This is a genomic window from Xanthomonas sp. F4 (genome assembly GCF_011761895.1).
On the sequence record NZ_JAASQX010000001.1, the window covers coordinates 564,502 to 618,941 of the forward strand.

Annotated in this window: 60 protein-coding genes (2 of these 60 only partly in view); 44 read left to right on the forward strand and 16 right to left on the reverse strand. The window is 68.0% G+C overall.

The annotated features are described in order from the left end of the window. The 26 genes from rplD to FHR66_RS02625 all read left to right on the forward strand — a co-directional run. Positions 1–107, forward strand: the final stretch of a protein-coding gene (gene rplD / locus FHR66_RS02500) for a 50S ribosomal protein L4 (RefSeq protein WP_048490092.1). It extends 499 nt beyond the left edge of the window; the window shows 107 of its 606 coding nt (coding positions 500–606); the start codon falls outside the window, past its left edge; it ends in the stop codon at positions 105–107. Beyond that, positions 104–403, forward strand: a complete 300-nt coding sequence (gene rplW / locus FHR66_RS02505) for a 50S ribosomal protein L23 (RefSeq protein ID WP_010341592.1) — start codon at positions 104–106, stop codon at positions 401–403. Before rplD ends, rplW begins: the two co-directional genes overlap by 4 nt. A 10-nt stretch (positions 404–413) precedes the next feature. Beyond that, entirely contained in the window at positions 414–1,241 is an 828-nt protein-coding gene (gene rplB, locus FHR66_RS02510) for a 50S ribosomal protein L2 (protein ID WP_160967007.1), read from the forward strand. Positions 1,242–1,247: 6 nt separating this feature from the next. Continuing rightward, entirely contained in the window at positions 1,248–1,517 is a 270-nt protein-coding gene (gene rpsS / locus FHR66_RS02515; RefSeq protein ID WP_003470666.1) for a 30S ribosomal protein S19, read from the forward strand. A gap of 12 nt (positions 1,518–1,529) precedes the next feature. Further along, positions 1,530–1,865, forward strand: coding sequence for a 50S ribosomal protein L22 (gene rplV / locus FHR66_RS02520; RefSeq protein ID WP_003470663.1), 336 nt, complete (start codon positions 1,530–1,532; stop codon positions 1,863–1,865). A gap of 17 nt (positions 1,866–1,882) precedes the next feature. Beyond that, on the forward strand, positions 1,883–2,617 hold the full coding sequence (gene rpsC / locus FHR66_RS02525; RefSeq protein ID WP_160967009.1) for a 30S ribosomal protein S3: 735 nt from the start codon (positions 1,883–1,885) through the stop codon (positions 2,615–2,617). Between the two features lie 5 nt (positions 2,618–2,622). Then, positions 2,623–3,036 carry a 50S ribosomal protein L16 gene (gene rplP / locus FHR66_RS02530; RefSeq protein ID WP_003470657.1) on the forward strand — a complete coding sequence of 138 codons (414 nt, stop codon included), beginning with the start codon at positions 2,623–2,625 and terminating at the stop codon, positions 3,034–3,036. Beyond that, entirely contained in the window at positions 3,036–3,221 is a 186-nt protein-coding gene (gene rpmC / locus FHR66_RS02535) for a 50S ribosomal protein L29 (RefSeq protein WP_010341597.1), read from the forward strand. Before rplP ends, rpmC begins: the two co-directional genes overlap by 1 nt. Before the next feature lie 11 nt (positions 3,222–3,232). Continuing rightward, complete coding sequence (gene rpsQ, locus FHR66_RS02540; RefSeq protein WP_010341599.1) at positions 3,233–3,502, forward strand: 30S ribosomal protein S17; 270 nt, start codon at positions 3,233–3,235, stop codon at positions 3,500–3,502. Positions 3,503–3,516: 14 nt separating this feature from the next. Continuing rightward, positions 3,517–3,885: a 50S ribosomal protein L14 gene (gene rplN, locus FHR66_RS02545; protein ID WP_003486699.1), complete on the forward strand. Its 369-nt coding sequence runs from the start codon at positions 3,517–3,519 to the stop codon at positions 3,883–3,885. 15 nt (positions 3,886–3,900) lie between these two features. Next, entirely contained in the window at positions 3,901–4,218 is a 318-nt protein-coding gene (gene rplX / locus FHR66_RS02550) for a 50S ribosomal protein L24 (protein WP_160967011.1), read from the forward strand. An 11-nt stretch (positions 4,219–4,229) separates the two neighbouring features. Next, complete coding sequence (rplE, locus tag FHR66_RS02555; RefSeq protein ID WP_010341606.1) at positions 4,230–4,772, forward strand: 50S ribosomal protein L5; 543 nt, start codon at positions 4,230–4,232, stop codon at positions 4,770–4,772. Between the two features lie 107 nt (positions 4,773–4,879). After that, the gene (gene rpsN, locus FHR66_RS02560; RefSeq protein ID WP_160967013.1) at positions 4,880–5,185 is read left to right on the forward strand and encodes a 30S ribosomal protein S14; all 306 of its coding nucleotides are present in this window, start codon (positions 4,880–4,882) and stop codon (positions 5,183–5,185) included. Positions 5,186–5,439: 254 nt separating this feature from the next. After that, positions 5,440–5,838 carry a 30S ribosomal protein S8 gene (rpsH, locus tag FHR66_RS02565; RefSeq protein WP_010340446.1) on the forward strand — a complete coding sequence of 133 codons (399 nt, stop codon included), beginning with the start codon at positions 5,440–5,442 and terminating at the stop codon, positions 5,836–5,838. Positions 5,839–5,854: 16 nt separating this feature from the next. Then, the gene (rplF, locus tag FHR66_RS02570) at positions 5,855–6,382 is read left to right on the forward strand and encodes a 50S ribosomal protein L6 (RefSeq protein ID WP_160967015.1); all 528 of its coding nucleotides are present in this window, start codon (positions 5,855–5,857) and stop codon (positions 6,380–6,382) included. Between the two features lie 87 nt (positions 6,383–6,469). Beyond that, the gene (rplR, locus tag FHR66_RS02575; RefSeq protein WP_160967017.1) at positions 6,470–6,829 is read left to right on the forward strand and encodes a 50S ribosomal protein L18; all 360 of its coding nucleotides are present in this window, start codon (positions 6,470–6,472) and stop codon (positions 6,827–6,829) included. Positions 6,830–6,984: 155 nt separating this feature from the next. Beyond that, the gene (rpsE, locus tag FHR66_RS02580) at positions 6,985–7,530 is read left to right on the forward strand and encodes a 30S ribosomal protein S5 (protein WP_160967019.1); all 546 of its coding nucleotides are present in this window, start codon (positions 6,985–6,987) and stop codon (positions 7,528–7,530) included. Next, positions 7,523–7,714, forward strand: coding sequence for a 50S ribosomal protein L30 (rpmD, locus tag FHR66_RS02585; RefSeq protein WP_010340450.1), 192 nt, complete (start codon positions 7,523–7,525; stop codon positions 7,712–7,714). Before rpsE ends, rpmD begins: the two co-directional genes overlap by 8 nt. A 6-nt stretch (positions 7,715–7,720) precedes the next feature. Next, positions 7,721–8,164: a 50S ribosomal protein L15 gene (gene rplO, locus FHR66_RS02590; RefSeq protein ID WP_010340451.1), complete on the forward strand. Its 444-nt coding sequence runs from the start codon at positions 7,721–7,723 to the stop codon at positions 8,162–8,164. Positions 8,165–8,171: 7 nt separating this feature from the next. After that, on the forward strand, positions 8,172–9,542 hold the full coding sequence (gene secY, locus FHR66_RS02595) for a preprotein translocase subunit SecY (protein WP_160967021.1): 1,371 nt from the start codon (positions 8,172–8,174) through the stop codon (positions 9,540–9,542). A 339-nt stretch (positions 9,543–9,881) separates the two neighbouring features. Continuing rightward, positions 9,882–10,238, forward strand: a complete 357-nt coding sequence (rpsM, locus tag FHR66_RS02600) for a 30S ribosomal protein S13 (RefSeq protein ID WP_160967083.1) — start codon at positions 9,882–9,884, stop codon at positions 10,236–10,238. Positions 10,239–10,247: 9 nt separating this feature from the next. Next, on the forward strand, positions 10,248–10,640 hold the full coding sequence (rpsK, locus tag FHR66_RS02605; RefSeq protein ID WP_003470632.1) for a 30S ribosomal protein S11: 393 nt from the start codon (positions 10,248–10,250) through the stop codon (positions 10,638–10,640). A 14-nt stretch (positions 10,641–10,654) separates the two neighbouring features. Next, positions 10,655–11,284, forward strand: a complete 630-nt coding sequence (gene rpsD, locus FHR66_RS02610) for a 30S ribosomal protein S4 (RefSeq protein ID WP_010340454.1) — start codon at positions 10,655–10,657, stop codon at positions 11,282–11,284. A gap of 51 nt (positions 11,285–11,335) precedes the next feature. Then, the gene (locus tag FHR66_RS02615; RefSeq protein ID WP_010340455.1) at positions 11,336–12,334 is read left to right on the forward strand and encodes a DNA-directed RNA polymerase subunit alpha; all 999 of its coding nucleotides are present in this window, start codon (positions 11,336–11,338) and stop codon (positions 12,332–12,334) included. 198 nt (positions 12,335–12,532) lie between these two features. After that, a complete protein-coding gene (gene rplQ / locus FHR66_RS02620) occupies positions 12,533–12,916 on the forward strand; it encodes a 50S ribosomal protein L17 (RefSeq protein WP_010340456.1) in 384 nt (127 codons plus the stop codon). A 199-nt stretch (positions 12,917–13,115) separates the two neighbouring features. Next, a complete protein-coding gene (locus FHR66_RS02625; RefSeq protein WP_160967023.1) occupies positions 13,116–13,628 on the forward strand; it encodes a disulfide bond formation protein B in 513 nt (170 codons plus the stop codon). A 184-nt stretch (positions 13,629–13,812) separates the two neighbouring features. Here FHR66_RS02625 and FHR66_RS02630 read toward each other — a convergent pair whose 3' ends face one another. Both FHR66_RS02630 and FHR66_RS02635 read right to left on the reverse strand, forming a co-directional pair. Next, positions 13,813–14,703 (reverse strand): alpha/beta hydrolase family protein, encoded by an 891-nt coding sequence (locus FHR66_RS02630; protein ID WP_160967025.1) that lies wholly within the window; start codon positions 14,701–14,703, stop codon positions 13,813–13,815. Positions 14,704–14,939: 236 nt separating this feature from the next. After that, positions 14,940–17,069: a TonB-dependent receptor gene (locus tag FHR66_RS02635; protein ID WP_160967027.1), complete on the reverse strand. Its 2,130-nt coding sequence runs from the start codon at positions 17,067–17,069 to the stop codon at positions 14,940–14,942. A 200-nt stretch (positions 17,070–17,269) separates the two neighbouring features. Here FHR66_RS02635 and FHR66_RS02640 point away from each other — a divergent pair, with 200 nt between their 5' ends. Then, the gene (locus FHR66_RS02640) at positions 17,270–18,664 is read left to right on the forward strand and encodes a class II 3-deoxy-7-phosphoheptulonate synthase (protein WP_160967029.1); all 1,395 of its coding nucleotides are present in this window, start codon (positions 17,270–17,272) and stop codon (positions 18,662–18,664) included. A gap of 262 nt (positions 18,665–18,926) precedes the next feature. Continuing rightward, the gene (locus FHR66_RS02645) at positions 18,927–20,090 is read left to right on the forward strand and encodes a mechanosensitive ion channel family protein (protein ID WP_160967031.1); all 1,164 of its coding nucleotides are present in this window, start codon (positions 18,927–18,929) and stop codon (positions 20,088–20,090) included. A 159-nt stretch (positions 20,091–20,249) separates the two neighbouring features. On the opposite strand, the gene FHR66_RS02650 is transcribed toward FHR66_RS02645, so the two are convergent. Together FHR66_RS02650 and typA are read right to left on the reverse strand one after the other, a co-directional pair. Further along, on the reverse strand, positions 20,250–20,732 hold the full coding sequence (locus tag FHR66_RS02650) for a DUF2127 domain-containing protein (RefSeq protein ID WP_160967033.1): 483 nt from the start codon (positions 20,730–20,732) through the stop codon (positions 20,250–20,252). Between the two features lie 16 nt (positions 20,733–20,748). Next, positions 20,749–22,578: a translational GTPase TypA gene (gene typA, locus FHR66_RS02655; protein WP_160967035.1), complete on the reverse strand. Its 1,830-nt coding sequence runs from the start codon at positions 22,576–22,578 to the stop codon at positions 20,749–20,751. 199 nt (positions 22,579–22,777) lie between these two features. Here typA and FHR66_RS02660 point away from each other — a divergent pair, with 199 nt between their 5' ends. From FHR66_RS02660 to prpE, 11 genes are all read left to right on the forward strand, one after another. Then, on the forward strand, positions 22,778–23,272 hold the full coding sequence (locus tag FHR66_RS02660; RefSeq protein ID WP_048490063.1) for a peptidylprolyl isomerase: 495 nt from the start codon (positions 22,778–22,780) through the stop codon (positions 23,270–23,272). A 90-nt stretch (positions 23,273–23,362) separates the two neighbouring features. After that, positions 23,363–23,740 (forward strand): glutaredoxin family protein, encoded by a 378-nt coding sequence (locus FHR66_RS02665; RefSeq protein WP_160967037.1) that lies wholly within the window; start codon positions 23,363–23,365, stop codon positions 23,738–23,740. Positions 23,741–23,776: 36 nt separating this feature from the next. Then, a complete protein-coding gene (locus FHR66_RS02670; protein WP_010340467.1) occupies positions 23,777–24,763 on the forward strand; it encodes a malate dehydrogenase in 987 nt (328 codons plus the stop codon). 70 nt (positions 24,764–24,833) lie between these two features. Further along, positions 24,834–25,712, forward strand: coding sequence for a LysR family transcriptional regulator (locus FHR66_RS02675; RefSeq protein ID WP_160967039.1), 879 nt, complete (start codon positions 24,834–24,836; stop codon positions 25,710–25,712). 78 nt (positions 25,713–25,790) lie between these two features. Continuing rightward, positions 25,791–26,411 (forward strand): glutathione transferase GstA, encoded by a 621-nt coding sequence (gene gstA, locus FHR66_RS02680; RefSeq protein ID WP_160967041.1) that lies wholly within the window; start codon positions 25,791–25,793, stop codon positions 26,409–26,411. 100 nt (positions 26,412–26,511) lie between these two features. After that, positions 26,512–29,028, forward strand: a complete 2,517-nt coding sequence (locus tag FHR66_RS02685; RefSeq protein ID WP_160967043.1) for a S9 family peptidase — start codon at positions 26,512–26,514, stop codon at positions 29,026–29,028. Positions 29,029–29,050: 22 nt separating this feature from the next. Next, positions 29,051–29,359, forward strand: a complete 309-nt coding sequence (locus FHR66_RS02690) for a hypothetical protein (RefSeq protein ID WP_160967045.1) — start codon at positions 29,051–29,053, stop codon at positions 29,357–29,359. A 157-nt stretch (positions 29,360–29,516) separates the two neighbouring features. Continuing rightward, positions 29,517–29,696 carry a hypothetical protein gene (locus tag FHR66_RS02695; protein WP_167087308.1) on the forward strand — a complete coding sequence of 60 codons (180 nt, stop codon included), beginning with the start codon at positions 29,517–29,519 and terminating at the stop codon, positions 29,694–29,696. A gap of 63 nt (positions 29,697–29,759) precedes the next feature. Then, complete coding sequence (locus FHR66_RS02700) at positions 29,760–30,044, forward strand: hypothetical protein (protein WP_160967049.1); 285 nt, start codon at positions 29,760–29,762, stop codon at positions 30,042–30,044. Between the two features lie 108 nt (positions 30,045–30,152). Then, positions 30,153–31,082, forward strand: a complete 930-nt coding sequence (locus tag FHR66_RS02705; RefSeq protein WP_160967051.1) for an acyltransferase family protein — start codon at positions 30,153–30,155, stop codon at positions 31,080–31,082. Between the two features lie 143 nt (positions 31,083–31,225). Beyond that, entirely contained in the window at positions 31,226–33,097 is a 1,872-nt protein-coding gene (prpE, locus tag FHR66_RS02710; protein WP_160967053.1) for a propionate--CoA ligase, read from the forward strand. Between the two features lie 48 nt (positions 33,098–33,145). Here the strand turns inward: prpE and FHR66_RS02715 are convergent, their stop codons facing one another. The 6 genes from FHR66_RS02715 to FHR66_RS02740 form a co-directional block, all read right to left on the reverse strand. Next, positions 33,146–33,754 (reverse strand): glutathione S-transferase N-terminal domain-containing protein, encoded by a 609-nt coding sequence (locus FHR66_RS02715; protein ID WP_160967055.1) that lies wholly within the window; start codon positions 33,752–33,754, stop codon positions 33,146–33,148. A gap of 124 nt (positions 33,755–33,878) precedes the next feature. After that, positions 33,879–34,340, reverse strand: coding sequence for a cell wall hydrolase (locus tag FHR66_RS02720; protein WP_019797714.1), 462 nt, complete (start codon positions 34,338–34,340; stop codon positions 33,879–33,881). Positions 34,341–34,639: 299 nt separating this feature from the next. Continuing rightward, positions 34,640–36,130, reverse strand: a complete 1,491-nt coding sequence (locus FHR66_RS02725; protein WP_202394662.1) for a hypothetical protein — start codon at positions 36,128–36,130, stop codon at positions 34,640–34,642. A 90-nt stretch (positions 36,131–36,220) separates the two neighbouring features. Next, positions 36,221–37,375, reverse strand: coding sequence for a glycerophosphodiester phosphodiesterase family protein (locus tag FHR66_RS02730; protein WP_160967057.1), 1,155 nt, complete (start codon positions 37,373–37,375; stop codon positions 36,221–36,223). A gap of 211 nt (positions 37,376–37,586) precedes the next feature. Next, entirely contained in the window at positions 37,587–38,483 is an 897-nt protein-coding gene (locus tag FHR66_RS02735; protein WP_160967059.1) for a glycerophosphodiester phosphodiesterase family protein, read from the reverse strand. A gap of 23 nt (positions 38,484–38,506) precedes the next feature. Continuing rightward, positions 38,507–41,005 (reverse strand): TonB-dependent receptor, encoded by a 2,499-nt coding sequence (locus tag FHR66_RS02740; protein ID WP_160967061.1) that lies wholly within the window; start codon positions 41,003–41,005, stop codon positions 38,507–38,509. A 111-nt stretch (positions 41,006–41,116) separates the two neighbouring features. Between FHR66_RS02740 and FHR66_RS02745 the strand changes: the two genes are divergently transcribed. Next, complete coding sequence (locus FHR66_RS02745) at positions 41,117–42,238, forward strand: ROK family protein (RefSeq protein WP_160967063.1); 1,122 nt, start codon at positions 41,117–41,119, stop codon at positions 42,236–42,238. Positions 42,239–42,368: 130 nt separating this feature from the next. Here FHR66_RS02745 and FHR66_RS02750 read toward each other — a convergent pair whose 3' ends face one another. Then, a complete protein-coding gene (locus tag FHR66_RS02750) occupies positions 42,369–43,700 on the reverse strand; it encodes an MFS transporter (protein ID WP_160967065.1) in 1,332 nt (443 codons plus the stop codon). A 98-nt stretch (positions 43,701–43,798) separates the two neighbouring features. On the opposite strand from FHR66_RS02750, the gene FHR66_RS02755 reads away from it, so the two are divergent. Further along, on the forward strand, positions 43,799–44,209 hold the full coding sequence (locus FHR66_RS02755; RefSeq protein WP_160967067.1) for a Rap1a/Tai family immunity protein: 411 nt from the start codon (positions 43,799–43,801) through the stop codon (positions 44,207–44,209). Positions 44,210–44,377: 168 nt separating this feature from the next. Here FHR66_RS02755 and FHR66_RS02760 read toward each other — a convergent pair whose 3' ends face one another. The 5 genes from FHR66_RS02760 to FHR66_RS02780 form a co-directional block, all read right to left on the reverse strand. Continuing rightward, positions 44,378–46,426, reverse strand: a complete 2,049-nt coding sequence (locus tag FHR66_RS02760; protein ID WP_167087310.1) for an NADPH-dependent 2,4-dienoyl-CoA reductase — start codon at positions 46,424–46,426, stop codon at positions 44,378–44,380. A gap of 564 nt (positions 46,427–46,990) precedes the next feature. Then, positions 46,991–48,013, reverse strand: coding sequence for a zinc-binding alcohol dehydrogenase family protein (locus tag FHR66_RS02765; protein ID WP_160966113.1), 1,023 nt, complete (start codon positions 48,011–48,013; stop codon positions 46,991–46,993). A gap of 42 nt (positions 48,014–48,055) precedes the next feature. Beyond that, complete coding sequence (locus tag FHR66_RS02770) at positions 48,056–49,090, reverse strand: aldo/keto reductase (RefSeq protein WP_160966115.1); 1,035 nt, start codon at positions 49,088–49,090, stop codon at positions 48,056–48,058. Between the two features lie 42 nt (positions 49,091–49,132). After that, positions 49,133–50,425 (reverse strand): SGNH/GDSL hydrolase family protein, encoded by a 1,293-nt coding sequence (locus FHR66_RS02775; protein WP_237475278.1) that lies wholly within the window; start codon positions 50,423–50,425, stop codon positions 49,133–49,135. An 8-nt stretch (positions 50,426–50,433) separates the two neighbouring features. Continuing rightward, the gene (locus FHR66_RS02780) at positions 50,434–51,684 is read right to left on the reverse strand and encodes an MFS transporter (RefSeq protein ID WP_167087312.1); all 1,251 of its coding nucleotides are present in this window, start codon (positions 51,682–51,684) and stop codon (positions 50,434–50,436) included. A 99-nt stretch (positions 51,685–51,783) separates the two neighbouring features. Between FHR66_RS02780 and FHR66_RS02785 the strand changes: the two genes are divergently transcribed. The 3 genes from FHR66_RS02785 to FHR66_RS02795 all read left to right on the forward strand — a co-directional run. Continuing rightward, a complete protein-coding gene (locus FHR66_RS02785; protein WP_160966121.1) occupies positions 51,784–52,695 on the forward strand; it encodes a LysR family transcriptional regulator in 912 nt (303 codons plus the stop codon). Positions 52,696–52,972: 277 nt separating this feature from the next. After that, entirely contained in the window at positions 52,973–54,070 is a 1,098-nt protein-coding gene (locus tag FHR66_RS02790) for an OmpA family protein (RefSeq protein ID WP_160966123.1), read from the forward strand. A gap of 293 nt (positions 54,071–54,363) precedes the next feature. Beyond that, positions 54,364–54,440, forward strand: partial view of a hypothetical protein gene (locus FHR66_RS02795; protein ID WP_160966125.1) — the 5' end (the start) only. It continues 418 nt past the right edge of the window; 77 of the gene's 495 nt are visible here — the first part of the coding sequence; it begins with the start codon at positions 54,364–54,366; its stop codon lies beyond the right edge, outside the window.

Genomic DNA, 54,440 nt, shown 5'->3' on the forward strand with positions numbered 1-54,440 from the left:
TGGAAGTGCGCGACGTGCAGGGCCTGGATCCGGTGTCGCTGGTCGGGGCCGATACGGTCGTGATCACCGCCGATGCGGTCAAGAAGGTCGAGGAGTGGCTGGCATGAGCAGCAACGAAAAAATCTTCAGCGTGCTGCGCGCTCCGCGTGTCTCCGAAAAGACCGCGCGCCTGCAGGAACTCTCCAATCAGTACGTCTTCGAGATTTCGAACGAAGCCACCAAGGCCGATGTCAAGGCCGCGGTCGAGCAGCTGTTCGACGTCAAGGTCGAGTCGGTCAACGTGTTGAACGTCAAGGGCAAGAACAAGTCCTTCCGTTCGCGCAGCGGTCGTCGCGGCGATTGGCGCAAGGCGTACGTGCGTCTGGCCGAAGGCCAGTCCATCGACGTAACGGCCAAGGCCTGAGGTACATCCCATGCCATTGATGAAATTCAAGCCCACCTCCGCAGGCCGTCGTTCGGCCGTGCGCGTGGTCACGCCCGATCTGCACAAGGGCGCCCCGCACGCTGCACTGGTGGAAAAGCAGAGCAAGTCCGGTGGTCGTAACCACCACGGCCGCATCACCACCCGCCACGTCGGCGGTGGCCACAAGCAGCACTACCGCGTCATCGACTTCAAGCGCAACAAGGAAGGTATCCCGGCGCGCGTGGAGCGGATCGAATACGATCCCAACCGCACCGCCCATATCGCCCTGCTGTGCTACGCCGACGGCGAGCGCCGCTACATCATCGCGCCGAAGGGCCTGAAGGCCGGCGACCAGGTGATCGCGGGTTCGGATGCGCCGATCAAGACCGGCAACACCCTGCCGCTGCGCAACATCCCGGTCGGTACCACCGTCCACGGGATCGAGCTTAAGCCGGGCAAGGGCGCGCAGATCGCGCGTGCCGCCGGCGCCGCGGTGCAGCTGGTCGCGCGTGAAGGCATCTACGCCACCCTGCGTTTGCGCTCCGGCGAAATGCGCAAGGTGCCGGCCGAGTGCCGCGCCACCATCGGCGAAGTCGGCAACGACGAGCACAACCTCGAGAAGCTGGGCAAGGCGGGCGCGAAGCGCTGGCGCGGCGTGCGTCCGACCGTTCGCGGTGCGGCCATGAACCCGGTCGACCACCCGCACGGTGGTGGTGAGGCGAAGGCCGGTCAGGGTAATCCGCATCCGGTCACCCCGTGGGGTGTCCCGACCAAGGGTTACAAGACGCGCCATAACAAGCGCACCGAACAATTCATCGTCCGCGATCGTAGGGGCTAATCGACCATGGCACGTTCACTCAAGAAGGGCCCGTTCGTCGATCACCACCTCGTCAAGAAGGTGGAGGCCGCGGCCGGCAGCAAGCGTCCGATCAAGACCTGGTCGCGACGTTCGATGATCCTGCCGGAGATGGTGGGTTTCACCATCGCCGTGCATAACGGCAAGAACCACGTTCCGGTGCTGGTCAACGAGAACATGGTCGGCCACAAGCTCGGCGAATTTGCCGTCACCCGGACCTTCAAGGGTCACGGTGGCGACAAGAAGTCGAGCCGGTAAGGAGAGATGACGATGGAAGCGAAAGCAATCCTGCGCACCGCGCGCATCTCCCCGCAGAAGGCCCGCCTGGTCGCTGACCAGGTGCGCGGTCTTTCCGCCGAGCGGGCGGTCAACCTGCTGAAGTTCTCGGACAAGAAGGCTGCCCACCTGATCAAGAAGGTGGTGGAGTCGGCGATCGCCAATGCCGAGAACAACCAGGGCGCGGATGTCGACGAGCTGAAGGTCAAGACCATCATGGTTGATGAAGGTCCGACCCTGAAGCGTTTCATGGCGCGGGCGAAAGGCCGCGGTACCCGCATCCTCAAGCGCACCAGCCACATCACTGTGGTTGTGGGCGCCGCCAAGTAAGCGGAAAGGAAAAGACGATGGGTCATAAAGTTCATCCGATCGGAATCCGCCTGGGTATCGCCAAGGACTGGAATTCCAAGTGGTACGCCAACAAGGGCGAGTTCGCCGGTTACCTGGCGGCCGACCTCAAGGTCCGCGAAATGCTGCGCAAGAAGCTGGCGCAGGCGGGCATCAGCAAGATCCTGATCGAGCGTCCGGCCAAGACCGCGCGCGTGACGATCCACACCGCCCGCCCGGGCGTGGTGATCGGCAAGCGCGGTGAGGACATCGAGAAGCTGCGCAAGGAAGTGAGCGAGATGATGGGCGTCCCCGCCCACATCAACGTCACCGAAGTGCGCAAGCCGGAGCTGGACGCGCAGCTGGTCGCCGAGTCGATCGCGCAGCAGCTGGAGCGTCGCATCATGTTCCGCCGCGCGATGAAGCGCTCGGTCGGCAACGCGATGCGCCTGGGTGCCCTGGGCATCAAGGTCAACGTCGCCGGCCGTCTGAACGGTGCGGAAATCGCCCGTTCCGAGTGGTACCGCGAAGGCCGCGTGCCGCTGCACACGCTGCGTGCCGACATCGACTACGGCTTCGCTGAAGCCAAGACGACCTACGGCATCATCGGCATCAAGGTCTGGATCTACAAGGGCGAGATCTTCGATTTCTCCCAGGTTGGCCAGGAAAAGCAGGACGATTCCCCGCGCAACGATCGTAATGATCGCGGCGACCGTGGCGACCGTCCGTCGCGTCCGGCCCGTGAAGCGAGGTAACGGCAATGTTGCAACCCAAGCGAACCAAATACCGCAAGATGCACAAGGGTCGTAACGACGGCCTGGCGTGGAGCGGAAACGCCGTCAGCTTCGGCGAGTACGGGCTGAAGGCCACGGCGCACGGTCAGCTGACCGCGCGCCAGATCGAAGCGGCGCGCCGCTCGATCAGCCGCTACGTCAAGCGCGGCGGCAAGATGTGGATCCGCGTGTTCCCGGACAAGCCGATCACCAAGAAGCCGATCGAAGTGCGAATGGGCTCCGGTAAGGGTAACGTCGAGTACTGGGTCGCGCAGATCCAGCCCGGTCGCATGATTTATGAAATCGAAGGTGTCGGCGAAGATGTCGCGCGCGAGGCGTTCCGCCTGGCCGCTGCCAAGCTTTCGGTGACCACCACCTTCGTGACCCGGACGGTACGCTGATGGACATCAAACAACTCCGCGAGAAGTCGGCCGACGATCTGAAGGCCCACCTGACCGATCTGCGCAAGGAGCAGTTCGCCCTGCGCATGCAGCAGGTCACCGGGCAGCTGCCGAAGACTCACGAAACCCGCCGGGTGCGCCGCGAGATCGCTCGCGTCAAGCACCTGCTCGGCAGCACGAAGTAAGGATGGCCGCGATGAGCGACAATAACGAAAGCAAGACGCTGCGCACGGTCGAAGGCCGTGTGGTCAGCAACAAGATGGACAAGACCGTCACCGTGCTGGTGGAGCGTCAGGTCAAGCATGCGCTGTACGGCAAGTACATCAAGCGCTCGACCAAGCTCCACGCCCACGATGCCGACAACGCCTGCAACGAAGGCGATGTCGTGCGCGTGACCGAGATTGCGCCGATGTCCAAGACCAAGAACTGGCGGGTGGTGGAAATCGTCACCCGCGCGGCCGAATAAGGGAGATCTGAATCATGATCCAGATGCAGAGCTACCTCGACGTCGCCGACAATTCCGGTGCCAAGGAAGTGATGTGCATCAAGGTGCTGGGCGGCTCCAAGCGCCGCTACGCGCACATTGGCGACATCATCAAGGTCACCGTCAAGGACGCGATCCCGCGCGGCAAGGTCAAGAAGGGCGAAGTCTACGACGCCGTCGTCGTGCGTACCCGCAAGGGTGTGCGTCGTCCGGACGGTTCGTTGATCCGCTTCGACGGCAACGCCGCGGTGTTGCTCAACAACAAGCAGGAGCCGATCGGCACGCGCATCTTCGGGCCTGTTACCCGCGAGCTGCGTTCCGAGAAGTTCATGAAGATCGTCTCGCTCGCTCCCGAAGTGCTGTGAGCAGAGGACATACACATGGCTAACCGTATCAAGAAGGGCGACCAGGTCGTCGTCACCACCGGCAAGGACAAGGGCAAGCAGGGCGAAGTCGTCCGCGTCGACGGCGACCGCGTGGTCGTCTCCAACGCGAACATCGTCAAGCGCCACACCAAGCCGAACCCGCAGGCGGGCGTCGCCGGCGGCGTGGTCGAGCGCGAAGCGTCGATCCATATTTCCAACGTGGCGATCGTCAACCCGGCGACGGGCAAGGGCGAGCGCGTTGGCTTCAAGGTGCTGGAGGATGGACGCAAACTGCGTGTGTTCCGCTCCAGCGGTGAGGCGCTCGACGCCTGAGGAATGACACAATGACTTCCCGTCTCGAAAAGATCTACAAGGAAGAAGTGGTACCGGCTCTGATGAAGAAGTTCGGTTACACCAATCCGATGGAAGTGCCGAAGCTGGTCAAGGTCACGCTGAACATGGGCGTGGGCGAGGCGGCGACGAACAAGAAGATCCTGGAAAACGCCGTCGCCGACATGGCCAAGGTCTCCGGTCAGAAGCCGGTGGTGACCAAGTCGCGCATCTCGGTGGCGTCGTTCAAGATCCGCGATGGCTGGCCGATCGGCTGCAAGACCACGCTGCGTCGCGCCAAGATGTACGAGTTCCTGGACCGCCTGATCAACATCTCGCTGCCGCGCGTGCGCGACTTCCGCGGTGTCTCGGGGCGTTCGTTCGACGGCCGCGGCAACTTCAACATGGGCGTGAAGGAGCAGATCATCTTCCCGGAAATCGACTTCGACGCCGTCGATGCGATCCGCGGTATGGATATCGCCATCACCACCACCGCCAAGACCGACGCCGAAGCCAAGGCGCTGCTCGAAGCGTTCAAGTTCCCGTTCCGTAACTGATTGACGCCGGGATTCGGGATTCGGGATTCGGGATGGAAGGGCGCATGCCCGCCACCCCGGGTTCCGCAAATCTCAAATCCCCAATCTCGAATCCCGAGGATTTACAGATGGCAAAGACCTCCATGGTCAACCGCGACATCAAGCGCAAGAAGCTGGCGAAGAAGTTCGCCGACAAGCGTGATGCGCTGAAGAAGATCATCGCCTCCGGCACCGCCTCGTACGACGAGAAGGCCGAGGCCGTGACCAAGCTGCAGAAGCTGCCGCGCGATTCGTCGCCGAGCCGCCAGCGTACCCGTTGCGAACTGTCCGGCCGCCCGCGTGGCGTGTACAGCAAGTTCGGTCTGGGCCGCAACATGCTGCGCAAGGCGACCATGAACGGCGACGTTCCGGGTCTGCGCAAGGCCAGCTGGTAATTCCAGCGGCGCCGGTCCCGTTCGCGGGGCCGGGCAGGGCGGTCTGACCGCCCGCGTGTCGTTCAGACAATGAGTCCGACGCAAGTCGGACTTTTTGTCGTATACTCCCGCTCCTTGCCTCGCGGCAGGGACGGGTATGGCAGCCGCCGCGGGGTTCTCCGGCGGTTGCGCGCTTCACCCCCTGCGTCATTCCACCGCTCCACCACACAAGATTTTCGCGAAAGCGGATATCGGTGCACTCAAAGGTAGACACCATGAGCATGACTGATCCCATCGCCGACCTGCTGGTCCGCATCAAGAATGCGGCCGCGGTTGGCAAGCCGACGGTGAAAATGCCGTCCTCCAAGATCAAGGTTGCGATCGCGGAAGTGCTGAAGGCCGAAGGCTACATCAGCGATCTGCGCGTCAACGCGATCGAGAACAACAAGTCCGAACTGGAAATCGTTCTGAAGTATTTCGAAGGCCGCCCGGTCATCGATACGCTCAAGCGCGTTTCGCGTTCGGGTCTGCGCCAGTATCGCGGCAAGACCGAGCTGCCGAAGGTTCTCGGCGGTCTGGGCGTTGCCATCATTTCCACGTCCAAGGGCATCATGACCGATGCGCAGGCCCGTCAGGCCGGCGTCGGTGGCGAAGTCCTGTGCTTCGTGGCCTAAGGGAAGGAGCACTCACATGTCCCGCGTAGCCAAGAAGCCGATCTCCCTCCCGAAGGGCGTCGAACTCACCGTCCAGGCCGATCAGTTCAGCGTCAAGGGCCCGAAGGGCACCTTGTCGCTGGCCAAGCCGGCCGGTGTCGAAATCAAGCAGGAAAACGGTGTCGCCACGCTGTCGGCGAACGATCCGTCGCACATCGCCATCACCGGCACCGTCCGCGCCATCCTGGCGAACATGGTGCAGGGCGTGTCCGCGGGCTTCGAGCGCAAGCTCGAGCTGGTGGGCGTCGGCTACCGCGCCACGATGCAGGGCAAGGACCTGAGCCTGGCGCTCGGTTTCTCGCACCCGATCGTGTTCGTCGCGCCGGAGGGCATCACCCTGACCGCGCCGACGCAGACCGAGATCCTGGTGCAGGGCGCCGACAAGCAGCGCGTCGGCGAAGTCGCCGCCAAGATCCGCGGTTTCCGTCCGCCGGAGCCCTACAAGGGCAAGGGTGTGAAGTACGCCGGTGAAGCCATCATTCGCAAGGAAGCCAAGAAGGCCTAAGCCAGGTTCTTCCGCCAGGAGTCCGGCCTTGCGAGGCCGAGTTCCCCACGAACGCCTCGCTTCCTTCAGCTTCCGTAGGACACAGACATGACCATCAACAAGAACATCGCCCGCCTGCGTCGCGCCAAGTCGACCCGCGCTCACATCCGCGAGCTCGGCGTCGCCCGCCTGTCGGTGCTGCGCACCGGCCAGCACCTGTACGCGCAGGTCTTCACCGCCGACGGTTCCAAGGTGCTCGCCGCGGCGAACACCCTGCAGGCCGACGTCAAGGACGGCCTGAAGAACGGCAAGAACAGCGACGCCGCCGCCAAGGTCGGCAAGCTGATCGCCGAGCGCGCCAAGGCCGCGGGCGTCGAGAAGGTCGCCTTCGACCGCTCGGGCTACCGCTACCACGGCCGCATCAAGGCGCTGGCCGACGCCGCGCGCGAAGGCGGCCTGCAGTTCTGATCCTTGCGGGTGCGGCACTGCCGCGCCCGTCCCGTCGATGCGGGTTGCATCGGACCTTGGCGCGCCTTCTGCGCGCGCCCGGGGAACACGGCTCCAGACCACAACTCCAAGCGGCAACGAAGCCGTAAATCTTTTCCTCTATCAAGGGCATCACAATGGCTGAAGAACAGCGTGCACCGCGGGGTCGTGATCGCGACCGCAACCGCGAAGAGAAAGTCGACGACGGCATGATCGAGAAGCTGGTCGCGGTCAACCGCGTCAGCAAGACGGTCAAGGGCGGTCGCCAGTTCACCTTCACCGCGCTGACCGTGGTCGGCGACGGCAACGGCAAGATCGGCTTCGGTTACGGCAAGGCGCGCGAAGTGCCGGTCGCGATCCAGAAGTCGATGGAGTATGCGCGTAAGGGCATGCTCAACATCGATCTGAACAACGGCACCCTGTGGCACCCGGTGAAGTCCGGCCACGGCGCGGCGCGCGTGTTCATGATGCCGGCCTCGGAAGGTACCGGCGTGATCGCCGGCGGCGCGATGCGCGCCGTGCTGGAAGCGGTGGGCGTGAAGAACGTGCTGGCCAAGGCCGTCGGTTCGCGCAACCCGATCAACCTGGTGCGCGCGACCCTGCGCGGCCTGGAAGACATGCAGTCGCCGTCGCGTATCGCGGCCAAGCGTGGCAAGAAGGTGGAGGATCTGACCCATGGCTAATGAATCCACCAAGACGGTGAAGGTGCGCCTGGTGCGCGGCCTGCGTGGTACCCAGTCGCGTCACCGCCTGTCGGTGCGTGCCCTGGGCCTGAACAAGCTCAACGATGTGCGCGAACTGAAGGACAGCCCGCAAGTGCGCGGCCTGATCAACAAGGTTCAGTACCTCGTCCAGGTTGAGGAGTAATCGACCATGACTTTGCATCTGAATGATCTGAAGCCCGCACCGGGCGCGCGCACCGAGCGCACCCGCGTCGGTCGTGGCATCGGTTCCGGCCTGGGCAAGACCGCCGGCCGCGGCCACAAGGGTTCGTTCGCGCGCAAGGGCGGCGGCAAGATCAAGGCTGGCTTCGAAGGCGGCCAGACCCCCATGCAGCGCCGTCTGCCGAAGATCGGCTTCCGTTCGAAGATGGCCAAGGACACTGCCGAAGTGCTGTCCTACCAGCTCGACAACCTGCCGGCCGGCGAGATCGATTTCGCTGCGTTGCGCGCCGCGAAGCTGGTCCCGAGCACCGCGAAGAAGGCCAAGGTGGTCCTGAAGGGCGAACTGACCAAGAAGTTCGTGCTGAAGGGTGTCGCCGCGACCGCCGGTGCCAAGGCGGCAATCGAAGCTGCCGGCGGCAGCGTGCAGGAGTAACACGCAGATGGCGCAGGCTGGCATGGGTAACCTCGGCGGCGGGCTCGGCAAGTTCACGGAACTTCGCCAGCGCCTGTTGTTCGTTCTCGGCGCATTGATCGTCTATCGCATCGGCTGCTACGTGCCGGTGCCGGGCGTCAATCCCGAAGCCATGCTTGCGCTGATGCAGGCGCAGGGCGGCGGCATCGTGGACATGTTCAACATGTTCTCGGGCGGCGCCCTGCACCGTTTCAGCATCTTCGCGCTGAACGTGATGCCGTACATCTCGGCATCGATCGTGATCCAGTTGGCCACGCACATCTTCCCGTCGCTGAAGGCGATGCAGAAGGAAGGCGAGTCGGGCCGACGCAAGATCACCCAGTATTCGCGCATCGGCGCGGTGCTGCTGGCGGTGGTGCAGGGCGGCAGTATCGCCCTGGCGCTGCAGAACCAGACCGCACCGGGCGGCGCGCCGGTGGTGTACGCCCCCGGCATGGGCTTCGTGCTCACCGCGGTGATCGCGCTGACCGCCGGCACCATCTTCCTGATGTGGGTCGGCGAGCAGGTGACCGAGCGCGGCATCGGCAACGGCGTCTCGCTGATCATCTTCGCCGGCATCGTCGCCGGCCTGCCGGCGGCGGCGATCCAGACCGTGGAGTCCTTCCGCGACGGCAACCTGAGCTTCATCGCGTTGCTGCTGATCGTGCTGACCATCCTCGCCTTCACCCTGTTCGTGGTGTTCGTCGAGCGCGGACAACGACGGATCACGGTGAACTACGCGCGCCGCCAGGGCGGTCGCAACGCGTACATGAACCAGACCTCGTTCCTGCCGCTGAAGCTCAACATGGCCGGCGTGATCCCGCCGATCTTCGCCTCGAGCATCCTCGCCTTCCCGGCGACGCTGTCGATGTGGTCGGGCCAGGCCGCCTCCAACAGCACCTTCGGCAGCGTGCTGCAGCGCATCGCCAATGCGCTCGGTCCCGGCGAACCGGTGCACATGATCGTATTCGCTGCGCTGATCATCGGCTTCGCGTTCTTCTACACGGCGCTGGTGTTCAACTCGCAGGAAACCGCGGACAACCTGAAGAAGTCCGGCGCGCTGATTCCGGGCATCCGTCCTGGCAAGGCCACCGCCGACTACGTCGACGGCGTGCTGACCCGCCTGACCGCGGCCGGCTCGGTGTACCTGGTGATCGTGTGTCTGCTGCCGGAAGTGATGCGCGCCCAGCTCGGCACCTCGTTCCACTTCGGTGGCACCTCGCTGCTGATCGCGGTCGTGGTGGTGATGGACTTCATCGCGCAGATCCAGGCGCACCTGATGTCGCACCAGTACGAAAGCCTGTTGAAGAAGGCCAACCTCAAGGGTGGCTCGCGCGGCGGCGGTTTTGCCCGCGGTTGATTGCTATACTGTTTGAATCCTTCCGCGAAGACGCCCCCGGTTCCCGGGCGCAGTCTTCCGACTTGAAGGGCGGCCCGTGCAGCGGTCTCGTGCGCGGGTGAGACGTGGTGGTCCTGCGCTGGAGTAGCGCGGGCGGCAAGGTGGACACATCGCCTCGCCAACGACGTCCGGCGCCGGAGCATGGGCACACTCCCCATGCCGGGCTTGCGGAACCTCAGGTTCCGCAGGCTTCCATGTAACCCGAGACCTTGCTAGACTTACAAGTTCACTTTTTGATCCATCCTGCCGGATGGCGCCGTGGTGCGCCGTCGGGCCATCACTCAGTTGGAGAACCGCGTCATGGCGCGTATTGCAGGCGTCAACCTGCCAGCCCAGAAGCACGTCTGGGTCGGGTTGCAAAGCATCTACGGCATCGGCCGTACCCGTTCGAAGAAGGTCTGCGAAGCCGCAGGCGTGACCTCGACCACCAAGATCCGCGACCTGTCCGAGCCGGAAATCGAGCGCCTGCGTCTCGAAGTCGGCAAGTACATCGTCGAAGGCGACCTGCGTCGCGAAATCGGCATCGCCATCAAGCGACTGATGGACCTGGGCTGCTACCGCGGCCTGCGTCACCGTCGTGGCCTGCCCCTGCGCGGTCAGCGCACCCGTACCAACGCCCGCACCCGCAAGGGCCCGCGCAAGGCGATCAGGAAGTAAGGGACCGACATGGCTAAGCCCGCAGCAGCAAAGACCAAGAAGAAGATCAAGCGCGTCGTCACCGACGGTGTCGCCCACGTCCACGCTTCGTTCAACAACACCATCGTGACCATCACCGACCGTCAGGGCAATGCGTTGTCCTGGGCGACCTCCGGTGGCGCCGGTTTCCGCGGTTCGCGCAAGTCCACGCCGTTCGCGGCGCAGGTTGCCGCCGAGAAGGCCGGGCGCGCTGCGCTCGACTACGGCGTGAAGTCGCTGGAAGTGCGCATCAAGGGCCCGGGTCCGGGTCGCGAGTCCGCCGTCCGTTCGTTGAACAACGTCGGATACAAGATCACCAACATCATCGACGTGACGCCGATCCCGCACAACGGGTGCCGTCCGCCGAAGAAGCGTCGCGTCTAAAGGAGCGATAAGAAATGGCTCGTTATATCGGTCCTACCTGTAAGCTCGCGCGCCGCGAAGGCGCCGATCTTTCCCTCAAGAGCCCGGCGCGTGCGCTGGACTCCAAGTGCAAGCTGGAGCAGAAGCCCGGCCAGCACGGCGCGACTGCCCGCAAGGGCAAGCTGTCCGACTACGCCACCCAGCTGCGCGAAAAGCAGAAGGTCAAGCGTATCTACGGCCTGCTGGAGCGTCAGTTCCGCAACTACTACAAGAAGGCCTCGACCAAGAAGGGCAACACCGGCGAGAACCTGCTGCAGCTGCTGGAAACCCGCCTGGACAACGTCGTCTACCGCATGGGCTTCGCCGTCACCCGTCCGGCCGCGCGCCAGCTGGTGTCGCACCGTGGCGTGCTGGTCAACGGCAAGTCGGTGAACCTGGCCTCGTACCAGGTCAAGGCCGGCGACGCGATCGCCCTGTCGGAAAAGGCGCAGAAGCAGCTTCGCGTGCAGGAAGCGCTGACCGTTGCCGAAACGCACGACCTGAACCCGTCGTGGGTCGAGGTCGATTCGAAGAAGTTCAGCGGCATCTTCAAGGCCGTGCCGGACCGTGCGGACCTGCCTGCCGACATCAACGAAGCGCTGATCGTCGAGTTGTATTCGAAGTAATCACATCGGAGAGCCTCCGGTCCACGGAGGCTCGTCAGGAGAACCCGCAACATGACGGTTACCGCCAACCAGGTTCTGCGCCCCCGTGGGCCGCAGATCGAACGCCTTACCGACAACCGCGCCAAGGTCGTGATCGAGCCCTTGGAGCGCGGGTATGGGCATACGCTGGGCAATGCCCTGCGTCGCGTGCTGCTGTCCTCGATTCCCGGCTTCGCGATCACCGAAGTCGAGATCGACGGCGTGCTGCACGAGTACACCACGGTCGAAGGGCTGCAGGAGGACGTGCTGGAAGTCCTGCTGAACCTCAAGGACGTGGCCATCCGCATGCATACCGGTGACAGCGCCACGCTGTCGCTGTCCAAGCAGGGTCCGGGCACGGTCACTGCCGCCGACATCAAGACCGACCACAACGTCGAGATCCTCAACAACGACCACGTGATCTGCCACCTGACCAAGGACACGGCGATCAACATGCGTCTGAAGATCGAGCGTGGCTTCGGCTACCAGCCGGCCGCCGCGCGTCGCCGTCCGGACGAAGAGACCCGCACCATCGGTCGCCTGGTCCTGGACGCCTCGTTCTCGCCGGTGCGCCGCGTCGCCTACGCGGTCGAATCGGCGCGCGTCGAGCAGCGTACCGACCTGGACAAGCTGGTCCTGGACATCGAAACCAACGGCACGATCGATGCCGAGGAAGCCGTGCGCACCGCCGCCGACATCCTCAGCGACCAGCTGTCGGTGTTCGGCGACTTCACCCATCGCGACCGTGGCGCGGCCAAGCCGGCCAGCAACGGCGTGGATCCGGTGCTGCTGCGTCCGATCGACGATCTGGAACTGACCGTGCGTTCGGCCAACTGCCTGAAGGCCGAGAGCATCTACTACATCGGCGATCTGATCCAGAAGACCGAAGTCGAGCTGCTCAAGACCCCGAACCTGGGCAAGAAGTCGCTCACCGAGATCAAGGAAGTGCTGGCCCAGCGTGGCCTGTCGCTCGGCATGAAGCTGGAGAACTGGCCGCCGGCCGGCGTCGCCCAGCACGGCATGCTCGGCTGAGTTTTGCGCATCCGGCCGGTGCCGCAAGGCATCGGCCGCATGTCGTTCGCGTCATCCGCACCACCACGTCGACGGGTCAAAGCCCGCGGCGTCGCCCGGTCAGGGACGGCCGGCAGGGACCATCCGCAGTCCACTTTCAACGCCACGACGGCGACAGCGATCTCCAACAGTCACACTCTTCCATAGGAATCCCAACCCATGCGTCACCAGAAATCCGGCCGCAAGTTCAGCCGCACCAGCGCCCACCGCGAAGCGATGTTCAAGAACATGGCGGCGTCGCTGATCAAGCACGAACTGATCAAGACCACCCTGCCGAAGGCCAAGGAACTGCGCCGCGTCGCCGAGCCGCTGATCACCCTGGCCAAGGTCGACAACGTCGCCAACCGCCGCCTGGCGTTCGCGCGCCTGCGCGACAAGGAAGCGGTCGGCACCCTGTTCACCACGCTGGGCCCGCGCTACCAGGCGCGCCCGGGCGGCTACCTGCGCATCCTCAAGTGCGGCTTCCGCGCCGGCGACAATGCGCCGATGGCGTACGTCGAACTGGTCGATCGCCCGGCCGTGGCCGAGGAAGTGGCCGAGTAATCGGTTCGCGTCTGCAGCAGCAAGAAGCCCGGCATGTCCGGGCTTTTTTGTTGTTGGGGCCGGGATTGGGGAGTCGCGATTGGGGATTGGGAGCGCGCGCTCGCCGTGCGGGCGAGGGCGACCACCAGCGCCATGACACATGGTGATGGGGCGCACGATCGCGGATAATGCGCGGATCGTCGATGCGAGTTCGAGTCCGATGAATCCGTTACGCTGGGGTTTCCGCGCGCAGTTCCTGCTCGGCTTTCTGATCTGCGCCGGCTTGCTGGGCTATGCGATTTTCGTGCAATACCGGCTGGGCATCGAGCCGTGCCCGCTGTGCATCTTCCAGCGCATCGCGTTCGCGGCGCTGGGCGTGCTGTTCCTGCTCGGCGCCCTGCACGGGCCGCGCAGCGCTGGCGGGCGCAAGCTCTACGGCGTCCTGGCGTTCCTGGCCGCGATGGTGGGCGCCGGCATCTCCACCAAGCACGTCTCGGTGCAGCTGTTCCCGGACCCGATGGCGTCCTGCGGCCCGCCGCTGAGCTTCCTGCGCGAGACCATGGGGCCGTTCGAGGTGCTGCGCCGGGTGCTGACCGGCACCGGCGACTGCGGCAACATCGACTGGCGCTTCCTCGGCCTGTCGATGCCGATGTGGTGCCTGATCTGCTTCGTGTTGCTGGCGGTGTTCGCGCTGTATGCGGGCTTCAAGAGCCGGCGGCGCACGCTGATCTGACGGTTCCCCCACTGCGCGCTGATCGCGAAGCCTTATCGTGCCCGGCGATTGGCGTCAGCGCTGCTTGACGCCGAGATGGGTGGAGCGGACGCACGCCGCCGTGCCACGACGTTGTCCATTCGATTGGGCAACGTCCTGATGTGCTGTCCCCCCGATTGGCGATCCGCTCTCTCGCCTGTCTGCCTCAAAGCGCCGCGCTGGCCGGTGGCAGCGCCTGCGCGCTTGTAGCCTGCGGGACGACCTGGGCCAGGAACGCCGCCACCGGCCTGGCCCACACCGACGGATCGGCCTGGGCGAAGGTCTTGTGGCCATCGTCGCCGAAGGTCGGCAGATCGACGAAGGTCACCGGCGGCGTCGAGCCGGCGCGGTAGGCCGCATACATGCGGTGCGCCAGGTCGCGCCGAAAGAAGTGATCGTTCGCGGCGTACAGCCACAGTTGCGGCAGTGTGTTGGCCGCGCCGAGGGTCTTTTCTGCTTCGACCAGGCGGTCCTCGCCGGCGCAGATGACCTCCTTGCCATTGCTGCCGCGCCCGCCGGCGAAGCTGATGACGCCACGCACGCCCGGCGGCGGCGCATCGGCCAGGGCCACCGCGCCGAGACCGCCGGCGGACTGGCCGACCACCACGATGCGCTGCGGGTCCACGCCGGGAAGGCGTGCGGCGGCGTCGACAATCGCCGTTTCGGCCGCGGCGATCTTGCGCCCGGCGACGACGAAATCGGCATCGTGGCAGTTGCCGGCGCCTTCCAGATAGGTGCCGCTGGAACTGCCGTAGCCAGGCCGTAAGGCGAGCACCACCATGTAGCCACGGGCGGCGAACCAGCGCGCGGCGCGGGCGAAACCGAGGCGGGTGTCGGCCAGCTTGCGCTTGTCCGCCGGAGTGCCGTGATGGATGACGATCAGCGGAAATGGGCCGGGGCCCGCGGGGCGATACACGCGGGCGGCGAGATCGTAGTCGACCCCTTGCACGACGACCGGCATTCGGAAGTCGGTGACGCTTTCGGCGTGTGCCGTCGACGGTGCGGCGATGGCGAGAATGGTGGCCGCGACGATGGTGGCGAACAGGTGTTTGAGCATGCGCGAGACCTGCCTGGACGGGATGCATGGCAACGCGTCGTGGCGGCGGTCCGGAGCACGGGGGGATGACGTGATGGGACGCCTCCCTCGGGCGGGGGCGAAGCCACGGCCACGACGCAGCGTGCGGCTTCGCTGTGGTGCCGGACGGGCCGCGGCAAAAGCCGGACCCGTCACGTCTTGCGGCGCGAGGCCTGCGGTGCGCCGGGTGGCACGCCGCAGGCGATCGCCGCGCCTGCTCAGAAGTCCTGCTGCAGGCTCAGGTAGACGCCACGGCGCGGCGCCCACTGCGGCGCGAACACGCCGATGCCGCCGCCGTCGCGCAACTGGTAGTGGCGGTCGAGCACGTTGAGCACGGCCAGCTGCGCGTGCAGCGGGTGGCTGCTGGCCAGGGCGAAGTCGTGGCCGGCGCTGAGGTTGAGCTGGAAGTACGCCGGCAGCTCGCCGCCGTTGGGCACGCCGTTGGCGTCGGTGCGCAGGCCGCTGCCGAACAGGTAGTCGGCGCCGACGTGGCTATCCTCGGCCAGGGCGTAGTTGATGCCGCCGGAGGAAGTCAGCTTCTGGTCGTGGTCCAGGTGGATCCAGTGATCGTTGGCGTAGGCCAGCGCATCCGGGTCGAAGTTGTACAGGCTGGTCATTACCTGCTTGCCCATGGCCTTGCTGTAGGCCGCGTTGAAGTAGGCGTTGATCGGGCCGTTGCTGTAGTCGGCGCTGAACTCTGCGCCGCGAATGCGGCCGTAGCGGTAGTTGAAGGTGGAGTAGACGTAGGCGGCGCCGAACTGGCCTTCGTCCTGCAGGCGGTCGGCCTTGCGGTAGTAGGTGTCCAGGCCGAGGGTCAGGTGGTCGCCGACCATCTGCGAGATGCCCAGGTCGTAGTAGTCGCTGCGCTCGCTCAGCGGCTTGGTCGGGCCGCCCGCCGCCGACTGCTGGTTGGTGGTGCCGTCGTACAGGGCGATGTCGCTGGTGGAGATCAGCTCGGTGGCCGGTGGGGTGAAGTAGCGCGCATAGCCGGCGTGCAGGGTGGTGCTGTCGCTGGCATGCCAGACCACGCCCAGGCGCGGGCTGAGCTGGCCCTCGGTGGTACCGAAGGCCTTGTAGCGATCGCCGCGCACGCCGTAGTTGATGGTCCAGGCATCGCTCGGCTGCCATTCGTCCTGCAGGTACACCGCGTAGGTGCTGGCGTGGAAGCGGCTGCCGTCGGGGATGAACAGCGGCACGTCGCTGCTCTGGCTGCCGTCGTCGTTGGCCGGGAACACGTAGGCGTTGTTGCTGGCGTTGGCGTGTTCGAAGTTGCCGTACACGCCGTAGCGCAAGGTGTGGGTGCTGCCCCACGGCGTGGAGAAGTCGGCCTGCAGGGTGCTGGCGCGGTTGGCGCGCTGCACCTGCGAAGCGATGCCGTTGAAGATCAGGTCCCCGGCGATGTCCGGGGAGAACGCGACGCTGCTGTAGCGCTGGCCGGCCGACAACTGGTAACTGGTGTCGCCGAGCGCGCCCTGCAGCACCAGGGTGCCGAAGCGGGTGTTCTCGCGCTGGTTCTCGTCGAGCTGCGTGGAATCGAAGCTGTTGTTGCCCAAGTAGGTGAACGCCGGCGTCTGCCCCGGATTGTTGGGGATCTGGAAGCGGTTGTTGGCGTAGCCGACCAGCAGGCTGAGCCGGGTGTTCTCGTTCAGCAGGTAGCTGAGGTCGGCGAAGCCCTTGCCTTGGTGGGTCTTGTCGTGGATCGGGTTGTCGCTGTCGGTCGGGTTTTCCATGCCGATGCGGTTCTGCAGGTAGTTGCCGCTGGCGAACCAGCTGAAGCGGCCGTCGCTGCCCCACCACGAGGCGTTGGGATTGAGCGTGCCGTAAGAGCCGCCGGTGATGCCGACGCTGCCGCCGTTGCCCAGTTCCACGCCGTTCTTGGTGGTGATGTCGACCACCGCCGCGGTGCGGTCGCCGAACTGCGCCGGCAGCGCGCCGTCGAGCAGGCGGATGTTCTTGATCGTGCGCGGGTCCAGGGTCTGGCCGAAGCCGGAGATGGATTCGGGAATCATCACGCCATTGATGCGGTACTGCAGATTGGCGTGGTCGCCGCGCACATGGATGCCGCCGTAGGAATCCTGGACCACGCCCGGCGCCTGCAGCAGCACTTGGTTGAGCGGGGTGGAGGCGCCCAGCGGCAGGCGGGCGATGTCCTCGGCGGTGATCGCGTACTGGCTGCTGCCGATGTCCGGCGACAGCGCGTTGCGCGCGGCTTCCAGCTTGGCGGTGACGGTGACCGGATCGAGATCGACGGTCGGTTCGGCGGCAGCGGTGCTGTCTGCGGCGAGGGCGAGGCCGGGGGCGACCAGCAGGACCAGGGCGATGGCGGAGGAGAGGGGGCGACGTGTCATGGCGAGGCGGACCAAAGGGAAAGGAATTGTTACTTAATAACAGTGTGCTTTCGCAAAAACGCCGGCGTAGGCCGGAAGTCATGGTGGCGTCGCGGTGTTGCTTGCCATTCATGTCGCGGCGCTGCCAGCGTGATCGGCGTGCGGCGCTATGCGGCGCGCCCCGGCTCTGCGAACATCGCACACTGCCAAGGAGTCCTTTCATGAATCTGTCCGCCGCCGCCGTGTCCGAATCCGCCTCGTCCTCCTGGTCGCCCGCCAGTTGGCGCGAGCGGCCGGCGCTGCAGATGCCGGTGTATCCGGATCCGCAGGCGCTGGAGACCACGCTGACGGAGTTGCGGCAGTTGCCGCCGCTGGTGACCTCCTGGGAGATCTTCGCGCTGAAGAAGCAGCTGGCCGAGGCACAGGAAGGCAAGCGCTTCCTGCTGCAGGGCGGCGATTGCGCGGAGAACTTCAGCGATTGCGAATCCGGCACCATCTCCAACCGGCTCAAGGTGCTGCTGCAGATGAGCCTGGTGCTGGTGCACGGCCTGCGCCTGCCGGTGGTGCGGGTCGGTCGCTACGCCGGGCAGTACGCCAAGCCGCGCTCGGCCGATACCGAGACCCGCGATGGCGTGACCCTGCCCAGCTACCGCGGCGACGTGGTCAACGGCCCGGAGTTCACCGCGCAGGCACGGGTGCCGGATCCGCGGCGCATGATCACCGCGCATTCGCGTTCGGCGATGACCATGAACTTCGTGCGTGCGCTGATCGACGGCGGGTTCGCCGACCTGCACCATCCCGAGTACTGGAACCTGAGCTGGGTCGGTTGTTCGCCGCTGGCCGACGACTACCAGAAGATGGTGTCCTCGATCGGCGATGCGGTGCGCTTCATGGAAACCCTCTCCGGCGCGCAGTTGTACAACCTCAATCGCGTCGATTTCTACACCTCGCACGAGGCCTTGCTGCTGCCCTACGAGGAAGCGCTGACCCGCGAGGTGCCGCGGCAGTGGGGCTGGTTCAACCTCAGCACGCACTATCCGTGGATCGGCATGCGCACCGCGGCGCTGGACGGCGCGCACGTGGAGTATTTCCGCGGCATCCGCAATCCGATCGCGATCAAGGTCGGGCCGTCGGCGCAGCCGGACCAGTTGCTGCGGCTGATCGACGTGCTCAATCCGGAAGACGAGCCGGGCCGGCTGACCTTCATCCACCGCATGGGCGCGGCGCAGATCGCCGAGAAGCTGCCGCCGCTGCTGGACGCGGTGAAGCGCGACGGCCGCCGCGTGTTGTGGGTGTGCGATGCGATGCACGGCAACACCGAGAGCACCAGCAACGGCTACAAGACCCGGCGCTACCAGAACGTCCTGGGCGAGGTGGAGCAGTCGTTCGACATCCACGCCGCGGCCGGCACCCGCCTGGGCGGCGTGCATCTGGAACTGACCGGCGAGGACGTCACCGAGTGCACCGGCGGCGCGCGCGAACTGACCGAGCGCGACCTGGAGCGCGCCTACCGCTCCAGCGTCGATCCGCGGCTGAACTACGAGCAGTCGCTGGAGATCGCGATGGCGATCGTGCGCAAGCAGAGCGGGCGCCACGTCGCCACGCCGCTCGCGTAGTCGATTGGCGTCATGCGCCGTCGCGCAGTGTGCGCGTCGGTGCTGCGCTGGCGCTGGCACAGACCTGTGCGGGGCCATGACATCTGCATGCACTGCGCGTGGCGGCGTCGCGCTGCAACTGGCAGCCCATTTCGCAGAATCGTGCGCACACGCGCCTGCTGCGGCTGCCATTGCCCGGCGCCGCACCGTGCGTGCTCGACATCGCGCTAATCCCCGCACTGCCAGACTGTCGCGACTCCTCCCCCCAACAAAGGAGCGCAACTTGACCCTCGATCTTCACTGGGTGCCCTGGCGTGCCTACACGGTGCCGATCGGCGCCGCATTGATTCTCGGCTTCCTGGCCTGGTGGCTGCTGTTGCGCATCGCCCAGCGCATGCGCGGCCGCGACTACCGGCGTGCGCGCATCGTGCGCGTGGTCAGCGTGCCGGTCGCCTTCCTGCTGCCGATGCTGATGCTCAGCTTCGCGCTCGAATCCACGCCGCTGGACGAGAAGGCGCTGACCGACCTGCAGCACCTGCTGCACATCGGCATGATCGGTTGCGTGACCTGGTTGCTGGTGCGTGGCGTGGCGGCGCTGGAAACGGCGATCCTGCGCAGCCATCCGATCGAGGTGGCGGACAACCTCACCGCGCGCCGCGTGCAGACCCAGACCAGGGTGCTGGCGCGGGTGGTGATGGGCACGATCATCCTGTTGGGCACCTCGATCGTCCTGTTGACCTTCCCGGCGGTGCGGCAGATCGGCACCACCTTGCTGGCCTCGGCCGGCATCATCGGCCTGGTCGCCGGTATCGCCGCCAAGCCGGTGTTCGGCAACCTGATCGCCGGCCTGCAGATCGCGCTGACCCAGCCGATCCGGCTCGACGACGTGGTCATCGTCGAAGGCGAGTGGGGCCGCATCGAGGAGATCGGCAGTTCCTATGTGGTGGTGCGGATCTGGGACGAGCGGCGCATGGTGGTACCGCTGACCTGGTTCATCGAAAACCCGTTCCAGAACTGGACGCGCAGCAGCGCCGACCTGCTTGGTACCGCGTTCCTGTGGCTGGACTACCGCACGCCGATCGCGCAGGTGCGCGCCGAGCTGGAGCGGATCTGCAAGAGCGAGCCGCTATGGGACGGACGGGTCTGCGTGACCCAGGTGACCGATACCAGCGAGCGCACGATCCAGGTGCGCCTGCTGGTCAGCGCGCGCAACTCCGGCGATGCCTTCGACCTGCGCTGCATCGTGCGCGAACGCATGCTGGACTTCCTGGTGCGCGAGCACCCTTACGCCTTGCCGCTGCTGCGCGCCGAAGTGGCGCCGGAGCCGGTGCGGCTGTCACATCCGCCGATACGCGCCAGCGACTCCGATGCGATGCGTTCGCCCGGTGCGGAGGATGGGGCGCCGGCAGTGAATGCCGCAGCGGATGAGGCGCGTGCGTCGCGCTGATTGCTGGCGGCCCGCGGCAGGGTCGATGCGCCTTGGGCAGGGTCCTCTTGCGTTGCAGTGAACGGCGCCGGCCGTGTGGCGGGGACGCAACTGCGCACCGGTGACCGGTAGGTGCCTATCACTTCAAAGATGCCGGCGCCGTTGCAGCGCCGGCGCAGCTCAGGCCGAAGGATGCCGCCGGCGCCGCACCAGATCGCGGGCCAGGATGCCGACCACGGCGAGGTTGATCGCCAGCACCGCCCACGAGGCCCAGCCAGGGTGGCGCACGATCGCGTAGACGTCGAACGGCAGGTAGATGGCCGCGGAAATGCAGCCCAGCAGCGAGGCCCAGGCCTTGGCGCGCCACAGGCCCCAGGCCTCGATGATGTGCAGCACGCCGTAGGCGAGCATGCCGGCGGCGGCCAGGTGCACCGCGCCGGGGCTGATCATGGTCAGCAGCGAGGGCAGGGCACCGTGGTCCGGATCCAGGCTGAAGCGCACGATCAGCTTGTCCACCCCCGCGCGCAGCGGGGCTGGACCCATCAGTTCCAGCCCCGTGGCCGCCAACACCGCGAGCAGGCCCTTGCCGGCCTCCAGCAGTGCGATCAGGTGCAGGCCCGGATGCGCGTGCGGATCCGGGTTGTACGCCTTGTCGGCGGCCATAGGCGTGCGCTGCCGCTTAGCCCGCGCGACCGGCGCGCTTGCGCTCGTTTTCGGTCAGGTGCTTCTTGCGCAAGCGGATCTCCTTCGGGGTGACTTCGACCAGCTCGTCATCTTCGATGAAGTCCAGCGCCTGTTCCAGCGTGTACTTGATCGCCGGGGTCAGCTTGATCGCATCGTCCTTGCCCGAGGCGCGCATGTTGGTCAGCGGCTTGGTCTTGATCGCGTTGACGGTCAGGTCGTTGTCCTTGGAGTGGATGCCGACCAGCTGCCCTTCATACACGTTGTCGCCTTCGGCGGCAAACAGGCGGCCGCGCTCTTCCAGCGGGCCCAGCGCGTAGGCGGGGGTGGCGCCGGGCGCGTTGGCGATCATCACGCCGTTCTGGCGCTTGGCGATGGCGCCCTGTTCCTTCGGACCGTAGTGGTCGAACACGTGGAACAGCAGGCCCGAGCCCTGGGTCAGGGTGCGGAACTCGTTCTGGAAGCCGATCAGGCCACGCGCCGGGATCATGTAGTCCAGGCGCACACGACCCTTGCCGTCCGGCTCCATGTTCTTCAGCTGGCCCTTGCGGGTGCCCAGCTTTTCCATCACGCCGCCCTGATGCTGTTCCTCGATGTCCACCACCAACTGCTCGACCGGCTCCATCAGCTTGCCGTCGATCTCCTTGATGATGACTTCCGGGCGCGACACCGCCAGCTCGAAGCCCTCACGGCGCATGTTCTCGATCAGCACCGACAGGTGCAGCTCGCCGCGGCCGGAGACCAGGAACTTGTCGGCGTCTTCCAGCTGCTGGACCTTCAGCGCCACGTTGTGCACGGTCTCGCGCTCCAGCCGGTCCTTGAGCTGGCGGCTGGTCAGGAACTTGCCGCCGGACAGGTCCTTGTTGCCGGCGAACGGCGAGTTGTTGACCTGGAAGGTCATCGAGATGGTCGGCTCGTCCACGGTCAGCGGCGGCAGCGCCTCGGGGGCCTCCAGCGCGCACACGGTGTCGGAGATGGTCAGCTCCTGGATACCGGAGATGGCGACGATGTCGCCGGCCTGCGCGCTGTCCTGCTCGATGCGCTCCAGGCCCAGGAAGCCCAGCACCTGCAGCACCTTGCCCTGGCGCTTCTTGCCTTCGCGGTCGATCACCGCCACCGGCATGTTCTTCTTCAGCACGCCGCGCTGGATGCGGCCGATGCCGATCACGCCGACGAAGTTGTTGTAGTCCAGCTGGCTGATGCGCATCTGGAACGGGCCGTCCGGGTCCACGTCCGGCTTCGGCGCGTGCCGCATGATCGCTTCGTACAGCGGGGTCATGTCGCCGTCGCGCACGCTGTCGTCCAGCGAGGCGTAGCCGTTCAGCGCCGAGGTGTAGACGATCGGGAAGTCGAGCTGCTCGTTGGTGGCGCCGAGCTTGTCGAACAGGTCGAACACTTGGTCGATCACCCAGTCCGGGCGCGCGCCGGGACGGTCGATCTTGTTGACCACCACGATCGGCTTGAAGCCCATCGCGAACGCCTTCTGGGTCACGAAGCGGGTCTGCGGCATCGGGCCGTCCATCGCGTCGACCAGGATCAGCACGGTATCCACCATCGACAGCACGCGCTCCACCTCGCCGCCGAAGTCGGCGTGTCCGGGGGTGTCGACGATGTTGATGCGGTTGCCCTGCCAGGTGATGGCGGTGTTCTTGGCCAGGATGGTGATGCCGCGTTCCTTTTCCTGGTCGTTGCTGTCCATCACGCGCTCGGCCAGCACCGTGCGCTCGGACAGGGTGCCGGACTGCTTCAGCAGGCAGTCGACGAGGGTGGTCTTGCCGTGGTCGACGTGGGCGACGATGGCGATATTGCGAAGATTTTCGATGGACATGCGAAAGGGGGCCAGCCGGCGCCAGAAGGAAGGAAAGGAAGCCACCTAGTATACCCGGATCCCGTGGCGCCTGCCGGCGCCCGGCGGCGGCAGGCCGGGCAGGCCCGTTCAGGCGCCGGCGGCGGGCGCGGGCGAAGCCTGAACAAGGCGCCGTGTATCCTATGCGCCCCTCATGACGCCCCCGTTTCCAAGGAATCCCATGTCCCTGATCGCCCATTTCGACACCGCCCGCGGCCCGATCAAGATCGAGCTGTATCCCGACAAGGCCCCGCTGACCGTGGCCAACTTCGTGAACCTGGCCAAGCGCGGCTTCTACGACGGGCTGAACTTCCACCGCGTGATCGCCGACTTCATGATCCAGGGCGGTTGCCCGGAAGGCTCCGGCCGCGGCGGCCCGGGCTACCGCTTCGAGGACGAGACCAACAACGGCGTGCGCCACGACCGCGGCGTGCTGTCCATGGCCAATGCCGGCCCCAGCACCAACGGCAGCCAGTTCTTCATCACCCACACCGCCACCCCGTGGCTGGACGGCAAGCACACCGTGTTCGGCAAGGTGCTCGAGGGCCTGGATGTGGTCGACAGCGTCGCCCAGGGCGACGTGATCAACAAGATCACCATCGAAGGCGACGCCGACGCGGTGCTGGCGGCCAAGGCCGACCGCGTCGCCGAGTGGAACCGCACGCTCGACGCCTGATCCGGCGCTGTCCGCGCGTCCGGTCCTGCGGCCGGGCGCGCAGACCCTGCGTGCTACCATTTCCCGGTTGATTGCCGCACCCGACCGCCGATGACGATGCGCCCCCTTGTGTTGTGCCTGCTGCTGCTCGTGATCGGCGGCGGCGTGCACGCGTGGTGGCGCAGTGCGGCCTCGGCACCGTCGGCCGCACTGGCTGCCGGCGACCCGCGCCTGCTGACCGGCGACGACGGCATCGTCATGCTCGCCGCCGACTGGTGCGGCTACTGCCGCCGGCAACAGGCCGATTTCGCCCGCGCCCAGGTCCGCTACACGGTCCTGGACGTGGAGCAGGAGGCCGGCCGCCAGGCCGCCGCCGCGCTGGGCCTGGAAGGCGTGCCAATCACCGTGATCGGCCAGCACGTGGTCGAAGGCTACGACACCGCCGCCCTGGACCTGCACCTGCAGCCGCTGGGCTATCGCGTCTACTGATCCACCCCACCCACTTTCTTAGCAGAGGAATCCCCCATGAAAGCACCCGTTCGTGTTGCCGTGACCGGCGCCGCCGGCCAGATCGGTTATGCCCTGCTGTTCCGTATCGCCTCCGGCGAAATGCTGGGCAAGGACCAGCCGGTGATCCTGCAGTTGCTGGAACTGCCGATGGAGAAGGCCCAGGCCGCGCTGAAGGGCGTGATGATGGAGTTGGAAGACTGCGCGTTCCCGCTGCTGGCCGGCATGGTCGGCACCGACGACGCCGAAGTCGCGTTCAAGGATGCCGACATCGCCCTGCTGGTCGGCGCGCGCCCGCGCGGCCCGGGCATGGAGCGCAAGGACCTGCTGCTGGAGAACGCCAAGATCTTCACCGCGCAGGGCGCGGCGCTGAACAAGGTGGCCAAGCGCGACGTCAAGGTGCTGGTGGTCGGCAACCCGGCCAACACCAACGCCTACATCGCCATGAAGTCGGCGCCGGACCTGAACCCGAAGAACTTCACCGCCATGCTGCGCCTGGACCACAATCGCGCGCTGAGCCAGCTCTCGCTCAAGCTCGGCAAGCCGGTCGGCGGCATCGAGAAGCTGGTGGTGTGGGGCAACCACAGCCCGACCATGTACCCGGACTACCGCTTCGCCACCGCCGACGGCGCCTCCATCGCCGATGCGATCAACGACCAGGAATGGAACGCCGGCACCTTCATCCCGACCGTGGGCAAGCGCGGCGCGGCGATCATTGAAGCGCGCGGCCTGTCCTCGGCCGCCTCGGCCGCCAACGCCGCCATCGACCACGTGCGCGACTGGGTGCTGGGCAGCAACGGCAAGTGGGTGACGATGGGCGTGCCGTCCGACGGCTCCTACGGCATCCCGGAAGGCGTGATCTTCGGTTTCCCGGTCACCACCGAGAACGGCAAGTACACCATCGTCAAGGATCTGCCGATCGACGACTTCAGCCAGAAGTACGTCGACAAGACCCTGGCCGAACTGGAAGAAGAGCGCAGCGGCGTGGCCCACCTGCTGGGCTGATCGCCACCGCGATCGCGTCGTCACGGAACGCCGGGCCCCGCCCGGCGTTTCGCGTTGTGGGAAGACCGAGATGATGAATCTGATCCACTGGCGGCTGTACGTCGCCGTCGTCGAGTGCGGCAGCATCAGCGCAGGCGCCGCGCGCTGCGGCATCACCCAGTCCGGCGCCAGCCAGGCCATCGCGCAGATGGAGCATGTGCTGGGCGCAGCGCTGCTGCTGCGCGAGCGCGGGCGGATCCAGCCGACGCCGTTCGGAGCGCGCGCGCTGGAGCATGCGCGGGCGATGCTGGGCGAGCTGGCGCACGTGCAGGCGCTGGCCAGGGCGCAATGTGCGCCCGCCGCGCCGTCGCTGCGGGTGGCCGGGTTCGCGTCGTCGCGGCCCTGGCTGGCGCCGCGCCTGCGCGCGTTCGAGCGGGCGCATCCGGACACAGGCGTGGTCTGGCTGGAAGGCAGCGACGAAGAGGTCGAGGCCTGGCTGGCGGCCGGCAACATCGACCTGGGCGTGGTGCTGGATCCGGCGCCGGAGCGCGATGCCACGGTGTTCGGCACGGACGAATGGTTGGCAGTGCTGCCGCCAGCGCTGGCGCGTCCGCAGGCGCGCGACATCGCCCTGACGGAGCTGCTGGCGCTACCGTTCGTACTGGCTACCGGCGGTTGCTGGTTGCATGCGCAGCGCCTGGCCGAGCGTGAGGGACTGGCGATCGCCGACCTGCGCCTGCAGGTGCGCGACTGGTCCAGCGCCTGGACCCTGGTGCGCGATGGCGCGGGCGCCAGCCTGCTGCCGGCGTCGGTGCTGCCGGCCGCGCGCGACGGCGTGCAGGTCCTGCCGTTGCAGCCGCGGTTGCAGCGCCGCTTCGCATTGGTCGCTGCTGCACACGTGGCACCGGCCGCGTTGCAACTGCGCGGGTTCCTGGACGAAGCCATTAGCAGCGCTACTGGCGCGCCCTGACATTCTTGTTTCTCGACAGGCCCCGTGCCGCGCACACTGCGCGCGCCGATTGTCCGGTGTTCCTGCGAGACCGTTCCGATGCACCTCTATGCCGCTCCTGGCGCGTGCTCCCTGGCGCCGCACATCGTGCTGCGCGAACTGCAGTTGCCGTTCCGGCTGGTGCGGGTGGACAACCGCAGCAAGCGTACTGCCGATGGCGAGGATTTCCGGGCGATCAATCCCAAGGGTTATGTGGCCGCGCTGCAACTGGACGACGGCCAGGTGCTGACCGAGGGGCCGGCGATCCTGCTGTACCTGGCCGACCGCTGTCCGCAGGCGGCATTGGTGCCACCGGCGGAGGCAGGCGCCTTGCCGCGCTATCGCCTGTACGAGTGGCTGGCCTTCATCAACAGCGAACTGCATGCCGGCAGCGTGCCGCTGTTCGATGCCGGGCTGGCGCCGGAGCGGCGCGCCGCGGTCGCCGCCCGCCTGCTGCAGCGCTATGGCCATGCCGAGACCGCGCTAAGCGCGCGGCCGTACCTGCTCGGCGAGCGCTTCGGCGTGGCCGATGCCTACCTGTTCACCGTACTCGGTTGGCTGCCGCGGTTCGGCCTGTCGCTGGACGCGCATCCGGCGTTGGCCGCCTACACGGCGCGCATCGCGCAGCGTCCCAGCGTGGTGGCGGCGCTGGCCGCCGAGCAGGCGCTGGCGCCGTCCTGAGCCGGGGCGGCGCGGTCCGGCCGGGCATGACCTTCGGCGCTCGGCCGCTGCGCGGCGGCCGTGCTACGTTGCCGGGGCCATTCGAAAGGGGGTTTCGATCATGCTCATGCCGTTCCGCTGGATCGGCGCGCTGGCGCTCGCCAGTGCGTTGCCTGTTGCCGCCCATGCCGCCACCGCCGACAGCGGGTACCGGCAACCGCCCGAGCCGCTGCTGGGCGTGATGCGCGCGCCGCTCAATCCGTCGCCGCGGCTGGACCCGACCGGGCGCACCCTGCTGCTGGTGGAGCGCCAGGCCTACCCGCCGATCGCGCGCGTCGCCGAGCCGTACCTGAAACTGGCCGGGGTACGCGTGGAGCCGCGCACCCATGCGCGCCACGACATGTCCAACGGCTACGGCATCCGCGCCTGCCTGGACGGCTTCAGCCTAGTCGACGTGGCCAGCGGCAAGCAGACCCCAGTGACCCTGCCGGCCGGCGCCTGTCCGGCACAACCGGTGTGGTCGCCGGACGGGCGCCGCTTCGCCTTCAACAACACCGCGGCCGACCGCGTCGAACTGTGGCTGGGCGATGTCGCCACCGGCGCAGTGCGCCGCATCGACGGCGTGCAGCTCAACCCGGTGCTGGGCGGCGAGATCCAGTGGCTGGGCGGCAGCGACACGCTGCTGGTGCGCACGGTGCCGCAGGATCTGGGCCCGGCGCCGGTGAAGGCGGCGGTGCCGCCGGGGCCGGAGGTCAAGGAAGCGATCCGCGGCAAGGGCGAGAGCAGCACCTACGAGGCCCGCGACACCCTGTCCAGCCCCGAGGACGAGACCCAGTTCACCTACTACGCCACTTCGCAGCTGGTCACCGTGGATGCCGCCAGCGGCAAACTGCGCACGATCGGCAAGCCGGCGGTGTACTCGGTGGTCGACGGCGCGCCGGACGGCCGCCACGTGCGCGTGGAGCGCCTGCAGCGCCCGTATTCCTACGTCACCACCTACGGCCGCTTCGCCCACGACGTGGCGGTGCTGGACCTGGCCGACGGTAGCGAGCGCGTGCTGGCCAACCTGCCGGTGGCCGACCGGGTGCCGGTGCATGGCGTGCCGACCGGGCCGCGTGCCTACGGCTGGCGTTCCAACCAGCCGGCCACCCTGGTCTGGGCCGAGGCGCTGGACGGCGGCGACTGGAAGACGAGCGTTCCTGCCCGCGACAAGCTGCTGACCCTGTCGGCGCCGTTCACCGGCAAGCCGCGCGAACTGGCCAAGGTGACCCAGCGTTACGCCGGCTTGAGCTGGTTCGCGCAGGGTGGGCAGGTGTTGCTGGACGAGTACGACGAGAACCGCCACTGGCGCCGCACCACGCTGTTGGACGCGGACCGCCCCGGCAGCGCCGGACGGGTGCTGTTCGACCTGTCCACCGACGATCTGTACGCCGATCCGGGCACGCCCGAGCTGCGTCGCTTGCCAAACGGCGAGTACGTGCTGCGCGAGGACAACGGCGCGCTGTTCCTGAGCGGACAGGGCGCCACCCCGGCCGGCGACCGGCCGTTCCTGGACCGCTACGACCTGGCGAGCGGCAAGACCCAGCGCCTGTTCCGCAGCGGCGCCGACGTCGACGAAGCCTTTGCCGGATTCGCCGGCGACGACACCAGCCGCCTGCTGACCTGGCGGCAGTCGCCGAGCGACCCGCCCAACGTGTACCTGCGCACGCTGGGCCAGGCGCAGCCGGCCGCGGCGGCCGGCGAGGCAGTGGTCGCCTCCACCCTGGCACCGGTGACCCGCTTCCCCGACCCGACCCCGGTGGTGCGGCAGATCCAGAAACGCCTGGTGACCTACAAGCGCAAGGACGGGGTGGAACTGTCCTTCACCCTGTACACGCCGCCCGGCTACAAGGAAGGCACGCGGGTGCCGGCGATCCTCTACGCCTATCCGCTGGACTATGCCGATGCCTCCAAGGCCGGCCAGGTCAGCGGTGCCAACGACCGCGACTTCACCCGCCTGCATTCCTACCAACTGTTGCTGCTGGCCGGCTACGCGATCATCGACGATGCCGCGTTCCCGATCGTCGGCGACCCGAAGACCGCCTACGACACCTACCTGCAGCAACTGGTGGAGAATGCACAGGCGGCGGTGGACAAGGCGGTGGCGCTGGGCGTGGTCGACCGCGACCGCATCGGCGTCACCGGGCATAGCCACGGCGCGCTGATGGCGGCCAACCTGCTGGCGCATACCGACCTGTTCCGCGCCGGCGTGGCCACCAGCGGCAGCTACAACAAGACCCTGACCCCGTTCGGCTTCCAGAACGAGCGGCGTTCGTTCTGGGCCGCGCCGGAGGTGTACGCGCAGGCCTCGGCGTTCTTCCACGCCGACAAGATCAACGAACCGCTGCTGCTGGTGCACGGCATGGACGACGCCAATCCCGGCACCGAGACCACCCAGGCCCCGCGCATGTTCCAGGCCATCCGCGGCCTCGGCGGCACCGCGCGGCTGGTGCTGCTGCCGTTCGAACCGCACTGGTACACCGCGCGCGAGTCCAACGAGGACGTGGTGGCGGAAATGCTGGAGTGGTTCGACCGCTACGTGAAGCAGGCGCCGCCGCGGGCGGCGTCGGCGGCGAGCGCGGCGGTGCAGAAGCAGTAGCTGGGCGGTCCGGGAGCGTACGATGCGATCGATCCTGTTCCTGGCGCCGCTGTTCCTGGCGCTCACGGCATGCGATGTGGTCGACACGGTGAAGGATGCGTACGCGCATTCGCGGAAGGTGGCTGCCGACCTGGAAGCGTCGGTCGGCAGCAAGCCCCAGGTCGGCTTCAACTGGAAAAACGGCGCCCTGGACCAAGTCGCGATCAACTTCCAGGGCGTCCCGCACAAGCCGCTGGAGCAGATCGTGCAACTCAGCAAGGCCTCGGTGGTCGCGCGCTTCGAGCAGGCGCCGAAGAATGTGGTGGTGACGTTTACGGTGCCGGGGAAGTAGTGCCGCATCCGGCGATTCGTCCAGCCGACGCCGCGTTGCGGCGCGGCTCGATTCAGGCGTGAGGCAAGGCATGACCAGACCCTGCTATCCGGGTACAACGATTCCCGTGCGTCGTGGGGACCTGGTCAGGTGGCATGACGACGAACGCCCATCGCAAGTGCTCTTTGTCGTCAGCACTGGCGACTTTCCGCCGGAAGAAGACGTCGCCTCAAGAGAGTGGTTTCGGTCCGAGTTCGGCGAAGGCATCATGATCGACACGCCTGCCGCGGGTTGGGTACTTGAGTCGGAAGACTGTGTGAACATCGTCTTGCTGCGTGCGGTCGATGAGCGCGCCTGACGAAGCTCGTCCGGAGTCGATGGTATTTCGCAGTGTTGCTAGGTAACGGTGACGGAGCCATGCATGCATTGCGCCGATGACGTGGTTGAGATCGAGCGACTTGTGAAGATGTTGGTCGCAGAGGGGTACTTCGCATATTGCAAGTGGGACGGCGCTGTGCCGATATTGTTTGCGCTCGGTCAGAAGAAGACTCACTCTGTCGACGTGCGACGTCGCGGTGGGCAAATTGCAGTGGAGTATTGGTTCGGGTATCCCGACGATGAACTGATGCGTGAAGAACTGTTCCAGAGCTTCGCCAAGACGGTCGCGCCGGTGCAGGCCTGGCTTGCCAAGGACGCCGCGAACTGACGCGCCGCTGCGGTAGTGTCGTGGCGCGCTCGGTCAACAGCTGCGATGGCATGCTTGCCATTGCATCGCGGCAGTTGATCCATGAACGGCATGCGTAGAGGAACGGGCGTGAGCAAAGCAGTGCGCAACAATTTCGATGCGCTGCGCTTGACCGGCGCGCTGCTCGTTCTGGTCAGCCATCAGTTTGCGCTTTCGGGGCGCGCGGAGCCGATGGTCGTCGGGGACCATTCGTTCGGCAACTTGGGTGTGCTCATCTTCTTCTCGATCAGCGGCTATCTGGTGACCTCCAGTTGGCTGAAGGATCCTCACGTTTTCCGGTTCTGTACGCGCCGTACGTTGCGGATGCTGCCTGCCCTGTGCGTGTCGATTCCGCTCACAGTGGCCGTGATCGCTGCGCTTGGGCTGACGGGATTCCCCGACAATCCCAGGCACCGGACGAACGGATCTCTGTGGACGATCAAGTACGAGGTCTGCTGTTACGCACTGCTTCTCTTGGCAGGTGTGGCCACCCGGCGCCCATCGCTGGTGTTGGCGATGGGGATCCTGTGCTACTTCGTGCTGTCGGGTGCACAGGGTGGGGAAAGCTTCCTGGCGGACTTCGGGCTCTTCTTCGCGGCAGGAAGTCTGCTGCGAGCATATCCGCTCCTTCGCCAAGCGCTGCCGGGCCTGGTGTTCCTGCTGGTAGGCTGCGTTTTGATACGCCTCGACCAAACGACCCTGGGCCTTGCCTTCATCGTCCCGCCGCTGACGATGGCGATTGGCTTGCGCGCCTGGGCAGGCATGCGCGATGTCTCGAGATTCGGCGATCTTTCGTACGGCATCTACATCTATGCGTGGCCGGCGCAGCAAATCGGCGTCGCGCTTCTGGGAAGACGGACGCCTTATCTCCACCTCCTATCCATCACCCTTGCTGCGACGTTCGCGCTGGCGGCCGCGTCCTGGCATCTGGTGGAAAAGAAGGCGTTGCGCCTCAAGCCCGATCGGCGGCCCGGGCGGTCGGCGGCACGGGGTGCGGAAGACGGCACAGACGCGTCGTAGGGTCCGTTATCCCGTTCAGGAGAGTGCTGGTGCTACGGCTGACCTAGGCGCTCTTGTCAGTTCCTTCGACCAAGGTCGGAACGACGCCCTCCCCGCCAAAGGACTATGCTCGGAGCCGGCGCACCGGCCTTGGGAGGGGCGGCATGGACTACGCGACGCTGTACCGACGTTCGATCGAGCAACCCGAGGAATTCTGGGCCGAGCAGGCCCAGGCGATCCACTGGGAGCGGCCGCCGCAGGCGATCCTGGAGTACGACACGCCGCCGTTCCGGCGCTGGTTCGTCGGCGGGCTGACCAACCTGTGCCACAACGCGGTGGACCGGCACCTGCCCGCGCGCGCCGCGCAGTTGGCGCTGGTCGCGGTGTCCAGCGAAACCGGGCAGACCCAGGAGATCACCTACGCGCAGCTGCACCGCGAGGTCAACGCCTTCGCCGCGGTGCTGCAGCGGCTGGACGTGCAGCGCGGCGACCGCGTGGTCATCTACATGCCGAACATGGCCGAGGCGGTGTACGCGATGCTGGCTTGCGCGCGCATCGGCGCGGTGCACTCGGTGGTGTTCGGCGGCTTCGCCGCGCACAACCTGGCGCTGCGCATCGACGATGCGCGCCCCAAGCTGCTGATCGCCGCCGATGCCGGCAGCCGCGGCGGCAAGCGCATCCCCTACAAGCCGCTGGTCGATGCCGCCTGCGCCGAAGCCAGTGCGCCGCCGCCGACGGTGCTGATCGTCTCGCGTGGGCTGGATCCGGCGCAGCCGCGCGTACCCGGGCGCGACGTCGACTATGCCGCGCTGCGCGCCGAGGTCGGCGATACGCAGGTACCCGTGGTGTGGCTGGAATCCAACGAGCCCAGCTACCTGCTGTACACCTCCGGCACCACCGGCAAACCCAAGGGCGTGCAGCGCGACGTCGGCGGGCATGCGGTGGCGCTGGCACTGTCGATGCGCACGGTGTTCGATTGCGGCCCCGGACAGACCATGTTCTCCACCTCCGACGTGGGCTGGGCGGTGGGGCATTCGTACAACGTGTACGGCCCGCTGATCGTCGGCGCGACTTCGCTGCTGTACGAAGGCCTGCCGGTGCAACCGGATCCGGGCGTGTGGTGGGCGCTGTGCGAGAAGTACCGCGTGCGCACCATGTTCTCTTCGCCGACCGCGATCCGTGTGCTCAAGAAGCACCCGGCGCGCTACCTGCGCGAGCGCGACCTGAGCGCGCTGCGCTATCTGTTCCTGGCCGGCGAGCCGCTGGACGAGCCGACCGCACTGTGGATCGGCGAAGCGCTGGGCAAGCCGGTGATCGACAACTACTGGCAGACCGAGACCGGCTGGCCGGTGCTGACCCTGTTGCCAGGTGTGGAACTGCGCTCGGTGAAACCGGGTTCGCCGGGCTTTCCCAATCTCGGTTACCGCACGCGCATCGTCGACGAGCATGGCGTGGAGGTGCCGGCCGGGCGCAAGGGCGTGCTGGTGATCGAACCGCCGTTGCCGCCGGGCTGCATGACCACGGTGTGGAACGACGATGCGCGCTTCCTGCGCAGCTACTTCAGCCACTTCGACACGCTGCTGTACAGCTCGCTGGACTGGGCGATCCGCGACGAGGACGGCTACACCTTCATCCTCGGCCGCACCGACGACGTGATCAACGTCGCGGGACATCGCCTGGGCACGCGCGAGATCGAGGAAGCCATCGCCGGCCACGCCGACGTGGCCGAAGTCGCGGTGATCGGCATGCACGACGAATTGAAAGGGCAGGTGCCGGTGGTGTTCGCGACGCTGAAGCAGGTCGCGCCGGATGCTGCGGCGGTGGTCGAGGAACTGCGTCAGTGCGTGGTACAGCGGCTCGGTGCGGTGGCGCGGCCGGCGCAGGTGTATCTGGTGCAGGCACTGCCGAAGACGCGGTCGGGCAAGCTGTTGCGGCGTTCGCTGCAGGCACTGGCCGAGCAGCGCGATCCGGGCGATCTGTCGACGCTGGACGATCCCGGTGCGCTGGAGGAGATTCGCCGCGCCTTGCGCGGTTGACGCCGCATGACGACGCCGGCGCAGATGCGCCGGCGTTCGCGGCAACGCTTAGCTCAGGCCTTCGGCCTGCAGCGCGGCCTGCACCTGCGGATCGGCGGACATGCGTTCGAAATGCAGTTGCAGGTTGGCGCCGAGCGCGATCTGCTGCGCGCGCGCCCAGCGCAGGGTGACGAACAGGTAGGCGTCGGCGATGGAGCGGCGTGCGCCGCCCAGCCAGGTCTGCTGTTCCAGTGCGGCCTCCACGCGCGCATACAGCGTGCGCACACGCTCGCGTGCGTGTTCCTGGGTGCGCGCGATCACCGCGGCATCGTCGAGATAGCGGGTGCTGCCGAACAGCGGATGGAAGGCCGGATGCAGGTCGGCGTTGAGGAAGGCCAGCCAGCGCTGCACTTCGGCGCGGCTGCGCGGGCTGCCGTCGCCGGCCAAGTGCGCGTCGGGCGCGAGATCGGCGATGTAGTTGAGGATCGCCGAATTCTGGGTGAGCACCCAGTCGTCCACCTGCAGCGCCGGCACCGCGCCGGCCGGATTGATCGCCAGATACGCAGGCGCCTTCATCGCGGCGGCATCGAGCAGCTTCAGTTCGAACGGCAATCCGGCCCAGCGCAGCGCGATGTGATCGGCCAGCGAACAGGCGCCGGGCTTGGAATAGAGTTTCATGGCATGCGGCTCCGCATCATTCAGGACGCCAGAGCGTACCCGCTGCGCGGGGCGCTTGGCGATCACTGGCACGCCGTGCGTGGCGTGCGGGAGCCTGCGTCGGATGTGCCTGCGTGGCGAAGGATCAGGAGGCGTTGCGCGGGCGCAGCTTCTGCACGCGATAGAACGTGTGGTCGCCGATGGTCGCGACCTGATAGGCGTTGCGCCAGCTCGGGCTGGCGATGGCATGCGCGGCGAAGTGGCTGGCGCCGGGCACGATCTCCTTGCGCTGGCCCTGCGGCAGCGCCCAGTTGCGCTCGGCGGCGAAGGCGACCTTGACCGCGTCGGCCCAGGCGTCGTCGTTCTTCAGTTCGGTGCCCGGCTTCACCAGGCCTGGCGCGAACTGCTTGCGCGCGGTGACCACCTGGCACATCGAATCGCCCCACAGACCGCTGTCCAGGCGCCGCAATGCGACTTCGGCGACGGCTTGCTGCCCGCGCAGCGTCTGGTCGCGCGCTTCCAGGTACACGGTGGTGCTGAGGCAAAGCGAATCGGCAGCGGGTTGCGGCAACAATTGCGATAGCCAGAGGATCCAGGCCAGTTTCATCGTACTCCTTGCTCCGTATGGGCCGTCGTCGAGGTGACGCGCCGGAGTGGCGCGGCAAGCGATGCGGCTTGGCGTCATGGGGAGGCGGCCTGTCACGGGCCGCCCGGGTGCCGGCAATCTGAAGTCCGGCGGGACCCGCCAAGATGGGTGGGTCGGAAGAGGGGCGCACAATAGGCGCCGCTTCCCGAATCGCAACTGAACCCCGAGTCTTGACAGGGTTCACATCTCGCACTGTGGCAACGCCGTCGTGCCTGGCCGCACGACGGCATGGTGCAGCGCCGCGATGCGGCGCATCAGGCTCAGGGAAACTGCTTGCGCTGCATCAGCATCGCGTACACCTTGACCACCGGGTCGGCATGTCCGCTCAGTTGCGCGAGGCGCTGTTCGCGATCGGGCCAACGTTGCGCTTGCTCGGCGAGCACGTGCAGATCGCCGAACCAGGTGTCGTGATCGCGCGCGTAGTACGGTCCGCTCAACAGCGTGGCGAGCAGGTTCATGCCGCGGTCGCGCGCGGCGCCGGCCGGCGCGTACTCGAGATAGCGCAGCAGTTCGCGCAGGCGGGCGCGCTGCACGCGGCCGCTGTCGTCGCCGGCCGCGGTCTGTTGCAGCACGCCGTGGTCGAGTTGGTCGAGGAAATCCAGCGATGCCTTTTCCGTGGCAAGGGCGTCGGCGCCAGCGTCAGGATCCAGCAACTGCGTGCGGATGTTGTAGCCGGCCTGGCGGATCAGCGAGATCGCGTCTTCGTCGACCGGCTGGGCCGTGACCGGTTGCGCGGGCAGGATGCGTTCGCTGGGCAGCTCGGCGACGAAGCGCTGCTCCAGCAGCCAGTGGTTGCCGAGCACGCTGGACGGACACCGCGTCTGCGCCAGGTGCGCGGCAACGTAGCCGCGGTAGGCACTGTGCAGCCGCTCGCGCAGCGCGGTGTCGGAGAGCTGTTGCAGCACCAGCGGCATGTCGCCGGCCACGCTCAGTTCGGTGGCGGTGAAGCCGGCATCGTCGCCGCGGATGCGCGCGAGCATGCGCGTCAGGCTGTCGGCGAGCTGTGCCTGTCCTGCGCTGTCCAGCGGCGCAGCGGCGAGTGCCATCTTCAGCGCCGGCGCGGTGTCGGTTTCGTGTTGCGCCGCGTCCACACGTGCGCTCACCGCGGTTGCGCGCGCCGTCGGTTGTGTCGGCTGCAGTGCAGTGGTCAACGCATAGATCGGACTGGGATCGTCGAGATAGGCGGCATCGCAACTGCCGGGTTGCGGTGTCGGCAGCGTCGCGAACAGCGCCTGCGCCTGTGCCGGCGTGGCGCGCTGCGCGGCACGCGTCTGCAGTGTCAGCCGGTCCAGGCCGGCGGTGCGCACTGCGCGCAGTTCGTCGGGGTTCTCTTCGCTGACGTAGCCGACACGGGCCAGGCCGGGCATGCGCCGTTGCGCGCGCTCGGCCAATGCCACGGCCTGTTGCGTCAGCCGTTGCGCGGCAGTGGCACGGTCGCCATCGGCTTGCAGATCGGGGGAGGCGGCGAGGCGCAGCAGCACATCGGCCTGGAAGTCGGCGGGCAGCGCCTGCGCCGCGGCCAGCACCGCACTTGCGGGCGGTCCGGGCATGGCATTGCGGTTCACCGACGGGACGTCGGTGTGCAGCGGGGTCTCTGCGCTCGCCGGGTCGGCAGGCGCGTGCGTTGCGAGAGAGGCGGGCGCTGCGGTTTGCGCGCCGTGGGCGGTGGCCGCGCGTTGCAGCAGCGGCACGCACGCGCCGGCGACCAGGAGCGCGAGAAGCAGATGGCGGGGACGTGGGGCGGAACGCATGGGAGCTCCTGAAGGCGGACGACGGACTGCACGGCGCAAGGGCGCCGTGCAGGACCGGGGAGCGCACTCCCCGGCGCGACCATCCAGTGGTCAGTTGTAGCGCGCGGTGTTGCGCGGGACGTTGGCGCGGATCACGCCGAGCGGATCGTCGGTGATGATGCTGGTGAAGCCGGCGGTGACCTGCGCGCGGAAGTTCGGACGGTCGTCGGCGGTCTCGTTGCCGAAGTACTTGGTTTTCGTCAGGTAGTCGTCCAGCGATGCGCAGCAGGTGCCGTTGCTGCGCACGAAGTGCTGGCCGTCATGGCTGCTGAGGCGGTATTCGGGCACCGGCGAGAAGGCGCCGATCGCCTGCTTCTGCGCCTGGTTCGCGGCCAGCAGCTCGGCAGTCGGGTCGCCGCGGCGGGGCTGCTTGTTGCCGATTTCCAGCCAGGCGAAGCCGCTTTGCTTGCGCACTTCGGTGATCCACGCGCTGACCCGGCACTGCGGCGTATTGGGCGCGGTGAAGCCGCACAGGCCGACGTAGTTGTCGGCGATCCTGTCCATGTCGCCCGCATAGACGGTCGGTGCGAACGGCACGCCCTTGGTGAAGCGGGTGATGTCGCTGGGTGTCTTCGGCAGCAGCGAGGCGCTGAACTTCAGCACCACCTGGTTCTGCATCTTGAACGCATTGACCTGGTCGGCCGCGCGCGACACCGCGTCTAGCGACTTCAGATCCAGCACCACCACCATGTGGTTGGCATAGTGGCTCACCGCATCCAGTGCGATGCCCAGCGAGGCCGGATGGTCGTTGGTCTTGGCGAAGTTCTTGTCGCGCAGGTACATGTTGATCAGATCATGGCTGCTCAGGGTGCTGATGTCCGGATTCCAGCCCGACGGATTGGCGGCGGGCTGGAAGATGTTGAAGCCGGGGTTGTGGTCGATGACGCGGCCGGCGTTCTGGTCGTGGAACAGCCACAGGACGCCATCGGACGCCTGCTTGACGTCCAGTTCGATCGCTTCGATGTTCTCGTTGTAGGTATCGAGGATCGAGCAGGTGGAGTTCTCGGCGCAGCCGTTGCCGACCAGCCCGCGATGCGAGATCACCACGACGTCGGCGTGATTGCCCTGGTAGGGATTCTTCATCACGTTGAGGATGTGTTCCGGGTTCCAGTTGCTGGCGGCCGACGCCATGCCGGACAGCGCGCTCAGCGAGACGCAGGCCAGCGCCAGGGCGAGGGCCTTGGCGGGTTTCTTGGGCAGTTTCATGTGCTCTCTTCCGTTCGGGGTTGATGGAATGAAGTGAAGGAACGCAACGCGCCGCCGCCGCCGCCATGCCAGTGAGCGCGGTCGTCAGTGGTGCAGTGCTCGAAGCGACGGGCATCGTCCTGGCAGTGCATGCCGCCCGTCTGAAACTGGACTCCTGGCGACGCGGCGCGTGGCGATCGCGCCGCGTCGCCAGGATTGGGAACGAGACCGGCTACCGGGACGTGTCCGTGCCGTGCAGGTAGCGTTGCAATGCCAACGGTTCGTCGGTTTGGATCATGCTCACGCCGTGCTTGCGCAGCCCGCCCCAGACCGCGGCCGGATCGCGCAGTGCGCGCTGGTCGGTGTAGTTGGCCGACAGCCGCATCGGCCTGCCGCTGGCGATGTCGTTGGTCATGGTGTTGACGAACAGCCGCGCGTGCGGCGCCAGTTCGCGTTGCGCGATGTCCAGCACCGCCGGGTCGTCGAACATCAACTGCACCACCGCCGGCCGCAGGTGCGCGGCGCGGCGCAAGGCCTGCTCGGGCGACAGCGCCGAATCGCGCTGCAGGTACAGCGCCTGCACCGCGATATCGGCCTTGCGCGCGCGCTGCAGCACCGCCGCCGGTACGTCCAGTGGCACGTTGAGCAGTACGTCGCGTTGCGCGCCGGCAGCCTCCACCGCGTCGATCACCTGGTCCAGCGCCGCGGCCTTGATGTCCAGGTTCACCAGCACCTTGCCGCGCGCCACGGCCAGCGCCTGCGCCAGTGTCGGCGGATGCCGCGCGGTGAGCGTGCTGTCGCGCCCGCCGCCCTGGCTGCGCACGCGCAAGGCGGCGATCTGCGCCGCCGTCAGATCGGCCACCGCGCCGTGGCCGTCGGTGGTGCGGTCCACGGTCTCGTCGTGCATCAGTACCAGCGCACCGTCGCGGGTGGTGCGCACGTCGATCTCGACCATGTCCACGCCGCGTGCGATGCAGGCAGCAATGCCGTCCAGGGTGTTCTCGGACGCGAACTTCCAGCAGGCGCGGTGCGAGACCACCAGCGGCGGCCCGTGCGGGTCGCGCAGGCGGTCGGGCAGGCTCGGCGTGGCCGCCAGGGCCAGGATCGGCAGCGACAGCACTGCGCTCATCAACAGTCTCCGGCAGTGCATGCTCACCACCTCCAGGTCAGCGATGCGTTGTAGTTGCGGCCGAAGATCGGCCGCGCGTAGATCGCGTCGGCGGTGCCTTGCCCGGACAAGGTGTCCACCCGCGCATTGCCTTCGGTCAGGCCAAGCGCGTTGCTGACATTGGCCGCGTGCAGCTGCAGTTCCAGGTGCTCGCTCAGCCGCGCGAACAGGCCCAGGTCGTAGGTGGTGTAGGCGGGCAGGGCGGTGGCGTTGGTGTAATCGACGTAGCGCTGGCCCATGCGATAGGCGGTGGCCGACAGTTCCACCGGCCGGCCGTCGATGTCGAAGTACAGGGTCGGGCTGATCGACGCCATGAACTTGGGAATGCGCGAGATCTGCTTGCCGTCCAGGTCGCCGTAGCTGAGGCCGGTGGTCGCATTGCTCAGGCCGCGCGTCTGCGGATCCTGCAGCGTGGCCGAGCCGGTGATGCCGAACAGCGGCGACGGCCGCCAGGTGAACTCCGATTCCAGGCCCAGGGTGCGGGTCTTGCCGACCAGTGCCAGGTTCTGCACAGCGCCGGTGTTGTCGAGCACGATGGCGCTGATCGACAGGTCGTTGAAGCGGCTCCAGAAGCCGACCGTGGAAAACGAGAAGGTGTCGCCGAAGCTGCCGCGCAGGCCGGCTTCGGCCTGGTCGATGTCGGTGACGTCCGCGTTCTGGGTCTGGTAGACGTTCTGCAGCCGCGGCAGGCGCTGCGACTGGGTGTAGCGGGCGAAGGTCTGCAGTCGCGGGGTCAGCGCGAACTCGGCACCCAGCGTCCACTGCGTGGCATGGCGGTGATCGGTGCGCGGACTGAACGCACCGCTGAGGCCGCCGACGTTGTCGTCGGCCAGCGTGCTCGGATCGCCGAGATTGCGCGTGGTGTTGGCGTACACGCCGCCGTTGGCGTTGTAGCGGGTGTAGCGCACGCCGGCATCCAGGCCGAGGCGGCCGAAGCGCACCGAATCCCACAGGTACGGCGACAGGTAGGTGGCGTTGGCGAAGCCGCTGGTGACGCCGTTGCCGTAGCGCACGAAACCGTTCTGGGTGACCGAACCGACCACGTTGCCGGCGGCGTCGTAGGCCAGCACGTCCAGGCGCTGCGCGTTGTTCTGCAGCGTGGTGAGCACGGTGTTCTGCAGCCGGTCCTGGCGGAATTCGACGTGCTGCACGTTGAGGCCGGCGGTGAGCGTGTGCTTGCCCAGCGCGGTGTCGTCGAACGCCTTGCTCAGGCGCAGGTCGTCGGACAGCGTGCGCAGATGGGTGCGCGCATTCCACAGGCCGCTCTCCAGCACCAGGCCGTCGGCCGTGGCCGGATCGTAGGCGGCGCCGTCGCGGGTGGTGACGTAGCCGACCCGCGCCACGCGCGCGCCGAAGCCGCTGCGCGCGCGGCCGAGCTGCGTGTTGAGGTAGGCGCCGGCATCGTAGGGCGCGGCGCCGGAGAACAGCGCGGTGTAGTCCACTTCCGCATCGACGAAGCGCATGCGGTTGTTGAGGGTCAGGCCATCGCCCAGGTCCCATTCCAGGTGCGTGCCGAGTTGTTTGACCTTGTTGTGGATGCCGTCGGCCAGGTCCAGGTTGCGCGCCAGCGGACCATTGCCGTCGAAGGTGAGCGCGGTGGTGTGGCGCAGGTCGTTGGATAGCAGCGTGCCGTCCAGCGGGTCGATCAGCGCCGACAGCGACTGCGACGGGTTGCGCGGGTCGGCGAGCGGGATCGGGTTGTAGAAGGCGGTGCGGTCGTTGAGGTACTTGGCGTCGACGTCGAGGATCGCATCGCCCATCAGGAAGGTCAGGTTGCCGCGCAGCTGGCCGCCCTGGTCGGCGGTGTAGCCGGTACGGCGCAGGCCGTCGTCGCTGCGGTGATAACCGCCGATGCTGTACAGCACGTTCTCGCTGAGCGGGCCGGCGCTGTAGGCGTCCTCGCGGCGCAGGCCGTCGCTGCCGACGGTCATGCGCACCGCGCCCTCGGGCGTGGCGGTGCCGTGGCGGGTGATGGCATTGACCGTGCCGCCCGGCGCGTTGGTCGCGAACAGCGGCGAGGTGCCGCCGCGCACCACTTCCAGGCGCTCGGTCATCATGTCCAGCGCGAACAGGGTGTCGACGTTGAAGAAGCTTTCCTGCGGCTCGTCGAACAGGGTCAGGCCGTCTTCCTGGTACTGCACGTAGTACCAGCCGCCTGCGGGCAGGCCGCGCACGTAGATGTTCTGGCCACCGCCCTGGCCGCCGGAGGGTTCGGCGGAGAAGCCAGGGACCGCCCGCAGCATGTCCACGCTGCTGCTCGGGGTGCTGCGCTCCAGGCGTTCCTTGGACACCACGCTGATCGCGAACGGTGCGTCCTTCTGCGACTGGCCCTGCGGCGTGCCGGTGACCACGATCTGGTCCAGGGTGGTGGTGGCATCGGCCGGCGGTGCCGGCGCGTCCTCGGCATGGACGGCAGTGGCGCTGCCGAGGATGGACGCGAGCGCGAGCGCCAGCAGGCTCGGGTGCGGATGAACGGTACGCATGAAGACCCCCAGTAAAAGAATGTGGGGGTAATACTATTTACCATGTATGAAACTTCTGTGTCCACATGCTAGGTTGTTGCGGTTGTGCATCCATCACGCTTCTGTCCGCCTATGCCGCATCTCGATTTCCCGCCGCGCGTCAGTGCCGGCGGCCGCCAGTTGCTCGACCGTGTGTTCAAGACCGGGGTACAGACCCAGGCGGCGCTGAGCCGCGACCTGGATCTGTCGCAGCCCACCGTGGCGCGCCTGCTGCAGGGTTTCGTGCAGGACCGCATGGTCCAGCTCAGCGCCCGTGCCGCCGAGGGCCGCGGCAATCCCAGCGTCGACGTGCGGCTGGCGCCGGACTACGCCTACGCCTTCGGCATCGGCCTGATGGGCGACGTGGTGGCGCTGGCGCTGGTGGATTTCGCCGGCAACGTGCGTGGTCAGCGCCGCATCGGCCTGGCCGACATGCGCCGTGCGCCGGTGCTGGCGCAACTGCAGCGATTCCGTGCCGAGCTGCTGGCCGAGACCGGGGTGGACCCGGCGCGGGTGGTCGGCGTGGGCATGGCGATCTCGGCGTTCTTCACCGGGCAGGGCCGGCAGATGGCCGGGCCGCCGGCGCTGGAGGACTGGACCCAGGTGGACCTGGTGCCGATCCTGGAAGAGGCGCTGGGCTGTGCGGTGACGGTCGAGAACGACGGCGCGGCGGCGGCGGTGGCCGAGAGCCTGTATGGCGTCGGCCGCGAGTGTCGCGACTTCGTGTACCTGCACCTGACCAACGGTTTCGGCGGCGGCATCATCGCCGATGGCCGGCTGTTCCGCGGCTACCGCGGCAATGCCGGCGAGTTCGGCGGCATCTGGACCGTCGGCGGCATGGCCTATCCGAACCTGGATGCGTTGCTGTCCCTGGTGCGCGCCGCCGGCCAGGACTACGCCGGCGTCGAGCAGATGCTGGGCGCGATCGACGCGCACACCCCGGGCGTGGACGCCTGGCTGGAGATGGCCGAGGCGCCGTTCTCGCAGCTGTGCGCCTACCTGGCCTATGCGCTGGATCCGCAGGCGATCGTGATCGGCGGGCGCCTGCCGGCCCCGATCGGCGCGCGCCTGATCGAGCGCATCCGCATCCCGCGCGCGCCCAACCGGCATGGCCTGGCGCCGCCGCTGCCGCAACTATGCATCGCCCGCACCGTCGGCGACGCGGTGACCCTGGGCGCGGCGTTGATGCCGTTGCAGCGCGCCTTCTTCGCCTAGCCCACGACTGGGCGTGCTACGCCGCAGGGCCGATGCCGCCGCGTGGCGGGCGATCCTGCGTCAGATCCGTGGCCTTTCGGGGCCGCAGCGGCGTCGGCGTCGGCGCTGCCGCCGACCCTGTGCCAACGCCTCAACCGCCGTTGGCGGTCGCCGCCATGCCGGCGTCGGCAGCCAATGGCCGGCGACGCCCGGTGAGCAGCGCCAGCAGCAGGCACAGCGCCCCGCACAACAGCGGACCGGCCGCCATCGCCCAGCACAGCAGCAGGCAGTGCCCGTCGCGGTAGTCCAGCGCGTCCAGCAGCAGGCCGATCAGCACCACCCCGGCGGCCAGTGCCACCTGCGCGGCGGCGGTCAGCGCGGCGAAGCTCAGCGCGTGCTGGGCGACGGCGCGGGTGGCGGTGCGTTGTGCGTGCCAGGCCCACACCAGTTGTCCGCCGCTGCCGCCGATCGCACCGATGCAGGCCGCGGCGGCCAGGCTGAGCAACGGCTGCGCCGGCAGGGTTAGCGCGAACAGCGGCGCGCAGAGCAGCAGGCCGCTGCCGAGCCAGGCCAGCCGTTGCGCCGGCGTGCGCTGTCGGCCCCAGCGCGCGGCCAGCGGCTGCACCAGCACCGTGCCGAGCGCATAGGCGATCAGGACCGCACTGCCCCAGCCGGGCGAGAGCAGGCCGTAGGCGGCCACGTATGGAGCGAGCTTGGTGAACGCGGGCAGGGTCAGCGAGACCGCCGCGATCAGCGCCAGCGGCTGCCAGGGAATCGCGCGCCACGAGGGCGCCGTGTCGGTCGCGGCTGCGGCCGTCGCGTCGGCCGGTGCCGGGTGGGTGGCGGCGGGACGACGCAGCACCCGCTGCAACTGCCAGGCGCACAGCATCGCCACCGCCGCCAGCACCGCGCTGGCCTGCAGCGCCAGACCGCCGCCATCGGCGCCGCGGGCCAGCACCGCACCGACCACGCTGCTGATCAGCAGCGCCGCGGCGCCGCTGCCGGCCAGGCGCAGCGCGCTGGCGCCGTCGTGGCCGCGCCACGGCCACTGCGCCAGGCTGAGCAAGGTGTTCTGGGCCACGTCGCAAGCCGCGTAGGCCAGCCGGAACAGCAGGCTCACCGCCAGCACGTAGCCCAGCCGCCACGGCGACGGCAGCAACGGCGTAGCGAACACCAGCAGCAGCGCCAGCGCGGCCGCGGCCAGGCCGTGCCATTGCAGGCGTCCGGCGTTGCGCACGTCGCGCAGGCGTCGGCGCAGGCGCCAGCCGGCGCCGACGCCGATCGCGGCGCTGAGCAGCAGGCCCAGCGCCAGCACCAACCCGGCCGCGATCGCGCGCAGGCCGGCGTGTTCGGTCAGCGAATAGATCAGCAGCAGTTCGCCGGCGTACCACAGCAGGCTCTTGCCGAAATGCGCGCCGGCATACGCCGCCAGCGCCGCGTGCGGCAGGCGGGGCAGGGTAGGCAGGGGGGAGGCGCATGGCATGCCCAGGCTTATAGCCGCCCGATGCGACAGCACCAAGTCCGCCGCGCCGGCTTGCTAGCATCGACAGCGCTGGTCCTGGTTGCCAGAGGAGTCCGCCGATGTCGCTGTCATCGTCATTGCCCCGGCTGCTGTGCCTGTGTCTTGCCGCCGGCAGCGCGCCTGCCGCCGCGTCCGTGGCCGCGCGTCCGGAGGCGGTGCATCAGCTGTCAGCTGGCGATCTGCTGCGATTGCTGCGCGGCGATGCGCAGGCCGTGGCGACGCCGCTCGTCGGCAGCGCCGAGCAGCGCCGCGCCCAGGCCAGCGCGATGGCGCGGCTGTACATCGCCGGCGTCGCCGACGCCAACGTAGGCACGCAGTGGTGCGCCGGCGAGCAGGGCGTGCTGGCGCACGAACTGGTCGATCGCGTGTTCACCGCGCTGGCCGCGCTGCCGCCGGCGCAGTTGCGGCAGCGCGCGGCGGTTCCGGTGGAGCATGCGCTGCACGCGGCGTTCCCTTGCACGGCACGTTGAGCTTGCAGGCCCGTAGTTGGTGGCGTACAGGCATGCCTGCCGCAGACGACGTCCGCCTTGCACGCCGGTAGCGAGGACGATCACCGACCGCGCCCGGCCTAGCGCCGCGTGCATCGGCGCGACATTGTCGGCGATGGTCGCCGACGGCCTGCCGGGTCAGCGCATGCCCTACAACTGCGCCGCCAGCCGGCTGCCCTGGGCGATGGCGCGCTTGGCGTCCAGTTCGGCGGCGACATCGGCGCCGCCGATCAGGTGTGCGCTGCGGCCGGCGGCCAGCAACGCCGCCTGCAGGTCGCGCCGCGGTTCCTGGCCGGCGCAGACCACCACCGTACCCACCGGCAACAGTTGCTCGGCACCGTCCACGCGGATGCGCAGGCCGGTATCGTCCACGCCCAGGTATTCGACGCCGCCGAGCATGGTCACGCCCTTGGCCTTGAGCGTGGCGCGATGGATCCAGCCGGTGGTCTTGCCCAGCCGCGCGCCGGGCCGGCCCGGGCTGCGCTGCAGCAGCCACACGCTGCGCGCCGGCGGCTCCGGACGCGGCTTGCACAGCGCGCCGCGGCCTTCGAACTGTGGGTCCACGCCCCACTCGGCCATCCACCGCGCCGGGTCCAGCGCGGTCGACTCCCCGGCGTGCACCAGGAACTCGCCGACATCGAAGCCGATGCCGCCGGCGCCGATGATCGCCACCTTGTCCGCGGCCTGCACCCGCCCTTGCAGCACGTCCAGATAACTGACCACGTTGGGATGATCGGCGCCGGGGAACTGCACCGTGCGCGGCACGATGCCGGTGGCGAGTACCACCTCGTCGAAGCCGGCCAGCAGCGCCGCATCGGCGGTGGTCTGCAAGCGCAGCTCCACGCCGGTGGCCTCGAGTTGATGGCGGAAGTAGCGCAGCGTCTCGTGGAATTCCTCCTTGCCGGGAATCCGCTTGGCCACGTTGAACTGGCCGCCGATCTCGCTGGCGCTGTCGAACAGGGTGACGCGGTGGCCGCGTTGCGCGGCCACGGTCGCGCAGGCCAGTCCGGCCGGGCCGGCGCCGACCACGGCGATGCGCTTGGGCGCGCGCGTCGGCAGGTAGTTCAGTTCGGTCTCGGCGGCCGCGCGCGGATTGACCAGGCAACTGGCGGTCTTGTTCTCGAACACGTGGTCCAGGCAGGCCTGGTTGCAGGCGATGCAGGTGTTGATCGCCTGCGCCTGGCCGCGCTGCGCCTTGTTCGCCCATTCCGGGTCGGCCAGCAGCGGCCGCGCCAGCGACACCATGTCGGCACCGCCACCGGCGAGGATGCGCTCGGCCACGTCGGGCATGTTGATGCGGTTGGTGGCGATCAGCGGCAGCCGCACGTGCGGCTTGAGCTTGGCGGTGACCGCGGCGAAGGCGGCGCGCGGCACCGAGGTGGCGATGGTCGGCACGCGTGCCTCATGCCAGCCGATGCCGGAATTGATGATGGTCGCGCCGGCGGCCTCGATCGCCTGCGCCTGCATCACGATCTCCTGCCAGTCGCTGCCGTCCTCGACCAGGTCCACCAGCGACAGCCGGTAGACGATGATGAAGTCCGGCCCGCAAGCGGCGCGGATGCGGCGCACGATCTCCACCGCAAAGCGCATGCGCTTGGCCGCGTCGCCGCCCCAGGCATCGCTGCGGCGGTTGCTGCGCGGGGCGATGAACTCGTTGATCAGATAGCCTTCCGAACCCATCACCTCGACGCCGTCGTAGCCGGCCTCGCGGGCGAGCTTGGCGGCATGCGCGTAGGCATCGATCTGGCGTTCGACGCCGCGCGCCGACAGCGCGCGCGGGGTGAACGGGTTGATCGGCGCCTTCAGCTTCGACGGCGCCACCGACAAGGGGTGATAGGCGTAGCGCCCGGCGTGCAGCAGCTGCAGGCAGATCTTGGCGCCGTGCGCATGCACCGCGGCGGTCACCTGCCGGTGCGGCCGCACCTCCCACGGCCAGGACAGCTTGCCGCCGAACGGTTTCAGCCAGCCGACCACGTTCGGCGCGAAGCCGCCGGTGACGATCAGTCCGACGCCGCCGGCGGCGCGCTCGGCGAAGTACGCGGCCAGCTTGGGGAAGTCGCGGGCGCGGTCCTCCAGGCCGGTGTGCATGGAGCCCATCAGGATGCGGTTGCGCAGCTGGGTGAAGCCCAGATCCAGCGGGGCGAACAGGTGCGGGTAGGCGGCGGGGGCGGATTCGGGCTGGCCGGGGGCGGGCGACATGGCGTGGATACGCAGGCGTACGGAAGCGCGCAGGGTGCCGTGAAACTTGGGCTACGGCAAGAGGGACGTTGCCTTCGTGCCTTTACGCTGACTTTGAGGTTGCCTTGGCTATGGCGCGGGGATTCTGAAGCAGGAAGCTTTGAAGCAAAGGCAACAGCTTCCGCTCACGCGGGTCACTTTTCTTTGCTTGTGCAAAGAAAAGTAACCAAAAGAAGCGCTTCACCACAGCCGAAGGCTGGTCAAGCACACCCCGCAGCGCGCCTTCCGCGCTAGCGCGCTCCGGGTCCGCAGCCACGTCGGGCATTTTCCGACGGCACTTGTCCGCTACGCGGCCAAGCCCGGGGCAGGCGCCTCACGGCGCCAGCCCGTTCGCCGGGGCGAAGCAGTGCTTCGCCTTTGTCCGGCTCACCCATGTGCCGGCGCAAAACGACGCGCATCCTGCGCGTCGCCCTTCGGGTATTCGCCCGCCGTGGCTGCAGCGCCGAAGCAGAAGCGGAAGCAACAGCAACAGCAGTTACGGTCGGCGGGGCGATCGTGCGAATGTTCCGATCACTGCGCGGCCGTTCAGCCCCAGCCGACCAATGCCAGTTTGCCGATGGTGCTGCCCGACTCCAGGCGCCGGTGCGCTTCGCGCAGGGTGGTGGCGTTGATCGGGTTGAGCGTCTCGGTCAGGGTGGTGCGCAGTTCGCCCGCGTCCACCAGGCTGGCGGTGCGCGCCAGGATGCGGTGCTGCTCGATCATGTCCTCGGTGCGGAAACGGGCGCGCGCGAACATCATTTCCCAGTGGATGCCGATGCACTTGGCCTTGTACGGGTCGCCGATGTGCAGCGGACCGCTCGGCTCGACGATCAGCCCGACGTGGCCCTGCGGCGCCAGCAGCTCGCCCAGCGGCTGCCAGTAGCGGTCGGTGTCGGCCAGGTTCAGCGCCGCGTCCACCTGGTCGATGCCCAGCGCCTGCAGCTGCGGCGCCAGCGCCTGGCGATGGTCGATCACGTGGTGCGCGCCGAGTTGCAGGCACCAGTCGCGGGTCTGCGGCCGCGAGGCGGTGGCGATCACCTCGAAGCCGGCATGCCGCGCCAACTGGATCGCGATCGAGCCGACCCCGCCGGCGCCGCCGATCACCAGCAGGCGGCGGCCGCGGTTGTGCGCGTCGTCGAAGTCGAACGGCATACGCTGGAACAGCAGCTCCCAGGCGGTCAGGGTGGTCAGCGGCAGCGCCGCGGCCTGGGCGAAGTCCAGCGTCGCCGGCTTGCGCGCGACGATGCGCGCATCCACCAGTTGGTACTGGGCGTTGCTGCCGGCGCGGGTGATGTCGCCGGCGTAGTAGACCTCGTCGCCCGGCTCGAAGCCGTCGACCTCGGGCCCGACCGCCTCGACCACGCCGGCGGCGTCGTAGCCCAGCACCTTGGGCTGGGCGTCGCGCGATGCGTTGCCGCGGACCTTGGTGTCCACCGGATTGACCGACACCGCCTCCACCCGCACCAGCAGGTCGTGGCCGCCGGGCGCGGACGGCGTGGGCAGGTCGAGGTCGTGCAGCGACTGCGGATCGTCGATCGGCAGGGGGTGAAGGGTGGCGACCGCTTTCATGGTGGCTCCTGGACGTGAGGGAAAGGAGGGCACGGCCGCGGCTCAGACCGGCCGCGGGTTGCGCTCGGCGAAGCCGCGCTGGTGCCAGTACGGATACACCGGTACCGCTGCGCTGGCCGCATCCAGCCGTTGCACGTGGGCGGCATCGAGGGTCCAGCCGACCGCCCCCAGATTCTGCCGCAACTGCTCCTCGGTCCGTGCGCCGATGATCACGCTGCTGACGGTCGGTCGTTGCAGCAGCCAGTTCAGCGCGATCTGCGGCACGCTGCGGCCGGTCTCGGCGGCGATGGCCTCCAGGGCGTCGATCACCCGGTACAGGCGCTCTTCCTGCACCGGCGGGCCGGCCTCGGTGACCGCCTTGTCGTGCAGGCGGCTGCTATCCGGCAGCGGCTGGCCGCGGCGCAGCTTGCCGGTCAGCCGGCCCCAACCCAGCGGGCTCCACACCAGCGCGCCAACGCCCTGGTCCAGGCCCAGCGGCATCAGTTCCTCTTCGTAGTCGCGCCCGATCAGCGAGTAATAGGCCTGGTGCGCGACATAGCGCGACCAGCCGTGGCGATCGGCCGCCGCCAGCGACTTCATCAGTTGCCAGCCGGAGAAGTTGGACACGCCCAGGTAGCGGATCTTGCCGGCACGCACCAGGTCGTCGAGCGTGGACAGGGTCTCCTCCACCGGCGTGCGCGCATCGAAGCCGTGCAGCTGGAACAGGTCGAGGTAGTCGGTGCCCAGGCGGGTCAGCGCCGCCTCCACCGCGCGCACCAGGTGGAAGCGCGAGGAGCCGACGCTGTTGGGCACCGCGCGGTCGAAGCGGAAGCCGGCCTTGGTCGACAGCAGCACCTGGTCGCGGCGGCCCTTGATCGCCGCGCCCAGCACAGATTCGGCGGCGCCGCCGGAATAGACATCGGCGCTGTCGAACAGGGTGACGCCGGCCTCCAGGCAGATGTCGATCAGGCGCCGCGCCTGGTCCACGTCCGAATTGCCCCAAGTGGCGAAGAAGGGATCGGTGCCGGCGAAGGTGCCGGTGCCGAAGCTGAGCACGGGGACCTTGAAGCCGGACGCACCGAGATGACGGTATTCCATGGAGAACTCCTGATGGTGGGGAGGGGGATGGGAGAGACGGCGTCAGCGCGCCGCGGTGTCGGTGTCGACCGCGCCCGCAGTGGCGGGAGCAGGAGGGCGCGCGGGCGCGTTGGCGCCGAGCAATTGCGCGGCAGCCTGTGCCATGGCCGCGTAGCCGGCGTCGCCGGGATGCAGGTGATCGCCCGAGTCGACGTCCGCGCGCATCCGCGTGGGGTGCGCGGGGTCGCGCAGCAGCGCATCGAAATCCAGGATCGCGTCGAAGCCGTTGCCGGCGCGCAGCCAGGCATTGACCTGCTGGCGTACGGCCTCCTTCTGCGCGCTGTAGTAGCCGGGGATCGGCGAGTCCGGCAACGCGCCCTCGAACGGGGTGAGGGTGGCGCCGATCACCCGCAGGCCGCGTGCCTGCGCGCGCTGCAGCAGCTGCCGGTAGCCGGCGATCAGGTCCTCGGCCGACACCGGTGCATCGTCGGGTGCGAACGGCGTGGCATACCAGCTGATGTCGTTGATGCCCATCAACAGGATCAGGGTGTGCACGCCGGGCTGCGCCAGTACGTCGCGGTCCAGCCGCGCCAGCGCGTTGCGGCCCATGCGGTCGCGCAGCACGCGCCCGCCGGAGATGCCGGCGTTGAGCACCGCCACCCGCTGTCCCGCCAGTCGCGTGGCCAACTGGTCCGGCCAGCGCCGGTCCTGCCCCGGCGTCGAGGCGGCGCCGTCGGTGATCGAGTCGCCCAGCGCCACCACCGCGCCGGCGGCATCGGCGCGGCGCACCTGGATGCCACTGACGAACAGCCGCACCGGCAGCGCGGTGGCGTCGGCCAGCGTGGCGTCGGCAGTGCGTTCGCCCTCGGCCAGCCACGCGCTCTGCAGGCCTTCCCAGTGAAAGGTGGACGGCGCGGTCGGCTGCGGCAGATACAGGCTGATGCTGAGCCGGGCCAGGTCCGGCACGCTCAGCGCCACCGGATCGCTGAGCACCGGCGCGCCCGGTGGCACCGTCACCTCGGTCTTGCCGTCGAAGCGCAGCGGCCGCTGCGAGCCGGGCAGGGTCGCAGCGCCGTCGCCGGCCAGCGCCAGTGACGCGGCGCCGATGTGCAGCGGCGTGTCGCCATAGGCGTTGCTCAGCTCCACCCGCACCTCGCTGCCACCCAGGCTGACCCGCGCCACCTGGCGCACGGTCTGCCGCCACAGGTGGAACGGCGTCTGTGTCGGGAACGGGAAGTCTGCGGCCCATAGCGGTTGCGGGCTGGCCTGCCAGGTCGCGATCCAGTCGCGCGGTGCCGCGCCGGCCGGCAGCGCCAGCGTGCCCAGCAGGGCCGTCGCCAGCGCGGCCCTTGCCATCGCCCGGCTCATGCCGCACCGCCGGCGGCGCAGCCGGCGCCGGTATCGGGCGCGGGCACGGCGGTGGCCGGCGACAGCCGCAGTGCGCCCAGCGCCACCGCCAGTCCGGCCAGGGTCAGCAGTGCCGCCACCCACGGCAGTTGCGACAGGCTGCCGCCGTGGCCGAGTACCAGGCCGCCGAGCCACGCGCCCAGCGCATTGCCCAGGTTGAACGCGCCGATGTTCAGGCTCGAGGCCAGATGCCGGCCGGCCTCGCCGGCCTTGCCCAGCACCCACACCTGCAGCGGCGCCACCGTGGCGAACGCGGCCACGCCCAGCAGGCCGATGCCCAGCGCCATCGCCGGTGCCGACGGCAAGGCGAAGGTCAGCGCCGCCAGCACCACGGCCAGCGCACCCAGGCTCAGCGGCAGCGCCTGCCGCGGGCGGCGGTCGGCCAGGCGTCCGCCGAGCACATTGCCGACGATCATGCCCACGCCGAACACCAGCAGCAGAGGCGACACCGCGCTGTCGGCCACCCCGGTGACCTGGGTCAGCAGCGGCTGCACATAGGTATACACCGCGAACACGCCGGCATAGCCCAGCACCGTGGTCGCCAGACCCAGCAGCACCGGGGCGCGACCGACCGCGCGCAGTTCCTCGCGCAGCGGCGGCGCCGGCGGGGCGTCGCGGTCGGCCGGCACCAGTGCGGCGATCACCACGGTGGCCAGGGCGCCGATCGCCGCCACCGCCCAGAACGTGGCGCGCCATCCGTACTGCAGGCCCAGCCAGGCACCGGCCGGCACCCCGAGCAGGGTGGCGACGGTAAGGCCGGTGAACATGGTCGAGATCGCCGAGGCCTTGCGCTGCGGCGGCACCAGGGTGGTGGCCACCACCGCGCCGACGCCGAAGAAGGTGCCATGCGCCAGCGAGGTGACCACCCGCGCCGCCATCAGTGCCGCATAGGTCGGCGCCAGCGCGCAGGCCAGGTTGCCGGCGGTGAACACCAGCATCAGTGCCAGCAGCACGCGCTTGCGCGGCCAGCGCCGGCTGGCCACGGTCAGCAGCGGCGCGCCGAGGAACACGCCCAGCGCATAGCCGGAGATCAGCAGCCCCGCGGCGGGGACGCTGACCTGCAGGTCGGCGGCCACCTGCAGCAGCAGGCCCATGATCACGAACTCGGTGGTGCCGATGCCGAAGGCGCCGGCGGTCAGTGCGAACAGCGCGATCGGCGTGCGCCCGGCAGCGGGCGGGTGGGGAGGTGGAGCAAGCGAGGCGGCCATGCGGCGGCTCCGAAAGTGGCGGGAGGACGGCAGCCTAGGCCTGCAGGTTCTTAGCAAAAACAGTAAAAATATTGAACGACTTTCAATGGAATCCACACAATGGACCGGATCGGCGATATCGCCCTGTTCCTGCGCGTGCTCGACCTCGGCTCGATCAGCGCCGCCGCGCGCAGCCTGGACATCTCGGTGGCGGTGGCCAGCCAGCGACTGCAGCGGCTGGAACGCGCGCTCGGCGTGCGCCTGCTGCACCGGACCACGCGGCGCCTGCACCCGACCCCGGAAGGCCTGCAACTGGCCGAGCAGGGGCGGCCGCTGGTCGAGGACCTGGAATCGCTGGCCGGCGGCCTGCGCCAGGCCGGCGTCGCCGCCGCCGGCACCCTGCGGGTGACGATGTCGGCCGCGTTCGGGCGGCTCTACGTGTCGCCGCTGCTGCCGCGGTTCATGGCGCTGCACCCACAGGTGCGGCTGAGCGTGCACCTGAGCGACAACGTCGTGGACCTGGTCAGCGAAGGCTTCGACCTGGCGATCCGCATCGGCAACCTGCGCGATTCCAGCCTGGTCGCGCGGCGTCTGGCCGGCAATCGGCGCATGCTCTGCGCCTCGCCGGACTACCTGCGCCGCCATGGCACCCCGGCCACGCCGGCCGACCTGGCCGCGCACGCCTGCCTGCTGCTGACCGGCAGCGACGGAAGGCAGGACACCTGGCGGCTGCAGGGGCCCGACGGCGAGATCGCCGTGCGCGTGGCCGGACCGCTGGAGACCAACTTCGGCGAGGTGCTGCGCGACGCCGCGGTCAACGGCCAGGGCATCGCCCTGCATTCGGAATGGCACGTGGCCGAGGACCTGCGGCAGGGGCGGCTGCGCCAGGTGCTGGCCGACTATCCGCTGGCCGAGACCGGCATCCACGCGGTCATGCCGCAGCGCCGACTGGTGCCGCCGCGGGTCCGGGCCTTCGTCGAGTTCATGCAGGCCGAGTTGGCCGACCCGCCGCCCTGGGCGCGGCCGCAGTGAGAACTGGGTCGCCCTGTGGGCGCTTGTCTACGACCGCAAACGGTCATCTCCCCGCCGCATTGCGGGATTTCATCAACCTGTATAGGGTGTATCCACGGCCTTGCAGCGGCTGGCGTTGACTTTCACATGTTACGTGCCCGTTAACGCCATCTTCACTATGCCGCGCATAATGTGCGCGGCGATGGCGTGCGGAAACGGCCGTCTGGATGTGACGAGACATCTGTACTGAACCATGCCTCTACCGGTTTCTATCTCCCCGAAACAAGGAGTTGTATTAATGAACAAGAAAATTCTCACCGCCGCGTTGCTGGGCGGTCTGGCCGTCGCCCAGGCAGCGTCCGCGCAGGAATTCGACGACCGCTGGTACCTGACCGGTTCGGCTGGTTTCAACTTCCAGGACAAGGATCGCACCACCAACGATGCGCCCTTCGTCACCCTGGGCCTGGGCAAGTTCATCAACCCGAACTGGTCGCTGGACGGTGAGCTGAACTATCAGAACCCGAACTTCGACAAGAACCAGGACCTGAACTGGAGCCAGTACGGCATCTCGTTCGACCTGCGTCGCCACTTTATCCAGGAAGGCCGCGGCTGGAACCCGTACCTGCTGTTCGGCCTGGGCTACCAGCGCTCGGAAGAAGAGTTCGACACCGGCGGTCCGGTCTCCCCGGGCCAGCGCAAGGACGGCAACTTTGCCGCCAAGGCCGGCGTCGGTCTGCAGACCACCTTCGACAAGCGCGTTGCCGTGCGTGCCGAAGTGGCCTACCGCGCTGACTTCGACGACCAGAGCGTTGCCGCTCCGTCGCAGAACTGGTTCGGCGACGTGCTGGCTTCGGTCGGCGTCGTGATCCCGCTGGGCCCGCCGCCGGCTGCCCCGGTCGCCCCGCCGCCGCCGCCGGCCGCTGCGCCGAGCTGCGCCGACCTGGACGACGATGGTGACGGCGTCAACAACTGCGACGACAAGTGCCCGAACTCCCAGCCTGGCCAGACCATCGGTCCGGACGGCTGCCCGGTGCCGGTGTCGATCGACCTGAAGGGCGTCAACTTCGACTTCAACAAGGCGAACCTGCGTCCGGACGCCGTGGCGATCCTGGGTGAAGCGACCGAGATCCTGAAGCGTTACCCCGACCTGCGTGTCGAGGTTGCCGGTCACACCGACTCGAAGGGTACCGAAGCCTACAACCAGAAGCTGTCCGAGCGTCGCGCCCGCGTCGTGTACGACTACCTGACCAAGAACGGCGTGGACGCTTCGCGTCTGGTCGGTCCGATCGGCTACGGCGAGAGCCGTCCGATTGCGCCGAACACCAACCCGGATGGTTCGGACAATCCGGAAGGCCGTGCCAAGAACCGTCGTACCGAGCTGAACGTCCAGAACTAATCGGACGCTTCCAGTCTCAAGCAAAGCCCGGCCTCGTGCCGGGCTTTGTTTTTTATGGGACGGCGAATGGATTCTTCGGTATTGCCGTAGGAGCGGCTTCAGCCGCGACGGGCCTTCCCAGGAACGCCTGTCGCGGCTGAAGCCGCTCCTACATGAGCTGCATTGCCAGCCGGTCAAAGCTGAATTTTTTCAGCAATCCCAATTATTTAGCGCATGTAGTGCCGGTAACAGTTGAAAGCACGCCGGGCCCTGCCTACACTCGCTCGTCGACTCGCCTGAATGGAAAAAAACCGATGCTGCGTATCGTGACGGCCAGCCTGCTTGCGCTCGCCCTGATTCCTGCGGCCCACGCCGCACCGGATTGCTCCGG

Excerpts from the sequence above, each read along its gene's own strand:
- rplW (WP_010341592.1), top strand. The coding sequence starts at position 104 with ATGAGCAGCAACGAAAAAATCTTCAGCGTGCTGCGCGCTCCGCGTGTC.
- rplB (WP_160967007.1), top strand. The coding sequence starts at position 414 with ATGCCATTGATGAAATTCAAGCCCACCTCCGCAGGCCGTCGTTCGGCC.
- rpsS (WP_003470666.1), top strand. The coding sequence starts at position 1,248 with ATGGCACGTTCACTCAAGAAGGGCCCGTTCGTCGATCACCACCTCGTC.
- rplV (WP_003470663.1), top strand. The coding sequence starts at position 1,530 with ATGGAAGCGAAAGCAATCCTGCGCACCGCGCGCATCTCCCCGCAGAAG.
- rpsC (WP_160967009.1), top strand. The coding sequence starts at position 1,883 with ATGGGTCATAAAGTTCATCCGATCGGAATCCGCCTGGGTATCGCCAAG.
- rplP (WP_003470657.1), top strand. The coding sequence starts at position 2,623 with ATGTTGCAACCCAAGCGAACCAAATACCGCAAGATGCACAAGGGTCGT.
- rpmC (WP_010341597.1), top strand. The coding sequence starts at position 3,036 with ATGGACATCAAACAACTCCGCGAGAAGTCGGCCGACGATCTGAAGGCC.
- rpsQ (WP_010341599.1), top strand. The coding sequence starts at position 3,233 with ATGAGCGACAATAACGAAAGCAAGACGCTGCGCACGGTCGAAGGCCGT.
- rplN (WP_003486699.1), top strand. The coding sequence starts at position 3,517 with ATGATCCAGATGCAGAGCTACCTCGACGTCGCCGACAATTCCGGTGCC.
- rplX (WP_160967011.1), top strand. The coding sequence starts at position 3,901 with ATGGCTAACCGTATCAAGAAGGGCGACCAGGTCGTCGTCACCACCGGC.
- rplE (WP_010341606.1), top strand. The coding sequence starts at position 4,230 with ATGACTTCCCGTCTCGAAAAGATCTACAAGGAAGAAGTGGTACCGGCT.
- rpsN (WP_160967013.1), top strand. The coding sequence starts at position 4,880 with ATGGCAAAGACCTCCATGGTCAACCGCGACATCAAGCGCAAGAAGCTG.
- rpsH (WP_010340446.1), top strand. The coding sequence starts at position 5,440 with ATGAGCATGACTGATCCCATCGCCGACCTGCTGGTCCGCATCAAGAAT.
- rplF (WP_160967015.1), top strand. The coding sequence starts at position 5,855 with ATGTCCCGCGTAGCCAAGAAGCCGATCTCCCTCCCGAAGGGCGTCGAA.
- rplR (WP_160967017.1), top strand. The coding sequence starts at position 6,470 with ATGACCATCAACAAGAACATCGCCCGCCTGCGTCGCGCCAAGTCGACC.
- rpsE (WP_160967019.1), top strand. The coding sequence starts at position 6,985 with ATGGCTGAAGAACAGCGTGCACCGCGGGGTCGTGATCGCGACCGCAAC.
- rpmD (WP_010340450.1), top strand. The coding sequence starts at position 7,523 with ATGGCTAATGAATCCACCAAGACGGTGAAGGTGCGCCTGGTGCGCGGC.
- rplO (WP_010340451.1), top strand. The coding sequence starts at position 7,721 with ATGACTTTGCATCTGAATGATCTGAAGCCCGCACCGGGCGCGCGCACC.
- secY (WP_160967021.1), top strand. The coding sequence starts at position 8,172 with ATGGCGCAGGCTGGCATGGGTAACCTCGGCGGCGGGCTCGGCAAGTTC.
- rpsM (WP_160967083.1), top strand. The coding sequence starts at position 9,882 with ATGGCGCGTATTGCAGGCGTCAACCTGCCAGCCCAGAAGCACGTCTGG.
- rpsK (WP_003470632.1), top strand. The coding sequence starts at position 10,248 with ATGGCTAAGCCCGCAGCAGCAAAGACCAAGAAGAAGATCAAGCGCGTC.
- rpsD (WP_010340454.1), top strand. The coding sequence starts at position 10,655 with ATGGCTCGTTATATCGGTCCTACCTGTAAGCTCGCGCGCCGCGAAGGC.
- FHR66_RS02615 (WP_010340455.1), top strand. The coding sequence starts at position 11,336 with ATGACGGTTACCGCCAACCAGGTTCTGCGCCCCCGTGGGCCGCAGATC.
- rplQ (WP_010340456.1), top strand. The coding sequence starts at position 12,533 with ATGCGTCACCAGAAATCCGGCCGCAAGTTCAGCCGCACCAGCGCCCAC.
- FHR66_RS02625 (WP_160967023.1), top strand. The coding sequence starts at position 13,116 with ATGAATCCGTTACGCTGGGGTTTCCGCGCGCAGTTCCTGCTCGGCTTT.
- FHR66_RS02630 (WP_160967025.1), bottom strand. The coding sequence starts at position 14,703 with ATGCTCAAACACCTGTTCGCCACCATCGTCGCGGCCACCATTCTCGCC.
- FHR66_RS02635 (WP_160967027.1), bottom strand. The coding sequence starts at position 17,069 with ATGACACGTCGCCCCCTCTCCTCCGCCATCGCCCTGGTCCTGCTGGTC.
- FHR66_RS02640 (WP_160967029.1), top strand. The coding sequence starts at position 17,270 with ATGAATCTGTCCGCCGCCGCCGTGTCCGAATCCGCCTCGTCCTCCTGG.
- FHR66_RS02650 (WP_160967033.1), bottom strand. The coding sequence starts at position 20,732 with ATGGCCGCCGACAAGGCGTACAACCCGGATCCGCACGCGCATCCGGGC.
- typA (WP_160967035.1), bottom strand. The coding sequence starts at position 22,578 with ATGTCCATCGAAAATCTTCGCAATATCGCCATCGTCGCCCACGTCGAC.
- FHR66_RS02660 (WP_048490063.1), top strand. The coding sequence starts at position 22,778 with ATGTCCCTGATCGCCCATTTCGACACCGCCCGCGGCCCGATCAAGATC.
- FHR66_RS02665 (WP_160967037.1), top strand. The coding sequence starts at position 23,363 with ATGACGATGCGCCCCCTTGTGTTGTGCCTGCTGCTGCTCGTGATCGGC.
- FHR66_RS02670 (WP_010340467.1), top strand. The coding sequence starts at position 23,777 with ATGAAAGCACCCGTTCGTGTTGCCGTGACCGGCGCCGCCGGCCAGATC.
- FHR66_RS02675 (WP_160967039.1), top strand. The coding sequence starts at position 24,834 with ATGATGAATCTGATCCACTGGCGGCTGTACGTCGCCGTCGTCGAGTGC.
- gstA (WP_160967041.1), top strand. The coding sequence starts at position 25,791 with ATGCACCTCTATGCCGCTCCTGGCGCGTGCTCCCTGGCGCCGCACATC.
- FHR66_RS02685 (WP_160967043.1), top strand. The coding sequence starts at position 26,512 with ATGCTCATGCCGTTCCGCTGGATCGGCGCGCTGGCGCTCGCCAGTGCG.
- FHR66_RS02690 (WP_160967045.1), top strand. The coding sequence starts at position 29,051 with ATGCGATCGATCCTGTTCCTGGCGCCGCTGTTCCTGGCGCTCACGGCA.
- FHR66_RS02700 (WP_160967049.1), top strand. The coding sequence starts at position 29,760 with ATGCATTGCGCCGATGACGTGGTTGAGATCGAGCGACTTGTGAAGATG.
- prpE (WP_160967053.1), top strand. The coding sequence starts at position 31,226 with ATGGACTACGCGACGCTGTACCGACGTTCGATCGAGCAACCCGAGGAA.
- FHR66_RS02715 (WP_160967055.1), bottom strand. The coding sequence starts at position 33,754 with ATGAAACTCTATTCCAAGCCCGGCGCCTGTTCGCTGGCCGATCACATC.
- FHR66_RS02720 (WP_019797714.1), bottom strand. The coding sequence starts at position 34,340 with ATGAAACTGGCCTGGATCCTCTGGCTATCGCAATTGTTGCCGCAACCC.
- FHR66_RS02725 (WP_202394662.1), bottom strand. The coding sequence starts at position 36,130 with ATGCGTTCCGCCCCACGTCCCCGCCATCTGCTTCTCGCGCTCCTGGTC.
- FHR66_RS02730 (WP_160967057.1), bottom strand. The coding sequence starts at position 37,375 with ATGAAACTGCCCAAGAAACCCGCCAAGGCCCTCGCCCTGGCGCTGGCC.
- FHR66_RS02735 (WP_160967059.1), bottom strand. The coding sequence starts at position 38,483 with ATGAGCGCAGTGCTGTCGCTGCCGATCCTGGCCCTGGCGGCCACGCCG.
- FHR66_RS02740 (WP_160967061.1), bottom strand. The coding sequence starts at position 41,005 with ATGCGTACCGTTCATCCGCACCCGAGCCTGCTGGCGCTCGCGCTCGCG.
- FHR66_RS02745 (WP_160967063.1), top strand. The coding sequence starts at position 41,117 with ATGCCGCATCTCGATTTCCCGCCGCGCGTCAGTGCCGGCGGCCGCCAG.
- FHR66_RS02750 (WP_160967065.1), bottom strand. The coding sequence starts at position 43,700 with ATGCCATGCGCCTCCCCCCTGCCTACCCTGCCCCGCCTGCCGCACGCG.
- FHR66_RS02755 (WP_160967067.1), top strand. The coding sequence starts at position 43,799 with ATGTCGCTGTCATCGTCATTGCCCCGGCTGCTGTGCCTGTGTCTTGCC.
- FHR66_RS02760 (WP_167087310.1), bottom strand. The coding sequence starts at position 46,426 with ATGTCGCCCGCCCCCGGCCAGCCCGAATCCGCCCCCGCCGCCTACCCG.
- FHR66_RS02765 (WP_160966113.1), bottom strand. The coding sequence starts at position 48,013 with ATGAAAGCGGTCGCCACCCTTCACCCCCTGCCGATCGACGATCCGCAG.
- FHR66_RS02770 (WP_160966115.1), bottom strand. The coding sequence starts at position 49,090 with ATGGAATACCGTCATCTCGGTGCGTCCGGCTTCAAGGTCCCCGTGCTC.
- FHR66_RS02775 (WP_237475278.1), bottom strand. The coding sequence starts at position 50,425 with ATGGCAAGGGCCGCGCTGGCGACGGCCCTGCTGGGCACGCTGGCGCTG.
- FHR66_RS02780 (WP_167087312.1), bottom strand. The coding sequence starts at position 51,684 with ATGGCCGCCTCGCTTGCTCCACCTCCCCACCCGCCCGCTGCCGGGCGC.
- FHR66_RS02785 (WP_160966121.1), top strand. The coding sequence starts at position 51,784 with ATGGACCGGATCGGCGATATCGCCCTGTTCCTGCGCGTGCTCGACCTC.
- FHR66_RS02790 (WP_160966123.1), top strand. The coding sequence starts at position 52,973 with ATGAACAAGAAAATTCTCACCGCCGCGTTGCTGGGCGGTCTGGCCGTC.